Annotated in this window: 41 protein-coding genes (1 of these 41 running past the window's edge); 28 read left to right on the forward strand and 13 right to left on the reverse strand. The window is 54.0% G+C overall.

All coding sequences use genetic code 11. The features are described 5' to 3' along the window. The first annotated feature begins 152 nt into the window (after positions 1-152). The gene (locus tag FKG94_RS23775; protein WP_142929453.1) at positions 153-563 is read left to right on the forward strand and encodes an HAD-IA family hydrolase; all 411 of its coding nucleotides are present in this window, start codon (positions 153-155) and stop codon (positions 561-563) included. Between the two features lie 236 nt (positions 564-799). Further along, positions 800-940: a hypothetical protein gene (locus FKG94_RS28805; protein WP_179957786.1), complete on the forward strand. Its 141-nt coding sequence runs from the start codon at positions 800-802 to the stop codon at positions 938-940. 3 nt (positions 941-943) lie between these two features. Here the strand turns inward: FKG94_RS28805 and FKG94_RS23780 are convergent, their stop codons facing one another. The 3 genes from FKG94_RS23780 to FKG94_RS23790 all read right to left on the reverse strand — a co-directional run bounded on the left by FKG94_RS23780 (position 944) and on the right by FKG94_RS23790 (position 7562). Beyond that, complete coding sequence (locus FKG94_RS23780; RefSeq protein ID WP_142929454.1) at positions 944-3757, reverse strand: TonB-dependent receptor; 2814 nt, start codon at positions 3755-3757, stop codon at positions 944-946. After that, positions 3754-4401 carry an inorganic diphosphatase gene (locus FKG94_RS23785; RefSeq protein ID WP_142929455.1) on the reverse strand — a complete coding sequence of 216 codons (648 nt, stop codon included), beginning with the start codon at positions 4399-4401 and terminating at the stop codon, positions 3754-3756. Before FKG94_RS23785 ends, FKG94_RS23780 begins: the two co-directional genes overlap by 4 nt. A gap of 563 nt (positions 4402-4964) precedes the next feature. Further along, positions 4965-7562, reverse strand: coding sequence for a PKD domain-containing protein (locus FKG94_RS23790; protein ID WP_179957787.1), 2598 nt, complete (start codon positions 7560-7562; stop codon positions 4965-4967). A 932-nt stretch (positions 7563-8494) separates the two neighbouring features. On the opposite strand from FKG94_RS23790, the gene FKG94_RS23795 reads away from it, so the two are divergent. The 3 genes from FKG94_RS23795 (at position 8495) to FKG94_RS23805 (ending at position 16704) form a co-directional block, all read left to right on the forward strand. Then, positions 8495-15229, forward strand: a complete 6735-nt coding sequence (locus FKG94_RS23795; RefSeq protein WP_179957788.1) for an FG-GAP-like repeat-containing protein — start codon at positions 8495-8497, stop codon at positions 15227-15229. Positions 15230-15375: 146 nt separating this feature from the next. Then, positions 15376-15762: a hypothetical protein gene (locus FKG94_RS23800; protein ID WP_142929458.1), complete on the forward strand. Its 387-nt coding sequence runs from the start codon at positions 15376-15378 to the stop codon at positions 15760-15762. A gap of 507 nt (positions 15763-16269) precedes the next feature. Further along, positions 16270-16704: a GFA family protein gene (locus FKG94_RS23805; RefSeq protein ID WP_142929459.1), complete on the forward strand. Its 435-nt coding sequence runs from the start codon at positions 16270-16272 to the stop codon at positions 16702-16704. 462 nt (positions 16705-17166) lie between these two features. Here FKG94_RS23805 and FKG94_RS23810 read toward each other — a convergent pair whose 3' ends face one another. Continuing rightward, positions 17167-17907, reverse strand: coding sequence for a hypothetical protein (locus FKG94_RS23810; protein WP_142929460.1), 741 nt, complete (start codon positions 17905-17907; stop codon positions 17167-17169). Between the two features lie 13 nt (positions 17908-17920). Continuing rightward, the gene (locus tag FKG94_RS23815) at positions 17921-19156 is read right to left on the reverse strand and encodes a hypothetical protein (protein WP_142929461.1); all 1236 of its coding nucleotides are present in this window, start codon (positions 19154-19156) and stop codon (positions 17921-17923) included. Positions 19157-20115: 959 nt separating this feature from the next. On the opposite strand from FKG94_RS23815, the gene FKG94_RS23820 reads away from it, so the two are divergent. The 4 genes from FKG94_RS23820 to FKG94_RS23835 all read left to right on the forward strand — a co-directional run bounded on the left by FKG94_RS23820 (position 20116) and on the right by FKG94_RS23835 (position 25643). Beyond that, entirely contained in the window at positions 20116-20583 is a 468-nt protein-coding gene (locus FKG94_RS23820; RefSeq protein ID WP_142929462.1) for an acyl-CoA thioesterase, read from the forward strand. 24 nt (positions 20584-20607) lie between these two features. Next, the gene (locus FKG94_RS23825; protein ID WP_142929463.1) at positions 20608-21408 is read left to right on the forward strand and encodes a cyclase family protein; all 801 of its coding nucleotides are present in this window, start codon (positions 20608-20610) and stop codon (positions 21406-21408) included. A 272-nt stretch (positions 21409-21680) separates the two neighbouring features. Then, positions 21681-23867 (forward strand): ferredoxin family protein, encoded by a 2187-nt coding sequence (locus FKG94_RS23830; protein WP_142929464.1) that lies wholly within the window; start codon positions 21681-21683, stop codon positions 23865-23867. Positions 23868-23930: 63 nt separating this feature from the next. Continuing rightward, entirely contained in the window at positions 23931-25643 is a 1713-nt protein-coding gene (locus FKG94_RS23835) for an indolepyruvate oxidoreductase subunit beta family protein (RefSeq protein ID WP_142929465.1), read from the forward strand. 30 nt (positions 25644-25673) lie between these two features. On the opposite strand, the gene FKG94_RS23840 is transcribed toward FKG94_RS23835, so the two are convergent. After that, positions 25674-26426, reverse strand: coding sequence for a class I SAM-dependent methyltransferase (locus FKG94_RS23840; RefSeq protein ID WP_142929466.1), 753 nt, complete (start codon positions 26424-26426; stop codon positions 25674-25676). A gap of 78 nt (positions 26427-26504) precedes the next feature. Further along, positions 26505-26996 (reverse strand): 3'-5' exonuclease family protein, encoded by a 492-nt coding sequence (locus FKG94_RS23845; protein WP_142929467.1) that lies wholly within the window; start codon positions 26994-26996, stop codon positions 26505-26507. Between the two features lie 261 nt (positions 26997-27257). Here FKG94_RS23845 and FKG94_RS23850 point away from each other — a divergent pair, with 261 nt between their 5' ends. The 5 genes from FKG94_RS23850 to FKG94_RS23870 all read left to right on the forward strand — a co-directional run bounded on the left by FKG94_RS23850 (position 27258) and on the right by FKG94_RS23870 (position 33659). Beyond that, positions 27258-27959, forward strand: a complete 702-nt coding sequence (locus tag FKG94_RS23850) for a hypothetical protein (protein ID WP_142929468.1) — start codon at positions 27258-27260, stop codon at positions 27957-27959. A 241-nt stretch (positions 27960-28200) separates the two neighbouring features. After that, entirely contained in the window at positions 28201-29556 is a 1356-nt protein-coding gene (locus FKG94_RS23855) for a hypothetical protein (RefSeq protein ID WP_179957789.1), read from the forward strand. 72 nt (positions 29557-29628) lie between these two features. After that, positions 29629-30387: an ankyrin repeat domain-containing protein gene (locus FKG94_RS23860; RefSeq protein ID WP_142929469.1), complete on the forward strand. Its 759-nt coding sequence runs from the start codon at positions 29629-29631 to the stop codon at positions 30385-30387. Between the two features lie 13 nt (positions 30388-30400). Further along, positions 30401-31987 (forward strand): apolipoprotein N-acyltransferase, encoded by a 1587-nt coding sequence (gene lnt, locus FKG94_RS23865; protein ID WP_179957790.1) that lies wholly within the window; start codon positions 30401-30403, stop codon positions 31985-31987. A gap of 364 nt (positions 31988-32351) precedes the next feature. Continuing rightward, on the forward strand, positions 32352-33659 hold the full coding sequence (locus tag FKG94_RS23870; protein ID WP_142929471.1) for a pectin acetylesterase-family hydrolase: 1308 nt from the start codon (positions 32352-32354) through the stop codon (positions 33657-33659). A gap of 155 nt (positions 33660-33814) precedes the next feature. On the opposite strand, the gene FKG94_RS23875 is transcribed toward FKG94_RS23870, so the two are convergent. Continuing rightward, positions 33815-34696 (reverse strand): DUF2971 domain-containing protein, encoded by an 882-nt coding sequence (locus FKG94_RS23875; protein WP_142929472.1) that lies wholly within the window; start codon positions 34694-34696, stop codon positions 33815-33817. Between the two features lie 237 nt (positions 34697-34933). Between FKG94_RS23875 and FKG94_RS23880 the strand changes: the two genes are divergently transcribed. Next, positions 34934-35620 (forward strand): tellurite resistance TerB family protein, encoded by a 687-nt coding sequence (locus FKG94_RS23880; RefSeq protein ID WP_142929473.1) that lies wholly within the window; start codon positions 34934-34936, stop codon positions 35618-35620. 42 nt (positions 35621-35662) lie between these two features. On the opposite strand, the gene FKG94_RS23885 is transcribed toward FKG94_RS23880, so the two are convergent. Together FKG94_RS23885 and FKG94_RS23890 are read right to left on the reverse strand one after the other, a co-directional pair. Then, positions 35663-36928 (reverse strand): DEAD/DEAH box helicase, encoded by a 1266-nt coding sequence (locus tag FKG94_RS23885; protein ID WP_142929474.1) that lies wholly within the window; start codon positions 36926-36928, stop codon positions 35663-35665. Positions 36929-37078: 150 nt separating this feature from the next. Beyond that, positions 37079-37675: a response regulator transcription factor gene (locus FKG94_RS23890; RefSeq protein ID WP_142929475.1), complete on the reverse strand. Its 597-nt coding sequence runs from the start codon at positions 37673-37675 to the stop codon at positions 37079-37081. A gap of 90 nt (positions 37676-37765) precedes the next feature. Between FKG94_RS23890 and FKG94_RS23895 the strand changes: the two genes are divergently transcribed. From FKG94_RS23895 to FKG94_RS23910, 4 genes are all read left to right on the forward strand, one after another. Next, the gene (locus tag FKG94_RS23895) at positions 37766-40696 is read left to right on the forward strand and encodes an ATP-binding protein (protein WP_142929476.1); all 2931 of its coding nucleotides are present in this window, start codon (positions 37766-37768) and stop codon (positions 40694-40696) included. 170 nt (positions 40697-40866) lie between these two features. Then, positions 40867-41334 (forward strand): SRPBCC family protein, encoded by a 468-nt coding sequence (locus FKG94_RS23900; protein ID WP_246125377.1) that lies wholly within the window; start codon positions 40867-40869, stop codon positions 41332-41334. A 176-nt stretch (positions 41335-41510) separates the two neighbouring features. Further along, positions 41511-41945 (forward strand): DUF1330 domain-containing protein, encoded by a 435-nt coding sequence (locus FKG94_RS23905; protein WP_142929478.1) that lies wholly within the window; start codon positions 41511-41513, stop codon positions 41943-41945. 226 nt (positions 41946-42171) lie between these two features. Further along, positions 42172-42534: a winged helix-turn-helix transcriptional regulator gene (locus FKG94_RS23910; protein WP_142929479.1), complete on the forward strand. Its 363-nt coding sequence runs from the start codon at positions 42172-42174 to the stop codon at positions 42532-42534. Positions 42535-42557: 23 nt separating this feature from the next. On the opposite strand, the gene FKG94_RS23915 is transcribed toward FKG94_RS23910, so the two are convergent. The 3 genes from FKG94_RS23915 to FKG94_RS23925 are packed head-to-tail and all read right to left on the reverse strand — an operon-like array spanning position 42558 to position 48035. Next, positions 42558-43964 (reverse strand): DUF1302 domain-containing protein, encoded by a 1407-nt coding sequence (locus tag FKG94_RS23915; protein WP_142929480.1) that lies wholly within the window; start codon positions 43962-43964, stop codon positions 42558-42560. Between the two features lie 11 nt (positions 43965-43975). Next, on the reverse strand, positions 43976-44854 hold the full coding sequence (locus FKG94_RS23920) for an outer membrane lipoprotein-sorting protein (RefSeq protein WP_179957792.1): 879 nt from the start codon (positions 44852-44854) through the stop codon (positions 43976-43978). 13 nt (positions 44855-44867) lie between these two features. Continuing rightward, positions 44868-48035: an efflux RND transporter permease subunit gene (locus FKG94_RS23925; RefSeq protein WP_142929482.1), complete on the reverse strand. Its 3168-nt coding sequence runs from the start codon at positions 48033-48035 to the stop codon at positions 44868-44870. Between the two features lie 387 nt (positions 48036-48422). Between FKG94_RS23925 and tatA the strand changes: the two genes are divergently transcribed. The 9 genes from tatA to FKG94_RS23970 form a co-directional block, all read left to right on the forward strand. Further along, positions 48423-48647, forward strand: coding sequence for a twin-arginine translocase TatA/TatE family subunit (tatA, locus tag FKG94_RS23930; RefSeq protein ID WP_142929483.1), 225 nt, complete (start codon positions 48423-48425; stop codon positions 48645-48647). Positions 48648-48673: 26 nt separating this feature from the next. Continuing rightward, a complete protein-coding gene (locus tag FKG94_RS23935) occupies positions 48674-49051 on the forward strand; it encodes a Sec-independent protein translocase subunit TatA/TatB (protein ID WP_142929484.1) in 378 nt (125 codons plus the stop codon). A gap of 11 nt (positions 49052-49062) precedes the next feature. Continuing rightward, positions 49063-49863 carry a twin-arginine translocase subunit TatC gene (tatC, locus tag FKG94_RS23940; protein ID WP_142929485.1) on the forward strand — a complete coding sequence of 267 codons (801 nt, stop codon included), beginning with the start codon at positions 49063-49065 and terminating at the stop codon, positions 49861-49863. Between the two features lie 206 nt (positions 49864-50069). Further along, positions 50070-51527, forward strand: coding sequence for an alkaline phosphatase PhoX (locus tag FKG94_RS23945; RefSeq protein WP_142929486.1), 1458 nt, complete (start codon positions 50070-50072; stop codon positions 51525-51527). Positions 51528-51623: 96 nt separating this feature from the next. Next, positions 51624-52187 (forward strand): PEP-CTERM sorting domain-containing protein, encoded by a 564-nt coding sequence (locus tag FKG94_RS23950; protein ID WP_142929487.1) that lies wholly within the window; start codon positions 51624-51626, stop codon positions 52185-52187. 606 nt (positions 52188-52793) lie between these two features. Then, complete coding sequence (locus tag FKG94_RS23955; protein WP_142929488.1) at positions 52794-55100, forward strand: TonB-dependent receptor; 2307 nt, start codon at positions 52794-52796, stop codon at positions 55098-55100. A gap of 44 nt (positions 55101-55144) precedes the next feature. After that, the gene (locus FKG94_RS23960; RefSeq protein WP_142929489.1) at positions 55145-56494 is read left to right on the forward strand and encodes an acyclic terpene utilization AtuA family protein; all 1350 of its coding nucleotides are present in this window, start codon (positions 55145-55147) and stop codon (positions 56492-56494) included. Between the two features lie 10 nt (positions 56495-56504). Continuing rightward, a complete protein-coding gene (locus FKG94_RS23965) occupies positions 56505-56840 on the forward strand; it encodes a DUF4387 domain-containing protein (RefSeq protein ID WP_142929490.1) in 336 nt (111 codons plus the stop codon). Further along, a protein-coding gene (locus tag FKG94_RS23970) for an MFS transporter (RefSeq protein ID WP_179957793.1) crosses the window boundary here: on the forward strand, positions 56840-57671 show its 5' portion. 509 nt of this gene lie beyond the right edge of the window; 832 of the gene's 1341 nt are visible here — the first part of the coding sequence; its start codon is at positions 56840-56842; the stop codon falls past the right edge of the window. The genes FKG94_RS23965 and FKG94_RS23970 overlap by 1 nt, the downstream gene beginning before the upstream one ends.

The following is a 57671-nucleotide window of genomic DNA, read 5'->3' on the forward strand; positions in this document are numbered from 1 at the left end:
CTGTTTCGACGCCTGAAAGGATTCCGAAGAATCTTTAGCCGATTCGACAAGCTTGATGTGGTTTTCAGGTTTTTCATTAACTTTTCACTGATCGCCGACAGGCTGATTAGTGTGAACAGGCCCTAGCACAAGCGAAAAAAACCATTGGCAGCATGATTACCCAACTTCCTGCACACGAAGATGTTAAGCCAGGTCTAAAAGCGCTTAGCGAGCACGGATTTCACCTGGTAAGTCTAACCAATTCATCGACTGCTGGTGTCGCAGCTCAATTTAACTATGCAGGTCTTACAAATTTATTCGTCAAGCGATTTAGTGTAGAAGACGTAGAAGCCTTTAAGCCGCATCCCAAGCCCTACCTGATGGTGTTAAAAGAACTGGATATTCAACCGCAGGAGGCATTAATGGTGGCCGCTCATGCCTGGGATTTGGCCGGTGCTAAGGCAGTAGGTTTGCAGACAGCTTTTATTCGAAGACCTGGTACCACGCTCTATCCTAATGCAACCAAACCTGATTACATTGTCAACCACTTGCACGAGTTGGTCGATCAACTAACGAGTAAATGAATAACCTGGCAAATAAAACCGGACACTACAAAACCGGCAAGTCAGAGTTGTATGGCGCACTGTCGCTTCTCCAAAAGTATCAACCGAGCGAGGACTGACCCGACGGAGTGGGGAGCTGAATGAAATATGTCGCGGCCTCAGATCCATTTCTCGAGGGAGCGGCTGCAAATAAAGTTAAACCATTACTTATTTTCTAGAACACTAGTAAATGACTTAAAAAACGGCGCTTTTCCAGTTTGATTGAGCGCATAGTGTTCGAAAACACTATGCGCGGTGCCACCGTCACAGAAGCGATGGAAATCAACCATCACAACTTTGACAGCGATGGGATCTGCGGCCAGAACAACGTCGGTGAGCTGGAGCTGTTTTACCACTAAACTTCAAAAACGCCCTGTCAGCCCGACGGAATAGGTCAGCCCGTACTCCTCGAACTGAAATGTATTGCCCTTGCTGCCCTGGTAAAGCTCCAGGGGGTCATCGGTGAGATTGGACGCTTCCAGGCGCAGGTTGAATGCCTCGGTCAACCGGTAGCTCGCGACCACATCCAACTGGGTGCTGTCCGCCACCCAGATGTCGAAGTTGGGATCAGCGCCAATATCCTCAAGGTACTTGCCCCTTTCGGAGTAACTGATCCGCAAGCTGAGGGGGCCGCTCTCATAACCCAGGTACAGGTTGGCATTGCGGTGCACGGCGCCCGGGAGGCGGAAGGTCTCACCGGGACGTTCTGCAAAATCGAATTCGGTGTCGAGAAAGGTCGCATTGGCACCGATAAGAAAACCGGAAAGCGCCGGGTTCAACAGCTCCATACCCAGTTCTACGTTGGCTTCCAGGCCGAGTATCTCTGCATTGCCGAAATTCATCGGCCGCGTCACCTGGAAGTCCTGGAAGGGCCCTTCGCCGGGTGTGGTGAAGTCAGCCGAGAAATTATCGACGTCTTTGTAGAATATACCTAAGGAAACCAGCGCATTGTTGCCCGGATACCAGTCGAGAAGCAGATCAAAGTTATCGGACTCAAAGGGATCCAGATCCGGGTTGCCGGTTTCGATATCAAAGTCATCGCGGTCGATCTCGAACCGCGGCGAGATATCGCTAAAAGAGGGGCGCGACACGGTCTTCGTGTAGGCGGCGCGGGCCACTACGTCCTCCCGTGGCTCATAGCGTATGTGCAGTGCCGGCAGGACATTGTTGTAATCGTTGCCTACCGAGCGCCGGGCTACCGCTACGTTACCGTCGGCGTCGACTTCGATCTGGTTGCCGTCGGCGGAGTAATCGGTGTGCTCGATCCGCACGCCGGTGATGACGCGCCACAAGCCCAGATCCAGCGTGGCCATCACGTAGCCGGCATAAACGTTCTCGTCGGCGACGAAGTCCTGACCCAGCCGCAACTGGCGATTCTCATCCACATCCTGGGGGCGTTCGCGAAACTGATCGCGGTTACTGAAGAAGAAGTCCAGAAACCGCGAAGCGCTGATGCCCGGACCAAGATCGCCAAGACCATAGCCCGGTGAGTTACTGGTAAACTGCTCGAGTCCGAGATCAGGTACGTCGCGCAGCTCGAACTCATCAACGTCGGAGTCCTTCTTCTTCATGCGCGCATCGACACCTGCTTTCAGGGTCAGGTTTGCATTGCCGAAAGCGTTGGCGCGCTCGGCGTTGAACGAGAAGTTGGTATCGTCATCGTCCACCTCAATGGGTTCTACTACAACACGGTCGAGAACGTAGCCCGTATTCATTCGATGGGAGGTATCCGGCACCCCGGCATTGAAGAACGTCGTCGTCAACTTGCCGTTGCCCATCACGAAATCGGCGTCCAGTGGATCGCCGGTTTTCTCGAAGCGGCCCTCGTATTCGTCCGGCACCGATTCGCGCGTGATGGAGTGGCCAACCTGATAGTCGAAGGTCCAGTCATTACGCAGGTGCTCACCGCGGAAGGAGATTGCAAAAGTGTCCTGCTCCTTGGTGCGGTTGCGGATGCGGCGGCGGAAGCCATCTTCGGCGATGCCTTCGTAGCGACCGCGGCTGCCGTCGAAGGAAACCAGTTCCCCGTCCTCAAGCACAAAAATACTGCGCTGGCGCACTTCTTCGTCGGTAAAACGGCTGAACAGGGCATCGACAAAATAACGGTTGTCGTCATCCGGCCGGTATTCCAGATTGAGGTTGGCCCCCAGGCGCTCGCGGTCGACAAAGTACTTGCGCTGCTGGACCTCAATAGGCGCCAACCTCTCGACACCGCCGACTTCGACGTAGTCGTATTCGGTTTCCAGGTTATCTGATTCGAACTCCCGCCTCTGGTAGTTCGCGCCTACCGCAACGCCCAGGTTGTCCAAACCGCCGGCGATACTGAACACGTTACTGAAATTGAGACCGCCCGCGGGGTTGGTCTCTTCGCCGAGTTCGTTATAGGACAGCTCGGCGCGGTAATCGAAATTGAAGCTGTCATCGCCCCGGCGTGCAAAGGGCGAGCCGGAGCGCACATCAACGGTACCGCCAACGGCATCGCCGGGCATATCCGGTGTCGGCACCTTGTTGATTTCCAGCAGGTCTACCGAACCCGACGGAATGATATCGAGCGGAACAGCGCGTGAACCGTCTTCGGGCGTGCCGATACGCATGCCGTTGATGGTGACATTGCTGAGGCCGGCGCCGACGCCGCGAACACTGACAAACCGGCCCTCGCCCTGATCGCGGGTGATACTGATGCCCGGCAGGCGCTGCAGGTTCTCCGCCACGTTCTGGTCTACAAACTGCCCGATATCATCGGCGGAGACGAATTTGCTGATGCCGTCAGCGGCGCGGTAGCGGTTCAGTGCATCGTTCATCGCAATACGCTGTGAGACCACGAGAACCTCTTCCATTTGCTGCCCCTGCCTGCCGAGGATGATCAACAGGTTTTCTGCGTTATCAGATGTCGGGTCGATGCGTTTGCGTTTTTCCTCGTAACCCACATAAGTCACGCTCAGTTCCACATCCGTGCCATCGACGTTGCGGATCGTAAAGCGTCCCGTGTGGTCGGTGAAGCCAGACTGGGGCGTTCCGGCAACGGTAACGCGGGCCCCGGCAAGCGGTGCCCCCGAAGCGTCGGTGATATAGCCGCGCAGCGTGCTGTCTGCCATGGCAATACCGGCGACCGAGGCGGAGGAAAGCAAAAGAGCAGTGGTGATCAGCGAGCGTCGAAACGGGGGAGTCTGACTCATTGTGTGGCTTCCGATGGAGGGATGTGGCCGAGATAGCGTTTCAGCTCCTCGAGTGTGGTCTTTTCGCCGACAAAGCCGTGGGTCGTCACCCGCCGGTCGGCGGGATCGTTGGATTTGTAGTTGCGAAAGAATGCTTCGATGCCGGCGCGGGCTTCGGCCGGCAAGTCTTTGATGTCGCGCACAGCGCGGTAGAAGGGGTCTACATCGTCTGCCGGTACGGCGATGATCTTGTCGTCTGCCTCGCCGCGGTCACGCATGCGCAGCGAACCGATGGGACGCACCTCAATCAAGGCACCGGGCGCGACCGGCGTGCGTGTGAAAATCAGGATATCGACGGGATCGCCATCCTCGGCGAATATCGACGGCAGCGAGCCGTAGTTAGCCGGATAGGCTGTCGGTGTGGTGAGAAAGCGATCAACCACCACGTGCCCCGTCCGCTTGTCCAGCTCATACTTGGTGAAAGAGCCAGCGGGAATCTCCACCAGCGCGAGCAGGCGCGTCGGGGCGCTGTCAGGTTGCGCGAGGTAGTAGGGATGCGGGAGCGTTGGGATGGCAGCGTCGGGTGTCGCTGAGCCGGGTGCAGTCCAGAGGATTGCACCGAAAATCACTATCAGGGTCGAATATTTCATGACCGGGATGATCATGTGAAGTCATTACAGTCATATGGCGATTTTGTGTCACTTTTATTGTGTTTTAGTGACAACCCAGTGTTGCGGGAGGAATTCACGTGCGTGGTCACGTTAGGTGGGGCACTTGCGGTCCCTATCTGGGAGGGTATCTAGGACAGGCACTCCCGGGGTGGGGACAGATGGATTGTTGATGCCTGTCCTAGCGGATTGGTACTGTTTGATCCCGGTTAATTGGCACACTTTTGCTTAAGGCAGTGCCACTCTAGGCGTCCCCAAGGCATGTCTGGGACACGTGTCTGGTGTCTGGGACAGGCATTCCCAGGATGGAGTCTTTTCGGTTGTGCGCGGTATTTAACCGGTATTTGCTTGCCATTATTGGCGGCGAACAACGAGGAGACTGGGAATGAATCAGAGCATGCGAGAAAAAGTGGCGATTATTACCGGGGCGAGTTCCGGTATCGGGCAGGCCACCGCCGTGGCGTTCGCGATCTAGTCGTCTTTGCACAATGTAAATATAAACAACCCCCGGCAAGGGCCGGGGGCTATGTCACTCAAGTACTACCCGTGCGCTAGCGCATCTACTCTTGATGCCTAATGTAATAATCGTATACATAGGTTTGCGCATAGGCGTCATTACTTTCACCAGGCGCGGTGCCGTTATGTGACTGGGTATAATTACCCAGCTTAAAGTAAGCGCCGGAAAAATTCTCCGTATGCACATAGGGCACCCTCTGGCCGTTGTATTCATACTCGACTTTCCCGTTGGAAGCGATGAACTTCACCGTAAACACCGTGCCCAACTCATAGTTGTCATCGACCAGATAACCGTGCCGGTTATTGCCATCCGTAATCCAGAGCTTGGCATGGGTATCCAATACACCGGGCGTACCGTTGTTATCCCAGTCGCCACCTTCGCCCAGCAGGCCCTCAATGCGGAACACAGTGACATCATCGCCGCCATCGTGAATCTGGCCAACCACCACATGGGGTTTCACCGAGGTTAGGCGCGTCACCTTCTGCTTGATCCACATTTCATGCACGCCCTGGGTATTGCTCCACTTGGCGGCGCTTTTGGAATTTCGGAAATGATAATTTTGCATCATCTCACGTAACTCGCTGCGCGGATTGCTGGAACCACTGGTCGTCGCGCCGCCGTGATTCGCCCTGAACTGCACGGCATAACCATCGGCGTCCTGTACCAGTTTAAACCAGGGGTCTAGTTCATAGGTCAGCAGCTCCGGCGTGTAGATCTCCATCGCATTATTAATCGGCAGGGTGATCTTCCACCATGACAAATCAAGTACCTGTGAGGCGTAACGCATGATTTTAGGTGGCGGCGGTTTGGCCAAATCCTCCGGCGTTGAAATATCGTGGGCGGCAAACATATCAAACAGGGCGTCGCCGCTGCCGGGACCGTATTTTGCGTAGACCAACGCCGGTGAACCGGTGGACACATACGTCACTGATACCTGCTGCCAGCCGCTGCCGTGGTTGGTTGAGGTTTCATACACAGTGTCTGACCCGATATCGTTAATACCGATAGTGCCATGGCCATGGATAAACGCGGTGATTTCATAAACATGCCCCGCTATCGGCTTATAAATCGCCTGTTTGATCAGACCACCGTTGCCTTTAATCCTCAACAGGCGACCGCCATTAGGTGGCTGCGGGTTAGAGGTACCGTTCATAGATACCACACCGGCGCTGTCGTCCTCCAGCCAGCCCCCTTCCGAGGTGCTTAGCTCAAAGCTCGGGTTGATTAACGGCCACAAATCGCTGGCGGGGTTAACACTGGAGATGCGAAGAGTGCTGCTGGCAGTGGCGCTGGTACCCTCGTCATCGGTCACCGTTAACGACACGGTATAGACACCGGTGGCGGTATAGGTTTTTTGCGGAGACACGGCTGTCGATGTGGTGCCGTCACCAAAGTCCCAGGCATAGACTGTGATCACACCGCCGTCCGGATCAGTGGAACCGCTACCGTCGAAGTTAACCACTGTGTCAACCTGCGCACTGGCTGGCCCGGCGATGATCGCAATAGGGTCCTTGCGGTTATCGCTGGCCTCGACAAACTGGGTCGCCGTGGCAATATCACCTTCATCATCGCTTATCGTCAGTGCGACTGTGTAGTTACCTATCACATAGTAAGTGTGGGAGGGCGACTGCACTGTCGATGTGCCGCCATCGCCAAATGTCCACGAATAAGAAATCATACCGCCATCGGGATCAAAAGAACCCGATCCGTCAAAACTAATGGCGCTACCGATAACCGCCATATCCGGGCCGGTAAAACTCGCGACCGGAGGCAAATCGTTCACATCACCACCGACTGAGAGAGCGACTTCGGTTAAACTAATCCAGGAATTCTCACTGTTGCCACGGCCGATAATTCGCACAAAACGCGCCGGCATATCGGGAAAGTCAAAGGTTTGCGGATTTAAACTGGCGCCGGAACTGGTACCTGTAAACATCCGCCGCAACTGCGTAACCGTCGCGCCCATGTGAATTTCAAAATTGGTAGTGCGCTGATTGCCCCGGTAAAACGCGACGTCCAGGGAACGCACAACCTGCAGGGAACCTAGATCAAAAGTGATGTATTGACCGTCGCCGTTGGCGGACCAACGGGTGTTCAGGTTACCGTCCAACACATTAGCCGGCACATTGCCGTCATCGGAACTCGCGCTCGCGGTGACTCCAGCGGGTGGATCAGGTGGGGTAATGCTGGGATTAATCTCCACCTCAGTGATACTGTTCCAGTTATTACTGGTGTTACCATAACCAACGACGCGCACATAGCGGCCCGCGGTATCGGTGACATCAAAGTCTTGCAGGCTCAGGGTCGACCGGGGCTGCGCGCCACTCCACACAGTGGTCCAGGCAGTGGCGTTAGAGGAAACCTGAATATCAACGGTCGCTGTACGTTGATCGCCTCTATGAAAGGCAATGCCCAGATTCGTTACGGTAAATGTCCCACCTAAGTCGTATTCAATCCACTGACCGTTGCCCTCGGCAGACCAACGGGTCGACAGTGAATTATCGAGCGTGTTAGCGGGGACATTGCCATCATTCGCCGATGCCCTGACGGATACCGGCTCAACCGCATAGGCGTCGGAAACAACGGCTACTGCAAAAAAAATCGTAAATCGCTTAATAAGCGATAAAAAAACTCCTTTCATAATCTGATCCCTCATATCCAGAATGAATTTGAGCGACCAATGTGGGAAATCGGCTACAGAGGCTTAGGTCATACCAATAATGACGACCTCAATGTTTAAATTGGACATACCAATATGATCTGTCTTTTAGCAAATGCACCCTCCCATACAACATGGCTACCATTAGTGCCTCTCGACTACAACGTAATAGCGTTGATTAGCTCGGCTAATTATTGTGATTTTAGGATTGAAGGTCCAGATATATTTAGAAAATAGGTGGTTGTCAGCGAAGAAAACCGGCATTGGTAATAACATACTACTCATTGCGCCAGACCAAAAACTATTTATACGTTTTGTATTTTGGTAAAACCAATAATGCTATATTGACAGCTAATGTCCAATTCAGTGTGCTTGCCTTAAGCTCCCGGGCCCAACCATCTGATGACACCCAGCCACTGCCCTGGACATAGGGTTTTGATTGTAGTCTCAGGAGAGGCGCCGATCTGTGCCATTGTTGCTACCCGGCGTCATTGATCCGCTTGCCTTTATGTACAATGAGAATCCCCTAAATCCATCCGACTTGCCACTGCCGTGAATAAGCAGCTACCCGATCATAGAAGCCGGTATAACCAAGGGTAGCTAATGCTTGGTAAAGCGGCAGTTGAAATGGTTTAAGTCTCTCTCCTCACTTTTGTATAAGGTGTCAAATACACCTGAGAACTACGAAGTCGCGTAGTTGTTTAACCATTCTGGCTATGCCTAAATTTGCCTCACTGATTTGATGCCCATCCCAGTCTCGACGGAACTAATTCTCACTACAGGATATAACTATAATGTCTTGCTCGACGCCCCGTTTCTTGCTTTCTTTAACTGCTTTTGTCGTCGGTTTATTCACCACTCAATACGCATTATCCCAATCTGATCCGGTTGGTACTCTCGGAGGTGAGTTAACGGTGGCTAATGGTGTGGCCCACTACTCCATCCCCATTGATGTGGCCCCGGGTCGCGGGGGCATGCAGCCGCAGCTATCGCTGCATTTTTCCGGTGAGGCCGGTAATGGTGTGATGGGTATCGGCTGGAACCTGGGAGGCCTGTCGGTCATCAGCCGCTGTCAGGCTACTTTGGACCAGGATGGTTTCTGGGGTGGAGTAAATTTTGACGCGGATGACCGTTATTGTCTTGATGGTCAGCGCCTGGTGCCCATCAATGGTGATCATGGCGAAGTAGGTGCGGAGTACCGCACCGAAATCGATAGTTTTGCACAGATTATTTCTTACGGCGGCGAAGACTATAATCCCGAATACTGGGTAGTTAAAACCAAGTCTGGTCGAGTGATGACTTACGGAGGTAGTAACGCCTCCCAGCTTTTCCCTAAGGGTACTGTTACATGGTCATTGCGGGAGCAAAACGACACCACGGGTAATAATCCCATCACCTACGCTTATACCGATAATCGAGGTACTCAATATCTCAATCAAGTGGATTATCCCAGTGGCAGTATCTCTTTTGTCTACGAAGAGCGCCCGGATGTCACCACCGCCTACGCCTATGGGCAGCAAGTCTCAATGTCCCGTCGTGTCAGTCAAATTGATATTCAGGGGTTGATTGAGGGTTACTTTTCAGGCCCGGTTGCCGCGCGACCGCTACAGAGCTACCGCCTAACCTATCACGAGGCCGGTGAGGTAGACCGATACTCTCGTATTAAAGCTATCACCGCCTGTGATCCCCAGAACAATTGTCTGCGAGATACCAAATTTACCTGGTCCAGTGCCGGTAATGCCAATGCCTTTCAAAGGGAGTATCACAAAACCATTCGTATCGGTGATTACGACCCCTTTTATCTGCAGGGTGTCCACGATGTCAATGGCGATGGCATTGGCGATATCCTGATGGCGAAGAATAGCAGCAGGGGAATCTGGGTGAGAGCGGCATTAGGTACCCGCGATTCGGTGTCAAACAACTATGTAACCAGCAAACCGGCCAGCGGTAACTACGCCACATCCAGATGGTCAACCCCTCGAGTCGCGGATGTCAATAACGACGGCCTGGCTGATTTGGTTTGGCTGAGTACCCATACAGAAGGTTTACGTGTGGGAGTGAGCCTTTCCAATGGTGATAGATCCTTTGGTTCACTGAGGACTCAGGCGCGTGCCAGCGTCAGTGGCACCACCTGGAAAAGCGCTGGTCTGGAGGATATTAATGGCGACGGTAATCTCGATGCGGTTTGGCATAGCGGTGATGCTTCTGTAAAGAAAATTGCTGTAAGACTGGGATTGGGGAACGGTCAGTTTGACAGCTTAAGGCAAACTACCGTATCACCCGGTGGTAACTACAGTGACTGGAAATTTGCCGGTTTTCACGATACCAATCGCGATGGTTGGTCTGATATGGTCTGGAGACATGCTACTCGCAATACCATTGCGGTGAGCTTGGCCCAGGGAGACAACACCTATGGGGAGCTGATTGAAAGCCAGGTTAATCCACACAATTGGTCTCACAGCGGTTGGAACTTTGTGGGTGTTGGGGATAGCAATGGTGACGGCTTAGAGGACTTAATCTGGCGATACGATGGCAGTGCGGGGCTGCATACCCGCGTGAGTTTATCTCAGGGCAATGGCAGCTATGGCGCTTTCATTTCCACCACCTTAAGCACCAATTCCGCCTGGGGGGACAACAGGGTGGGGTTTAAGGGGCTTGAAGATATCAATGGTGATGGCCTGTCCGATTTAGTGTGGTCACGCCGCAGCTCCGGGCGCGCGCATACTCAGGTGAGTCTGGCAAAAGGTGATGGTACTTATCGACCCACTGTGTTCAGTCGCGATGCAGCGCTGAATAGCAGCAGAACAGTCGTGTTTGCCGGTTTCCACGATATCAATAGCGATGGTCTATTGGATATGGTCTGGGAACACCGCCCCTACGATGACGATGAAAATCACTACCTGGATAAGCGCGGTCGCTTATCTGCCAGTTTTGCCCGCGCCAACGGTACCTATGCAGCGGCTCGCTCGCTCGGCTTAAAAGGTGATCTTAATCGTTGGTCCCACTTCTACGGCGTACAGGATGCCAATAACGATGGTATTGGCGATATTATCTGGCAGCAAAATAACACCCGCAAAAGTCGCCGAGTTGCGATTAACTTCTCCCGCGGCGCCATTTCCCGTTTAACCGGCATTACCGATGCCCAGGACAAGGGTATTGGCATTAATTACAACCCATTGAGTAACCCTGCCGTGTATACCAAAGGCAGCGATGCGGCTTTTCCTTTGGTGGATCAGATAGGCCCCCAGCGAGTGGTCAGCAGTGTCAATGAATACAATGGTATCGATGCTAATGGTCATCGCTTTGTTAAGAAAACCATGTATCACTATGAAGGACTTAAAGCTCATCTACAGGGTCGAGGTAGCTACGGTTACGCCAAAGTGACGGAGTCTTATGTAGAAGGTTTTTATGGCAGTAGCAGCAGTAGTATGCGTGTTTATAAAAGCCGCTACCTCAACTTTGACCAGCGTGACTTCCCCTGGACTGGGAGAATTCTTGGTGAGGAGGAGCGCTATCGGCCGCAAAGCGAGTATGTGCGAACTTCCCGCAAAGCATTTACCCATGAAGTCAAAGAGACTCACCCGGGTGTTTATCAGATAAACCGCACTCGCGAAGACCATATGAGCTATGAGCCGGGACAATCCCAGTGGTTCCAGCGTCAGGTGGTTATGCGCCGGGATATTGATAACTTTGGCAATGTGGGTCGTATGGATGTTATCAATACGGCCAACAATGAAACCTTCTCAAAGATTACGCTGAATGAATACGCCAATAACGAAGTCCAATGGCATATTGGGCAATTGCAGCGTTCCCGGGTGATCTTCCGCAGCCCCTATGCGGATGATGAAGAGCGCATCACGGCGCATACGTACCACCCAAATACCGGGTTGCGACAAACCACCAGCATCGTCGGCGCAAACAGTGGCGAGAATCTTCGCATTACCGTATTGACGCACGATGATTATGGTCATGTTGTTCGTCAACAAGTGGGTGTGCCAAACGTTGGTGAGCGTACCACGACGCGTTCTTATAATGCTGTTGGCCGTATGACCAGTCAGTGTAATGCACTCGACGAATGTACGACCTACACCTACAACACGAGAGGTCAGGTATCCGAAAAAACTGATCCGGATGGGCTCTACACCATTTGGGATTACGACGGTTTTGGTCGCCAAACCCAGGAAGCGCGTTCCGATGGCGTCTCCACTCACACCCAACGCCGCCTGGCCGGCAGTGGTGAATGTGGCGCTCTCATGCCCGGAGCCTACCACTGTCAGATCACCCGGATTTCCGGCAGCCAACCCGTGACTACTCAGTACGACAGACTTAATCGACCCTTGCGCACCATTAAAGTGGGCTTCGATGGCCGCAAGATCTTTAACGATACCGAGTACAACGCCCGCAGTTTGGTCAGTCGAGTTAGCCACGATTACTACGAAGGTGATCACAAAACCTGGATCAGTACCGAATACGACACCATGGAGCGCACGATTCGCGTCAGCAGACCGGGTCCTCAAGGCACCCGTGTCGATACCACTACCGAGTACGATGGCTTAGTCACCACCGTAGGTCGCGGGCCCGATGCCCTGACCACCACAACCACACACAATGCTTTGGGCCAAAAAGTACGGGTGGAGGAAGAGGAAGGCAGCACCATCGACTATACCTACAACAGCGACGGCAACTTGCTGACTACCCGGGTCAATAGCGATCCGGATACCACCATCACCCTAAGCTATGACGAATATGGTCGTAAGGTGGCGATGGATGATCCCGATATGGGGCTATGGCAATACGCCTACAACGGCTTTGATGAATTAATCCGTCAAACCGATGCCAAGGGTCAAGTCAGTCGCATGGAGTATGACAGCCTGGGGCGACTGGTCCGGCGCGTCGAACCCGAGGGCAGTAGCACCTGGACCTATGGCGGTCTCGATGCCGCTGAGGGCAGCGTGGGTAAACTGCTGCAAGAAAAAACTCGGGGCATTACCAAGGATTATGGCTACGATAGCAAAGGTCGACAAGTATCGGTTACTACCCGAATTACAGATGCCGGCAGCTTTACCACCCGCACGACCTATGACGAGTTCAGTCGTCCCGTGCGTACCGTCTACCCTGGTCAACACCGCTTCAGTACCACCAATGTGTACAACGGCAATGGCTTTCTGTCAGCCGTTAAAGGCTTTCGTTATGCCGCTGAGACGCACAACTACGATCAACTGGCGCCTTTGGTCAGCGCCGCGGTTGCCTTGGCCGATGACTATGCCGCGAAGGCTCAAGCCTTACGGGAGCTGGGTGAAAAATACGAACACCTAAAAACCGCCTATCGACAATTGCAAGACCCAGGCACTTTGACCGCCGACTTGGTTGCGCACCAAAGTATGCTGCAGAGTGAGATTGCCAAAGGCCAGCCGCGGGGAATTCATACAGAGGAACGTACAGTAGCAGAAGGTGCTGTCAGCCTGCCTGGTGGCGCAGTGATTCCTTTTAACAGAACGGAGACCTTGCGCACGGTTGATCTCGACCCGGAATTTATGGGGCACCTGAACAACGCCATTGCAGAGTTGGAAACGGTTACTGCGCTGATCAATACCCAGGTGTCAGATTATGTCAGCATCATGGAACAACTGACGGTACTGGCTGAACAAACCCTGGCCGCCGCCGACAATAACTTTGCCATTGCCACTGCCTTGACGGCTTCCGCCGAGATCTATGGCGATTACCAGAGTGAACAGGATCGCTATACCATTACCTACTGGCGGGCAGCCGATGTAGATGCTGCCGGTCGCATCAGTGCCGAAGTCTACGGCAACGGCATCGTCAATGACTACGCCTACAATCAGGGTAGCGGCCAGTTGGAAAGCATCCACAGCAGCTTGATCAGTATCAATGCCGTTCGCCATCTGGAATATGAGTACGACGCCTACGATAATGTGACCTTGCGTCACGATATGATTAACGATATTCACGAAGAGTTTGACTACGACCGGCTGGAACGTCTGACCTCATCGACGGTGACCAGTGCCCTGTACAACACCACTACCGACCTCAATACCACCCAAAGCCTGACGTATGACGTTTACGGCAACATCACCAGCAAAAGTGATGTGGGTGTTTATATCTACGGTCAGAACGGCGCGGGCATTCATGCGGTGACACGTGCGGGCAATAACACCTATCTATATGACGCCAACGGCAATATGACCAGCGGCGCTGGCCGCAGCATCGAATGGTCCAGCTTCAACAAGCCTACCCGCATCACCCAAAACGGTCGCTCAGTGACCTTCTCCTACGGCGCCGATCGTGCGCGGTACAAAAAGGTCAACCATTTGGGCGACATCACACTGTATCTGGGCCTGGTGGAAAAGCTCGACAAGGCCAACGGCGATACGGAAGAAAAACACTATATCTATGCCGCGGGTCAATTAGTGGCGGAGCGGATTGTCTCCAGCACCGATGGTACGCAAACCCGCTACCTGCATAAAGACGCTATGGGCAGTGTCGATCTGATTACCGACACCTACGCCAATGTGGTTGACCGGCGCAGCTTTGATGCCTGGGGCAAACTCCGGGATTTCCCCTGGAAGTCCACGGCGACCCTTGAAGATCCGCTGTATCTGACTCAGTTGCCTTACACCAATAAGGGCTATACCGGTCACGAGAATGTACAGGAAGTGAATCTGATTCATATGAATGGCCGCATGTACGATGCCACTCTGGCGCGCTTTATCAGTGCCGATGTGATCATCCAGGAACCTCGTGCCAGCCAGAGCTACAACCGTTACAGCTACGTATGGAACAACCCGATGAAGTATACCGACCCCACGGGTCATATTACCGAGACACGGGTGGGCAGAGCGATTTCACGGGCCTGGAATAACTTTAAAAAGGCCGTTAAAAGAACCTGGGATAAAATCAAACGAGCGGTTAGAGGTGACCGTAGACGCAGTGGCGGATCAGGAGGAAGCGGCCATGCTAACCAAGCCGGTGCAACTGCTGTGGACATCACAATCTCGACTCGTGGCCGCGCGGTGACGCCGGTAGGAAGCAGAAATATTTTTACATATTTATTTGAGCCCTATACGTGGGAATATGCGATAGAACAAGAAGACTCCGTTTTTATGCACCAACTCCGCGGTAATAGTAAAGAAGCTTACAGACGGGCAATTATGTGGGGTAATTACAGACTCTACATGAGAGATCAGGGAGGCTATGTAGGCTTTACTGGGGGTGCGGCAGGGGCGGGGCTTGTTCAGTATGGCAAGGGTACAGGTGTTTTTATCGGTAGGGAGAGAGATGGCACTTACGCAGTCTATACGACTAATGAAACGAATCTTAGTATCTCAATTGAGCTTGGCGCTAACATGAGTTGGGGCACAGCTATCTCCAGATTACCGTTGGAGCGTGCGATTGGCGAGGTGACCACAGTATCTGTCGGCGTCGATATTAAGCCTGGTGTGGGGGTTGGCGCTGTTGGTACGGCCGCCTTTAACGAGACTAAAGACGGAGCTTTAGAGTTGGCGGAAGCTGGAGGAGGGTTGAGTGCAGGTATTGGTCTTGCACCTCCTGTTTCTGCAACCGTCGGACTCAATAGAACCGAATTAGATGAGCGTTATGTTATTAAAGAAGGTAATCCGTTTAGATGGTAAGGTATTTATTAGAATGCGCTCTAACAATCTAATCACTCCGCTAAGTGAAGCAGCGAAAAAGATCAAATAAAGCGTGTTTCTTTATGAGAGTGTGCCATAAAAATTAGATATTTTTCTAAAATCATCAATTAAAAAAGAGCAAAGTCATGAAAAAAAATTTACTAACTATCACATTGGTAGCAACCTTGTTTCAATTGCCGGCTTATGCCGGCGCACCAACATGTCACACATCAAGTGGAGTCCCCTATTGCAACTACACCGGCGCAGTAAAAAAGCTGTACATTAACAGTAGCGGCCTGATACTGGTGTATTTTGATACGCTAATGGATCAGGACCAGCCTATCAATGTTGGGATACAGGGTCTTTCTCGATATAACGCGGCCGCTTATCAAATATCTGAAAATACAGATTACGCCAATTACTTGTATTCAACACTACTAACCGCTCAGAGCATGGCAAAGCCGGTAACATTCCAGATGTGGGGCACTCAATCTGGTTATATGAAAGTGACTAAAATTTGGCTAAATCAATAATAGCCCTGTTATTTTCTCGATTCTTATTTTTATGTGTAGACGGTGCGAAATCTACAGGTTATTCATCAAGCCATAGATATGCCAGGGTCAGGGACGTGAGCAGCGATCAAACAGTTTCCTGACTTGCTCCGCTTTAATATTCCACGGCATGCGTTTCTCAATATCCACTACCGACTTGGTATTGTGTACCGACTCAGCGATTGATCGTGGTGCTGGAGTATCTTTTCCTACCGATATTTTTCTTTTCCGTTGCTGGACAGCTACCTTGAGGATTTCTGCCCCACCTTGTTGCGACTGTTTGGCCGCCGACAACACGCCCTCAATGAAACCTACCGAATCGATAAATGCACGCTATGAAAAAAACATCCAACTATTGAGGCATGGCACTCATCATGTTTATCGACAATTTTAGTTTGCTGGGGCATAACAAAAATGCCAATTTTGCCTTGTTACGCGTTGTTTCACCCGATAAATTACAGTGGCACCATATATTACTGGAGAATTGTCATGACTAATGAAGAATCTAAGGTTACCTCTGGTAGCTGCTTTTGTGGTGCCGTTAGGTATGAAGTAAGAGGCCCGCTGCGGGATGTCGTTAATTGCCATTGCGGCCAATGCACCAGGCTAAACGGCAACTTTGGATCGCATTCAAAAGCTTTAAAGTCAAAGATTACCATTATTAGCGACAAAGGTTTAAGCTGGTACACTATATCGGATACCGCACGACGGGGATTTTGCCGGGACTGTGGATCGGGGTTATTCTGGGATCACATTGAGCAGGATGCCATGGGTATCATAGCAGGCTCTCTTGATAGACCGACAAATTTAAAAACCATTGGCCATATTTTTGTTGAGGACAAATCAGATTTTTACGAAATCACAGATGACATTCAGCAATTTAAAGGCTCCTCCAATGGACAACTCGCCGGCGACTATCTGTAGTATGAGACGTAATCAACATAGACCAACCGGCACACCTATTCGGATAAATCCCATACTTGATGTGCAGTAATCGCCAAGAACGCATATAAACAATAGACTAAAGCACAGCCCTCACTGGACAGCCTAAACTATTTTCGGCATAGGCCTTTAACGGCACCAGCAGCTCTGGTAAAGAAGTAAAATAGTGCAAGAGGGAATTACCAATAGACCAACAGGGACGCCTGCAACTTAGCAACTTAGCAACTTAGCAACTTAGCAACTTAGCAACTTAGTGTGTGCATTTCAGTTCTGGCTTGTTAGAGAACCAGTCAATTTTTAATCGCTTAAGTTGCTAAGTTGCAGGCGTCCCTGTTGGTCTTAGGAAAATACCTTAAATGGCCTCCTGATTTTTTAAAGGCCTTTACATCAACACAAGCGCGACTCTATATTGTCTGTCCCGGGAGAAACTGAGTTATGTAGAAATCACTTCGAACTTATTGATTTAAGATTTAATATGCCTTTTTCCGGTGGCACTGCGTAAGAAAATTTGAACGTTTCGATGATTGCTTTCACATCATTTTCTGCACCGGCTGTTTCACATAACTCCCAGGCGCCTCGAAACTTAAACGGTTGGTAATGGAAGTCAACCCAAAGAAAATATCTATCAGTAATTGGCAGAGAATATACCGTATGAGTTTCCTTTCCCACTACATTGTGCAGTAACCACGGAAGACTGTTGATATCCCTGCGATAAAATCGATTGAGGCTGTTCGGGTAACCATAGAATTCATCTATCGGGATATGGCTGGATACGACTGCGGTAGCGTCAGCCTTTTGGTTTTCACAGGCATAGCGTTTGTCGTATTGAGAAGTGATTTCCTGGGCAAGCTGCTGGTAATTAAACATATTACTGGCGCCAGCTTCGCACTTCCTTACCTGGATTGACAGAAGTAAATCGCCGTAACCTTTATCCAGCAGGTTAAAACCCTGGTGATATTTCCAGCTTCTGGAAAATAACTCGATGCTGGCCGAACCACCCCAGTTTGCGGCGTTAAACAGGTCAATACTACGCTGAATCGCTGACTGGGAATCTCGATTTTCGCTATTTGATGCCGGTATTTTTAACGTAAACTGATTTCCCGACAGCTCCAACCGGATATCACTGGCAAGGGTTTTTACGACCGGCAAGCGTTTGTCAACATACTTTGCTAGAAAAAAGAGCATTTAGTAAACTTCTCTACCTTTTACGGCATCCCCGGAAATTAAAGAAACTTGGCTTATTAAAGAACCCTTCTCCAAGCTTTTTGACAGAGGCATCATGGGTTGATTGTATCTCTTTGCTTGGGCGTTGCAAGCCGTGCTGAAGTTTCAGCTCGCGGTCCCGGGAACCACCGTGGGGTAAAGTATGAGGACTCTCTGTGGTCGTGCCATCGGTAACACTTTTGCGCTTGTTGACTGAACGCTTGAATTTTTCTATACCGACTACCCTGCCGCGAGAGCCTTTGAGCAATAGCGTTACTGAGTTTAAGCCGATAATTTGCGCAACCATATCATCCGGAGCATTGTGAACAGTGTATCTGACTCCCATTCTGGTTAAACGGTTATGATTGTGGGCTATATTGATCGCACAGCCGTTGAAAGCCACCGAATGCTTATCGAGGGTGGGGAATTTCGAGCCTTTTCGCTGTTTCCGTTTTTCATATACCCGGACAGCCTCCGCAAATATCACACTGCCTTGGCTGTGAGCCACCCATTTAATCTCATCTCCTTTCTCCTGCGCTCGATCCAATATGTCAACGAACTTTCTGGTGACAGCCGTTGTAATTCCCAGCTTGTCTCTAAAAGACTCCCACGTATCTCCCTTACCTCCCAGCATGTAGTGGGTGGGGTTATGGTATAAGGTGTACTCCTGTATCTCCCCGTAACGTTTTTCCAGGTGGGCGGCCATTAACCAGGCTGCTTTTTGTAAATCGTTACTCTGTCCATTGACAGCTGCATGTTGTGTCTTTACTTCCTGAGTTTTAGGTGGATTATTCACATCAATGGCCCAGGCGCCCTTGGTCTTTTTAATGTGGTACAGCTGAGGCTTCTCTGATTTGTGCTGAGCTATCAAAGCCGCTCCGGCAAGCGCGAAAGAATAAAGGGTTACCGCACCTGAATGCACGCCATATTCAATTTGATACTTACCCTGTAAACCAAGCCTGGTGGCAAATATATCGATTCCATCTCGGCGTTGAAAACTATCCAGAGATCTCGGCAGAGATGAGAGCTTCATTATTGCCTCTTTAACAGTGTCTAATTCCCGTTCACTGCCGACCAGGTACTGCATGGTCAACTCTGCATGAGGGGTAATATAGACATCGTAGCCAGTAGTCTGGTCGGGATCGACCAGGTTGGCATTCTCTCTTTGCACTATCGATGAGTGCCGGCCTTCGAATCGGGGGTCAAGAGCTAGCTGTCGCGCTTCAGACATGTGATTTTATCGGTCGGGAAATAAGCTCTGAGAGTTGCATAGATTTCTATATAGAGCAATCCTTTGATGCTTACATGTTGAGTAAGGTGTCACCGATACGAAAGTTATGCCAACAGCATCTAATCTGGCGTGAAATTTTTTGCTTTTTCGCAACTTCAAATCGTGATCCCTGCGTGGCGTCTCGACCCGTTGCTCGATAAACATCGAGTTGCACCTGAATATCTGCGTAGATTTCTGCATCTTTTCGGTGCTGGTCGAGCTCTTTCTTTATTTTCTCCAACTCTTCTTTTCGCTTTTCTCGAACATCCGGAGGTGATTTTTCAGCCTCATTTAACTTTTGTCGTATTCGTTTGCCTTTTTCGAATATCTATCGGGAATCCTGTCTGGAGGTGACATTTCGTCATACCTCAATTCGGTATCGACCCCGTTTATGTATTTCATCGTACCAGCCTTTATGCTTTCCGAGCCGCACTCATCTCATATTCTATCTATTTGCCTAAGTTCCCTCCATCAGAGAGCCACTTTGATGCCCCCTAGTGTAATAAGTAACTCCGGAGTCATACCAAAACCAGGGCTAGTTTGGTGGTCACGACAGCATCCCTGCTGTCGAGAGTTTCTGAACCCTTTCCAGAGGCAAACTTACCCGCAGTATCCTTAATCAAAACCAATACGATTGGGACAGGGATCGGTAAATTCATGCAAATCCCCTGTAAGTACCACCAAGAGTAAACACCTGAAGCGAGCACCATTCGCGCCATTGACCTCAGTTATATATAACCACCATATCAACTTAATTCGATAGATCGGTTAGTAATAAATAGTGAATTATGGAAATCCGATCCCTATCCGCACAAAAAGGATAGTGTTGTGTCCTTTTGAACGACAGGTTTGAGTATTACCCTATGCAGCTACCGGCATCGATTGCCATATGCCATAGCCGCTAATAAGATCTCACGACTATGCCCGATCAAACACCAGATAAACCATCCGGCGAAATCTTCAAAACCGCGGTCAAAGTGCGGTTCGCCGACTGCGATCCGGCGGGCATTGTCTTCTACCCCCGCTATTTCGAGATGATCAATGGGGTGGTGGAGGACTGGCTGGCACAGGCACTGGACTGGTCGTTCCCCCATATGCTCGGCGAGCGCAATGAAGGCCTGCCGACGGTAAATATCGAATGCCAGTTTATACGCACCTGCCGGATGGGCGATGTGCTGGATTTTGAACTGTCGGTGGCCGCGCTGGGAAAAAGTTCCTGCACGGTCAATATCGCAGCCTTCCACAACACCGCCGCCGTCTTGCGCGGCACCCATGTGCTGGTCTATGTTGCCCACTCAGGACAACACCGCAGTCTGGAAATCCCCCCACCCCTGCGCCGGCGTATGGCGGCATTTATCGCCGCTACACCCGCAGAGGCACAACCATAACTCTGTCAAGAAGAGGGAAAACCTATGTCACCAAGCGATGTCATTGCAGAACTGGCCAGCCTGCTGGTTTCGGGCGGCATCAAAGTCGTCGACCTGACCCGCACGCTCGAACCCGAGACGCCGGTGTTACAGTTGCCGCCGGAGATGGGCTGGGGCGAATCCTGGCCGTTCAGTATGGAAGAGATTTCAAAGTACGATGACCGCGGCCCCGCCTGGTACTGGAACAATATCAAATGCGGCGAACACACAGGCACGCACTTCGACGCTCCCATTCACTGGGTAACCGGCAAAGACCACGAGAACCACGCCACGGATACGCTGCCAGCCGACAGGTTCGTCGCGCCCGCCTTTGTCATCGATGCCGTTGCCGAAGCGGCGGCGGACCCGGACTTTTTAATGAGCGTCGATTTTATTAAAGCCTGGGAAAAGACCCACGGTGAAATCACCCCCGGCGCCTGGGTGCTGTACCGCACCGACTGGTCGAAAAAAACGGATAATGCCGATTACCTCAATATACGCGAAGACGGCGGCCACACACCGGGCTGGGCGCCGGCCACGGTGGAATTCCTGGCCCGCGAACGCAATGTGATCGGCGTCGGTGTCGAAACCGTCGGCACCGATGCCGGTATCGCACCGACCCAGGACCCGATGTTCCCGTGTCACAACTTGATGCACGGCGCCAACAAGTGCGGCCTGGCAAGCCTGTGCAACCTGGACCAGTTGCCGCCGACCGGTGCGCTGCTGATAGCGCCGCCGCTGAAAATCAAGAACGGTTCCGGCAGTCCGGCGCGCGTACTGGCCCTGGTACCCGCACGGAAATACTGAAGTCCTGGCACTAGAGCAATACTACAGAAACCCCAATGCTCTACTTAAAACACTTAAAAGGACAGGCACAATTTATTGAAACACTTAAAAGGACAGGCACAATTTATCGACCCCACACTGCCTCTATCGATCGTGATTAAGACTATCGAGGGCAGACCTGACTCCGGAAGAGTTTTCAGAAACGCTCGACAACAAGGATGTTGTCGAGGATATCGAACCGACACAGTAGCCGCCGGTGCAGCAGCAATCGGCGCACAGGCCCGGAGACGGTAATGGCAGAGAGATCGTTTAAAAAAGAGGTCCAGATACTGCGCAAAGGCGCCGGCGAGCCCCTGCATGTGGAAGGCATTCTCGGGGTCACCAAAGCACTGCTGCAGGCGGGGGTCGCCTATGTCGGAGGCTACCAGGGCGCCCCTATTTCCCATCTGATGGATGTGCTGAACGACGCGCGCGATATTCTCGAAGACCTCGATGTCCACTTTGAATCCAACGGCAGCGAGGCCACGGCGGCGGCAATGCTGGCGGCGTCGGTCAATTATCCCCTGCGCGGCGCGGTGGCCTGGAAGTCCACCGCCGGCACCAACGTCGCCTCCGACGCCCTCGCCAACCTCGCCTCCGGCGGCGTCACCGGCGGCGCACTGGTGATTATCGGTGAGGATTACGGCGAGGGCTCCAGTATCATGCAGGAGCGCACCCACGCCTTTGCCATGAAATCGCAAATGTGGCTGCTGGACCCGCGCCCGGACCTGCCGACAATCACCGACTTTGTCGAAAAAGGTTTTGAACTCTCCGAAGCCAGCCACACGCCGGTGATGCTGGAGCTGCGCATTCGCGCCTGCCATGTGCACGGCAGCTTTGTGGCAAAAGACAACCGGCGCCCGCGCCTGAGCGTCGCCGAGGCGAAAGAGGCGCCGGTGCGCGACACCAGCCGTATAGTGCTGCCGCCGTCGAGCTTTCTGCACGAGAAAGAAAAAATCGAGGCGCGCCTGCCGGCGGCGATCGAGTATATCCGGGAGCAGCGGCTGAACGAATTTGTGGAGGGGGATATTGCCTCGGTCGGCCTGATTCTACAGGGCGGTCTCTACAACACCGTTATCCGCGCACTCAACCTGCTGGGACTGGCCGACAGCTTCGGCACCTGCCGCCTGCCCCTCTACATCATGAATGTCACCTATCCCTATATCGACACCGAAATTATCGATTTCTGCATCGGCAAAGAGGCGGTGCTGTTAATAGAGGAAGGTCAACCGAACTATATCGAACAGGCGATCGGCCATATGCTGCGCCGGGCCGATGTACAAACGCGCCTGTGCGGCAAGGACATGCTGCCGGTCTACGGCGAGTACCACGGCGATGTTTTGAGGCAGGGGATCGGTAAATTTCTCGCCGCCGTGGCGCCGGAATTAATCGCACCGGCATCCGCATCGTCACAGTCGACAGATGCGGTAGCCATCTTCGATCCCGAAGCCACAGCCGCGGCGGCCAATCGCATTCCCCTCAAACAACTGGAGGAGGAGGTACCGCCGCGCCCCGTCGGGTTTTGTGTGGGCTGTCCGGAACGGCCGATCTTCAGCGCCATCAAGCAACTGCAACGGAAAATCGGTGATATCCATATGAGTTGCGATATCGGCTGCCACGTGTTTTCGATTCTGCCGCCTTTTAATCTCGGCAACACCACCATGGGCTACGGCCTGGGTGCGGCCGGCGGCTCGGCGTTTAACCGCAAGGCCGCCAAACGCAATATCAGTGTGATGGGCGACGGCGGCTTCTGGCACAACGGCCTTACCAGCGGTATCGGCAATGCGGTGTTCAATCGCAGTGACGATGTGGTCTTGATCGTCGATAACAACTACTCGGCGGCAACCGGCGGTCAGGACATTTTGTCTTCCAGGGCCGATGTCGACCACCGTTCCACCCAGCATTCGATTGAAAACGCGGTGCGCGGGGTGGGCGTCAACTGGGTGAAAACCGTCGATACCTACGATGTCGCAACGGTGAAAGAGACGCTGCACGAGGCCATGACCACAGCCACGGAAGGCCCCAAGGTGGTGATCGCGCAAAACGAGTGTATGCTGAACAAGCAGCGGCGCGAAAAACCCATAGTGCGCAATCACATTAAAACCGGCAAGCGCGTTGTGCGCACCCGGTTTTTTGTCGACGGCGATACCTGCACCGGCGATCACGCCTGTATTCGCCTGTCGGGCTGCCCCTCGCTGACAGTGAGAGAAAACCCCAACCCGCTCAAGTCGGACCCGGTGGCCTATGTGGACAACGATTGCGTCGGCTGCGGCCTCTGCGGTGAAAACGCCCACACGGCAGTATTGTGCCCGTCCTTTGCCAAGACCGACATTATTTTTAACCCGACGCCCTGGGATCGGCTGCTCGGCAACCTGCGCGGCAAAGTCATCGGGTGGTTGCAAAACCGTATCGATCGGCGTCTGAAAAGATACGCATTTTAATCGCAGTTGCGCCCGGCCTGTACACGCGATTGGCAGCGAAGTTTATGCTGAAATTGGAAGACCATGCTTAAGTCACAGATTCAACCGACCAAAATCGCCATCTCCGCCATGGGCGGACAGGGCGGTGGCGTGCTGGCCGACTGGATTCGCGACCTGGCCACCAGCCAGGGTTATGTGGCCCAGTCGACGTCAGTCCCCGGTGTCGCCCAGCGCACCGGCGCCACCATTTATTACCTGGAAATCTTTCCCGAGACCGAAGTCGAACGGGTCGGCCGGCAGCCGGTGTTGGGGATGACGCCGATCCCCGGCGATGTGGATATTCTGATTGCGGCCGAACTGGTCGAAGCCGGCCGCGCCGTGCAGCGGGGCTTTGTCACGCCGGATAAAACCACGCTGATCGCCACCACCCACCGCGCCTATACCGTGGCCGAAAAGCAGCAACTGGGCAACGGCCTGGCCGACGGCGCCAAGATTCTCGAGGCGGTGCGGCAGGCAGCAAAGTCCTGCGTGGCGTTCGATATGGAGCAACTGGCCCGGGAAAACAGTTCGGTTATCAGCTCGGTGTTATTCGGCGCCCTGGCCGGCACCGGCGCGCTGCCGTTTGCGAGAGACGGATTCGAGGCGGCCATTCGCGCCGGCGGCATCGCCGTGGCCACCAATCTGGCCGCGTTTGACGCCGCCTACCGGCGCGCGCAACAGAACCTGCCCGACCCGACACCGGCGCCCGATGACGAATTGGTCGTTCCCGCTAAAGCGGCCACCGCCGCCGGCCAGCGCCTGCTGGAGCGGGTGCGAAAAAACTTTCCGGAAAATTGCCAGGGTCTGATTTGCGAAGGCATCCGGCAACTTGTCGATTACCAGGATTTTGACTACGCGCAGCTTTATCTCGACCGTCTGGAAAGGGTTTTCGCCAAGGAGAACCCAGCCGCACCCCCTGCCGCTACAGATGCTACAACCTCTGAAAATGCAGTGACCAAAAGTGCAATTGCAAACAGTAAAACTAAAGAAAGTGCGGCTGCGGAAAATACAGTCGCAAACGATTCAAGCCAAAACAGGGATCACCCCAACCGAGGCCCGAGCGGCAATCATCTGCTGACCCGGGCTGTGGCCCGCCACCTCGCCTTGTGGATGGCTTTTCAGGACACCATTCGCGTCGCCGACCAGAAGGTGCGCCGCGAGCGCTTCGAGCGTATACGCCGGGAAGTCAAGGCCGAGGCGGGTCAATTTGTTTATCCGGTGGAGTATCTGCATCCGCGCCTGGAAGAGGTGTGCGACAGCCTGCCGCGCCGGCTCGGTGCTTTTATTCTCGACTCGCCGCGCCTGCGCCGGCGCCTGTCCGGCCTGTTTGCCAAAGGGCGCAGGGTGCACACCGGCAAACTCGGCGGTTACCTGCTGTTGTACACGCTCTCGTGCCTGCGTCGACTGCGCCGGTTTACCTATCGCTATAGCGTAGAGAACGCCGCAATCGAGGCTTGGCTCGAGCGTATCGTCACTACCGCCGCCGACAATTACGCGCTGGCGCTGCGCCTCGCAGAGGCTCAGCGTTTACTCAAAGGTTACGGTGACACTCACGCCCGGGGCCTGACGCGTTTCAATGCCATTATGCAGTTGGTGGAACGCAGTGGTGGGCGGGTCGCCGCCAGCACTGTCGAAGCGCTTTGTCAGGCCGCCCTGGCATCTGAAGACGGCAGCGAATTCGATGCGGCGCTGGCCGCCGCCGCAGGCAGCGACAAAGCTGCCACCAGCGGCGGCGCAGTGCCGCTGGTGAGTCACTGAACGCGTGTTACGGTTAACTCCCCGCGCGCGTTACTTCTTTTTAAACATCAACGTAAAACGGTCGCTGTTGCCGGTTACAGAGCGACGGCCCACTTCGTAGCGCAATTCGTCGTCAGGGCGGTAGTGCAGGTCGGAAAAGTCCACCAGTTCAAAACCGGCCTCCTGGATTTCTTTTATCGTCAGCACCGGATCGATGCGGCGGCGGTTTTCCGGGTTGTCCGGTTCCATATGCCGCTGGGTGTGATCAACCACGCCGTAAATACCGCCTTTTTTCAGCGCGTCATAGGCCAGTTTATTCATCGCGCGGCGGCCGGCTTCGTTGAAGTTGTGGTAGTTGCGGAACGTCAATACCATATCCGCCCGCTTGACGTTAAACCCCGCCACTTTCAGCTCATAAAAGCGCGAGCCCTCCGGGCGATACAATTCGGAACCTTTGCCCGTCACCGTCACTTTCTCAAACCCCGGTTGGGTCAATACATTTTTTTCCACCCGGTCGGTGCCCAGTGCGACAATCAACTCCCCCCGGTCAGCCAATACCGGCGCCAGCAATTTGGTATACCAGCCGCCGCCGGGAATCAGTTCGACGACTTTCATATTGTCGCGCAGGCCGAAAAACGCCAGCGTCTCCACGGGTCTGCGGTTGCGGTCACGCGCCCGCTCCCGCTCTGAGCGCACCTCCGCACTCATGGCCGCCTGCAGTTTTTTCTCAGTCGCCTCATAGTCGGCCTGGACCACACCGGCCTGCATTGCTAAAAACGCTGTCAACAACAAAAGATATTTCATAGTTTTTCCTTAGTAATAAAATGATACTTACGGATGAATGACTCTGTGATAAAAAGGGGAAACAGTACTCGGTTGCAATCACATCGCACGACCCACCATCGAATAGGCTCTCGCGATCAGCTCGACATCGGTGCCGGCCCGGTGGCGGCGGCGACTATCGGCCTCGAACAGGCGCTCCAGACAGGTGAAGAAACGGCTCTCTTGCCCGCTGTCGAGCAAATCCTGTATCGGCAAAATCGCAAAGCACGCAGGTAGCTGCGCGCCGTCGAACAGGACCGAGACCCAGTGGGCGTCCCAGGGTGCCGCGTCGCTGTATACCAGACCATCGGTGGATGCCAGCAGGGCATTGATTTCAGCGGCGACAACACGGGCATCGAGACCCGTCTCAACCAGTTGTTGTCGCGGCAAACCATGCAGAGCCTCAGCATTTTTGCACCAGTGCCGCCACCCGGCCTCGGGCCTTATCAGCCAACTGTGGGTGGCGCCGTTGAGACGCAGGGCGATCTCAATCGGGTAGGAGTCAATATCCAGGCCGCTTGCCTCTACATCTATGAAAATCAGGTTGCTCATAGGAAAAACATATCGCAAAGCCGGGCCGGTTACAGGCGGTGGATACCGGAACATATACCCACAGAGAATATATGACTATCGGCGGGTTACCCGGCTGCAAATAGTAATAGTTTTTTTTAAAATCCGGTAGCGGCTGCCGTTATTTTCACACTAGGGTGCGCGGGCGGCTTTGATAACGACCCGGTTGGACCTTTGCCGGCAGAGCGGGTATGTTATCGAAGCGCGTCGGCCATTGCTGCGATTCAGCCCGGGACAACCGCCATGTTGATAAGAAAAAATACTATATTGTTGACAATCAGCCTGCTGGCGGCTGCAGCCGCGGTGGGCTTTTGGTTTATCGCCGAACGCCACGGCCCCTACTACGACGCCGGCGACTCAGCCACAGACGGCGCAGTGGCGACGGCGAGCGACCTCGAGGAGGTTTCCGGCGCCGCGCCGCCGGCGGCCTCCGGCGTAGCCCTGCAGACCGATACCCCGATGAGCCTGATCGAGGAAATGTTCGGCGCCGATGACCCGGCCTGGGCCTGGGCCAAGGTGGACCTCGAAGCGGTGCAGCGCCAGTTGCCGGACAACCTGTACTGGGAGCTGTCGGCACCCACCGAGGACCCGTTTATTCTCGACAAACGCGCTCAGACCCGCGCCCACTGGGAGCAGATGTACGGCAAGGTGCTCTCCAACACGGGTACCGAAGCCGAAGTGCGCGATTACTATCAATGGCGCAATCGCCTCTCCACGGACCATGTGGAATTCACCACCCATATGATCGAAAACTACGGGCAAGTGCTGCCGGAGCGGGACTTGCGGTTGCTGGAATTGGCCAGAACTCTGCACCTGGCCCGCCTCGAACAGTTGCCGCGGGATCTCGCCGTCGCGCTCGAACGCCGCGAAGCCCATCAGCAGGCCCGCGACGCCTGGCTGGCGGGCGAGGCGGAATTCAGCGACTCGAGACCTGATAAAAACTGAATCTCGGCGCTGAATATAGACTGAATAGAGGGGCCTATACTGACGGATTTCTGAAATCCACAGGACAGATTGCGGCAAATCTGGTGTTATCGCCAAGCTTTACACGACAACGCGTTGGTTTCGTTCTGGCACTACCGTTTTCGTATGCATCCCGCGCAGTTACAAAAAACAGTTAGATAAAAACAGTGCCAAGCACCAGGGACGGAATCGACCTCAACATAACGGACAAAAAAGGTGGGCGATGATGATGAAACGATTTTTCTGCAGTATAAAAAGTAATAAAAAAGACACCGCAAAAACCGGTACAGGCATACTCACGAAGAGTCTGTTAGCGGCTTTTGTGCCAATATGCTTTTCACCAGCGGCATTTTCAATCGGTATCGAAGATGTTGTCGATGGCGGCAATGACTATGCCTGGGAGAAGGTGGAAATTCCCGGCACCGTTTGCAGCGACGGTTCGCAATACAAATTCTGGGTGCACGATGCGCCGTCCAACAATCTGTTGATCCTGTTTGAAGGCGGCGGCGCCTGCTGGGACTACGAGAGCTGCAGCGGTGCACTGGGTATTCTCGGCGCGGCCAACCCCAACGGTCTGCCGGACGATTACATCACCCAGTTCAAAGCGCGGTTCGTTTCGCCGCTGGTCAATGGCGCCGACCCCGGCCTGCCGTTTCGGCCTAAAAGCCCCATCGCCACCAACGGTTGGGATGTCGTTTACATGCCCTACTGTACGGGCGATGTACATACCGGCAATATGGTCAGGACCTACGAGGACCCCACCGGCGCCAATCCGCCCATCACATTTCGCCATATGGGTTACCACAACACCATCGAGGCGCTGGACTGGCTGGCGGCGCGGTTTCCCTCCATCAATAAACTCCTGGTCACCGGTTTCAGTGCCGGCGGTGTTGCCTCGGCAGCGGGTTATTACTTTGCCAAACGCACGCTGAACCCGACTGCCGGCTATATGCTGAACGACTCCGGGCCGCTGTTCCCGGCGCCCAACGCCAGCTTCAAGTCGCGCCAGTTACACGACACCATTCGGGTGGCCTGGGGGTTGGACGATGTCCTGTCGACGCTGCCGGCCAGCTTTGACATCAATGATTTCGGCAGCGCCACCGCCATGGTGTCGATCGAGTTTCCCAACGACCAACTGGCTTATACCGCCTATTCCAGCGACTTTAACTTCTCGCGCTTTTCCTATGAGCGTTTCTTTCCGGGCAGCACCCAGGCGGACATTCTCGACATGTGGCGCGAAGACCAAGCCAACCTGGTCGGCGAGATGGACCAGCGCGCAAACTTCAGCTATCACATTCCCTGGCAGCGGCCCATCAACGACTCCCATTGCTCGACGATCATCACTTTTGTCGGCAGTCACGTCTGCCCCAGTATCCGCAAGAAACGCTGGTACGAGTACTTTGAGTTTCCGTTTACCCAGTCCTGGAAATGTCCCGAAGGCCTCGACAGCATGGAGGCGTTTCTGGATCGCTGGATTGACGGCAACGAGGTGATACGCGATATAGAACCGGAGAACAATTACAACAACGAAGACCCGGGTATGCAGATTATCAGCGGTCCGATCAACGACGCCCTGTAATCGCCTGTCCATAAACCTTTCCATAAAAAAGGGCCCACACAGTGGGCCTGCTATTTTTCGGAAGCAGTATCTATGAAGCTAAACCCTGCCTGTCGTTTATCACTTGTTATATCAACCCTGCTGCTTATTGCCGCCGGTGCGATCGCCGCCGATACTGCGCCACAACAACCACAGCCGGACTCATCCCCCGCGCATAAAAATCGCCTGATCGGTGTCGGCGAACCCCGCCTGCCGCAACCGTTTACCCGCGAACAGCGGCTGTTGAAAGCGGCCCGTGAGGGCGACCTGCGGACAATAGAGCGAGCCCTGGAACTCGGCGTCGATGTGAATACCAAAGATGAGCTGCAGCGTTCGCCGCTGTTGCTGGCAGCGCGTCACACCGGTTCTGTGGACCTGGTGCGGCACCTGCAGGCACGCGGCGGTGAAATTGACAGTGCCGACGCCGGCGGACGCACACCACTGTCCCACGCGGCGGCCAACGGCAGCCTGGCGCTGATCAAGTACCTGGCCGCTGCCGGTGTGCGTATCGATCACCCGGATAAACGCGGCCGCACGCCGCTCCACTACGCCGCCACCAACAATCATCCCGACACCGCCGCCGCGCTGATCGCAGCGGGCGCCGATGTCAACGCCCGGGATAAATTTCTCGACACCCCCCTGATGTCGGTCTGCGCCAGGGGCCAAACCGACATGATAAAACTGCTGCTCGATCGCGGCGCTGACCCGACCCTGACCGACCAGGAGGGCCGCACGGTCTACACCCGGGCTGTACACAAACCGGGGTGTCGCGAACTGTTGCCGGCACTGAATGCCGGTACCCGGTCGCCGTAAGCCCAGCGATACTGTGACCCCTTCGCAGCAGCCGTACAACCTGCACGACCGATACAGTTTGCACCGCCTCTGTCTGACGGCCGCCGCCGGCGGTGTGCTCTATGCGCTCGGGCACGTCGGCTTCGGCGTGTGGCCGTTGATCTTTATCTTTCTCGTACCCCTGTGGTGTGCCCTCGATAACTCTACAACAGCACACCCCGGCCGCGCCGGCCTGGCGGGGTTCATCTTCGGCCTGGCGGCATTTGGCAGCGGCTTTCCGTGGCTGCTGAAGCTTATCGAGGTCTTTTTCGAGGGCAACCGCCTGTTCGGTATCGCGCTGTGGATTGCCTATGGTGCCTGGTTCGCCTTCGGCTTCTGTGTTTATGCGCTGCTGGTCTGGCGCATGCGCATATTGGGTTGGCCAATGGTGGTGGCGGGCCCGGCGCCGCTGCTGTTGCTGGAATGGTTGCAACCGCAGCTGTTCCCGAGCTTTGCCGGCGCCGCCCTGATTCAAACGCTGCCACTGGCGCAGGTGGCCGATCTCGGCGGGCCGCTGTTGCTCACGGCGCTGGTGGCACTGATCAATGTCTATTGTTACCGGCTGTGGAAACGCCTGCGCGGCGCCGACATGGCGTTGCTGCGGCCCACCCTCGCCACCGGGCTGTTGATCGGCGCCGTTGTGTTTTACGGCCTGGTGCGCATGCACCCGTCGGATACGACAACGGCGGCGCTGCGGGTCGGCGTCATCCAGGCCAACCTGGGAGGGCTGGACAAACGCCGGCTGGCCATCGAGGGACATCGACGCCACCTGCAACAAACCCGGGAGCTGCTCGGCAAAACACCGCTGGATTTGGTGATCTGGCCGGAGACGGCCTATGGGCGCGCGATCAGACGCCCGCTGCCGGTGGACGCGCAGACGATTCGAGAAGATTTACCGGTGCCGCTGCTGTTCGGCGGCACTTCCGTCTGGGAGCAGGACGGTCAACGCCACAGCGCCAACTCGGCGTTCCTGATCACCGCCGCCGGTAAGATTGAGGAGACTTACGACAAGAATCTCCTTATACCCCTGGCGGAATTTGTACCTTTTAGCGACGTGTTGGGCGATGTCGAACGTATTTTCCCCCATACCCAGTCGTTCCGGGCCGGCACCACCACACCGGCTCTGCATCTGGGCAGCACGGCCATAGTCACCCCCATCTGCTACGAAGTCATCGAGCCGGAGTTCGTGCGCGCGATGGTGCGGCGGGCACGCCCGCAACTGCTGGTCACCCTGGCCAGCGACACCTGGTTCGGCGATACCCAGGAACCCTGGATTCACCTCGCCTTTGCCCGCCTGCGAGCGATTGAACACCGGCTGTGGCTGATCCGCTCCACCACCAGCGGCGTCAGTGCGGTAGTCGACCCGAGCGGGCGCGTAATCGCGCAAACCGGACTCTTTACCCGGGAGAATCTGTCCGCCGATGTCTACCCCGGGCACGTGAGCACCGTGTATGCCCAACTCGGACCCTGGCCCGCCTGGCTGGCGCTGATGGCGGTGCTTGTAGCGACAATGTGCCGGTATGCTTACCCCGTAACCCTCTCCCGTGACAGACAGCAAGGTGGGGCTGGTTTGAGGGAATAGCGCCACCATCGGCCCATCGAAAATATAGGTTACAGCAGGGATGCTGTCGAGACCAAAAGTAGGCGCTCTAGGCGAGTCCCCCAGGGACGGGTTCATCGAGGGGGCGCCTGGCCCGTGTTTCTGAAAGCCCCAGTCAGTGTCAGACCGATCAATTAGCACATATTTACTTAAGGCAGTGCCATTCGTTACGCCAGTCAATCAGCAAATACTGACGGATTTCTAAAATACACAGGACACATCGCGACTGCGGTGATGTTATCCATCTGCTTCACGCAAATGATGTCGATTCCGCATCCGGCCCGGTATCGACCCGGGCAGCCGGAATCGACCTATATAAAAACATTCAATAAGAAGGTGAGCGGTTATGAGTAAAAACTTCCCTTATCGGAGCAAAGCCCTTTTGCTTGGCTTGCTGGCGGCGTGGTTAGCGCCGGCGGCATGGTCAGTGGGTATCGAAGATGTTGTTGACGGCGGTAACAACTACGCCTGGGAGAGGGTCGAAATTCCCGGCACTGTCTGCAGCGACGGCTCGCAGTACAAGTTCTGGGTCCACGATTCGCCCGCCAGCAGCGATCTGCTGATTCTGTTCGAGGGCGGCGGTGCCTGTTGGGATTATGAGGGCTGCAGTGGTGCGCTGGGCCTGCTCGGTGCCGCCAACCCCAACGGCCTGGCGGACGACTACATTACCCAGTTTAAAGCCCAGTACGTCTCGCCACTGGTCAACGGCGCCGATCCCGGCCTGCCGACACGCCCGAAAAAAGACATAACCACCAAGGGTTGGGATGTCGTCTACATGCCCTACTGCACCGGCGATGTCCACACCGGGAATTCCGTCCAGGTCTACGAGGACCCGACCGGGGTCAATCCGCCCATCACGTTTCGGCATATGGGCTACCACAACACTATCGAGGCGCTGGACTGGCTGGCGGTACGGTTTCCCTCCATCAACAAACTCCTGGTCACCGGCTTCAGTGCCGGCGGTATCGCCGCGGGGGCCGGTTACTATTTCGCCGAGCGCACGCTGAAACCGAGCGCGGGCTATATGCTCAATGACACCGGACCGCTGTTCCCCGCACCCGACGCCAGCTTCAAATCGCGCCAGTTGCACGAGACCATTCGCGTCGCCTGGGGACTGGACGACGTCTTATCGACCCTGCCGGCCAGCTTTGATATCAACGACTTCGGCAGCGCCACCGACATGATCGCCACAGAGTTCCCCAACGACCAGTTGGCTTACACCGGCTACTCGAGCGACTTCAACTTTTCCCGCTTTTCCTACGAGCGCTTCTTTCCGGGCAGCACCACCGCAGACATTTTGGCTATGTGGCGGGAAGACCAGGCCAACCTGATCGCCGAGATGAACCAGCACGCAAATTTCAGCTACCATATACCCTGGCAGCGGCCCATCAACGATTCCCATTGCTCGACCATTATCACCTTTATCGGCAGTCACTCCTGTCCCAGTATCCGCAAGAAACGCTGGTACGAATACTTCGAGTTTCCCTTTACCCAAACCTGGAAGTGTCCCGACGGCTTCAATAACATGGACGCATTTCTGGCGCGCTGGATTGACGGCAACGAGGTGATACGCGATCTGGAACCGGAAAACAACTACAACAACGAAGACCCGGGTATGCAAATCGTCAGCGGTCCTATTAATGATGCGCTCTAGCAGTTAATGATGCGCTCCGGCCGTTAATGAGCGCTCTGGCAGTTAACGATGGGCCCCGGCAGTTAACAATGCGCTCCATCAGCTAACGACATGCGCCAGTCTTTCCACCGGGTTCAGACTGTGAGCCCGATGGGAAGGCTGGCCAATTTCAGTTGTTACCGCTGCCGGTAGGGTATCTGGCAATAGTCGATGCCGCGCCGGGGCCGCACGCCCCGTTTGGTAAGGTACAGCGCCAGCGAGTTCATGGATAGATCGATATTGCTGGTTGGCCCCAGGTAGACGTGATCGAGCAGCAAATTTCGAGTGCCGTTGCGGGTCAGGTCGAAAGCGTAGTAAGGCACCAGCATGGAGGCGCCCTCGCGAAAGTGAATGGGCTCGTTCTCGCAACTGGCAACCACCGGCGAGACCAGTCGCCACTCCTGCTCCTCTTCAAACGACGGGTGTTTTAAAATGGCGGCAATGCGCAACAGATCGCCTTCAATATCCTCAAACACATCGCGACAGGGTCGCGCGCCGCGACCGCCGCCGGCAGCATCATTGTGCGCCGGCTGCGGCCGGGCTTCCACCGCGTCGACGATCTGTTCGATCAACGCATTCTGGCGGCGCGGTTCGTAGAGACACTTAGCGACCTGGAAAGCCTGGGCTTCGACACACTCGCGAATATGAAACGGATCGAAACCCAAACTCACCCCTTTGCCGTGCACCGCATAGCCCCGCCACTGACTCAGCAAATTGCCGTTGGCACGAAAGGAGGCGCAAAACAACATGGGACCGCTGACAATCCGGTGCGACAGCCACTCGAGCAGGCGATTCAACAAACCGGGGTTGTCGGTACCCGCCGCCATGCGTTCGGTGATATGACTGCGCATTAAATCCAGGGTATGCCTCAGCTCCGCCGAGTCGTTCATATAACGGATATCACTGGCCCGCAGCTCACCGCCGCCGACAATACCCAACAGCCCCGCGAACGAGGTGTAGTGATAGAGGGTGTCTTGTGGGGTGTCGGCAAACAGGCGCTGAGTGATACTCTGAATCATCGCGGTTTCTCGTCACGGTGAGCGGCGCGACGCCCGCCGCTAAAATCACAACTGCGCACTATTGTGAGCGGTGGCACCGGTTATTGCAACCGACCGCCGGCGGCTGTCGCACGCCCGGCACAGGTGCGGGTGCCTGCGCCGCCACCATCGGCAAATTCGAAGTATTCCACAGGAATAATCAGTTTTTCTTTTCATTCACCAATCCCGACAATCGGTCTGAGACGAGGAAACGCAGCTATGAAAGATTTAAATCAAATCATCAAAGGCCTCAGCCAAAGCGGCTTGCTGTCCGGCCTCGCCGGCGGTCTGGCCGGCGGTGCCCTGGGCGGGGCCCTGACCAGCAAGAAAGGCCGGAAAGTCGGCAAATCGGTATTGAAAGTCGGCGCGCTGGCAGCCGTCGGGGGGGTGGCGTGGAAAGCTTACCAGGCCTATTCACAGCGCAATACCGCCGCCCAGTCGCCGGCACCCGCAGGCGCCGACACCCGCATTGACCCCGCCTTCGACACCACCCGCGCTGCCATCCCCCACGAGCGGTTCGTTGCCGCAGCGGCAGACGACCCGGGCAACACCAGCCAGATGCTGCTGTTGCGGGCGATGATCTCGGCGGCCTATGCCGACGGCCATATCGATGCAGCGGAGAAGGAACGTATTTTTGAACAGGTTGAGCAGATGAACCTGTCCACCGCCGACAAGGCGGCTCTGTTTGATGAACTGCGCCATCCGCTGTCGCTCCATGCACTGGTGAAATTGGTTCCCAACGCGGAAACCGGTATCGAGGTTTACGCCGCCGCCACCATGGCGATCGACCAGACCCAACCGGCATCGGCAGGCTATCTCAACCAACTGGCAGCCAACCTGCGATTGCCGGACGAACTGGTCAGGTCCATCCATCAAGAGGTGGAAACTGCCGACTCGGCGGCCTGAAAATCCGCTCGCCAAGCGCAGGGAAATGTAGTTAAGGCAGCGCTATCGCCTGTTACGGGATCGGCGACCGCCGGCATTGGCGCCGCTGCGCTGGCCGTCCCGATGTCCGGCTTTGGCCGGTTTCGACCTCTTGGTGTGCGCCGGGGTGTGCAGAGGACGCGAGGGCGGCAGTGCATGCAGCGGCTCAAAACCGTCAATCGGTTTACGCTGCAGCACCTGTTTGGTCAGACGCTCGATATCCGCGAGCTGTTTGAATTCATCGGCACTGACCAGCGATATCGCCTCCCCACTGGCCCCCGCCCTGCCGGTGCGGCCGATACGGTGGACATAGTCCTCCGGCACCGTGGGTAAATCGAAATTGACCACCTGGGGTAACTGATCGATATCCAGGCCCCGGGCCGCTATATCGGTCGCGACCAGAATACGGATGGCGCCGCTTTTAAACCCGGCCAGCGCCTTGGTTCGCGCGCCCTGACTCTTGTTACCGTGAATCGCCGCCGCTTTGAGCTGGCGGGCCTCGAGGTGGCGGGTCAGGCGATTGGCGCCGTGTTTGGTGCGGGTGAAAACCAGGACCTGATCCCAGCGATTGTCCTGGATCAGTTGGGTAAGCAAGGCCGATTTTTGTTTTTTGTCGACGGGGCAAATCCACTGTTTCACCGTTTTGGCCGCGGCATTGCGCGGGGTCACGGAAATCTCAACCGGGTTGTTCACCAGCCCCTTGGCAAGACCGCGAATGGCGTCGGAGAAGGTCGCCGAAAACATCAGGTTCTGGCGCCGTTCGGGCAACAGCGCGAGAATTCTGCGGATATCGTGGATAAAGCCCATATCCAACATGCGGTCGGCCTCGTCCAACACCAGCACTTCCAATTGCTTGAACTTCACGGCGTTTTGGCCGTGCAGGTCCAACAGCCGGCCCGGCGTCGCCACCAGCACATCGACGCCCTTGCGCAGTTTCAGCATTTGCGGATTGATCTTCACCCCGCCGAAGACCACCGCCGAGCGCAGCGGCAGGTGTTTACCATAGGTCGATACACTGTCTTCGACCTGGGCTGCCAGCTCCCGGGTGGGGGTCAGCACCAGGGCGCGCACCTGATTGGCCCGGGCGCGCTCGCCGCCGGTGAGACGCTCTAAAATGGGGAGCGTAAAACCCGCGGTTTTGCCGGTGCCGGTCTGGGCCGCCGCCATCACGTCTCTGCCCCCGATTACCGCCGGGATAGCCTGGGCCTGAATCGGCGAGGGAGCCTCGTAACCCTGCTCGGCTACGGCATCGAGAATAGGGGCGGATAAGCCCAGGGAGGCAAAACTCATGGAAAGTCTCTCGTTACTGCTGGTTTAGAATGATGCCGTTTAGGGTAGTGCTCTTGCGGCCTGTTTTGCAGGCGCGGCTGTTGAGGTTCGGGCCACTGTGACGGCGGGCGTGCAGCTTACAGGATTCCCGGGCCAAACACCATCAGACGCTTAACTCACCATGCCCGCCATAACGGCGATGCGGGTGATGTCGGCAATGGTGCGCACATTGAGTTTCTGTGATATGCGGCTGCGGTAGGTTTCGACGGTCTTGACGCTGATGCGCAGCCGCTCGGCGATCGCCGGCATGGTATCCCCCCTGGCGATAAACAGTAACACGCTCCTTTCGCGCTGCGACAGCTTGTCGATCATCTCGCGATAGACATGCGCCGTATGCGCCTCCTGCATCCGCCGGTTGAGCCCGTTGATCCGCGCCAACAGCTCATTAAAACTGAATGGTTTGGTCAGGTAATCGTCGGCACCGAGGGAGAGCGCGGCAATCATCGAGTCTTCGCTGGAGCGAGAGGAGACGACGATGATGCCGAGTTTTCCCTCCCGGCGCAGTCCGTCGATAATAGTGATGCCGTCGGCATCGGGGAGATTCAAATCCAACAGCACGATATCCAGCGGCTGCTGCACCCGGTCGAGCAACTCGCGAAACTCGCCCAGCGAACCCGCGGAGGAAACGAGCATATTGCTTTTTTCCAGAAACAGCGTCAGCAGACGACACGTATCTTCATCGTCTTCAACCAATCCAATGTGCAGCATACATCCGCAAAGCTCCCTGAGTTTGACGGTAAAGTTCAGTATAGGAAGCTGTTATTATATAGGGATTTGCACGACAGGGGAGAAGAATATATGGCTAACTGGCGATATATGGCCATTATATTTCTGCTGTCAGTTGCGGCCGCACCGGTATCAGGGACGGCCATCGAAGCGGCGAGCGGCAAGCTCGACTTAAGCCACTGGTCGTTCACACAACACCCGAAATTGGCACTGCGAGGCGAGTGGGCGTTTTACTGGCAGGACTTTATCGCGCCGGCACCAACACAACACAAAACACAGCACCAGGAACAACAGCACATCTATGTTCCAGGCACCTGGAACCATTACGTCTGGGAGGGAAAAGAACTGCCCGGCAATGGCTACGCCAGCTACCGCCTGGTGGTAGAGCTTCCCGCCGAGCGCGAACAACTGGCCCTGTACGTGAAGAGCCTCTATCGCGCAGCGGATATCTGGGTTAACGGCGAACGCTTATTGCGTGTCGGCCGCCCGGCGCGGGAACCGGCCGGTGAAATCCCCCGCGAGGCATTCTATGTCGTCGCGCTGCCCGACGCTGCCAACCGGCTCGATATCGTCGTGCATATATCCAGCTTCCACCATATCGACGGAGGCCTTAACCGCGCCTTTGAACTGGGCACCTATGACACTATCGTGCGCCATGAGCGCAATCGCCAACTGCTGGCCCATGCCGTATTCGGCGCAGCACTGGTACTGGCCTGTATCTTCCTGACGATTTCACTGACGTTCAACCGCAGCGCCGACCGGGTTTACGCCTACGGCGCCGGGCTGAGTTTCAGCTATAGCCTGAGAGTCATGGGGACTGAAAAAATCTGGTTTATATTCAATCCCGCCATTCACGCCGACTGGGCGCTGCGCTTTGAATACTACGGCATGATCCTCACCCAGGTGTTTTACGTGTATGTGATTCGCGGCCTCTACCCGACCTGCACATCCGCACCCGTGTGTCGCCTGCTGGCAGCGCTCGGCGCCGCCAGTGTGGCGTTTATCACGGTGACGCCGGCGGCAGTTTTTGCGTATGTACGCAACCCCTGGGCGATGTCTTTTTTCCTGGTAATCGGCTATGCCTGCTGGGTTACGCTCAAAGCCAACAAAAGACGCCTGCCCGGCGCGCTGCCCATGGCGATTATCGCCTTTGCCAGCCTGCCGATTATGGCCAATGATGTGCTGGCGTTTTTCAATGTCTATCAAGGGGTGCTGTACAACGAACTGGCTTACTTCCTGGTCATGTCGGGTATTGTCGCGGTGTTGATGGGGCGGTTGTCAGGCAGTGCCAACGAAGCCGACAGGCTCGCGGCGGCACTGAGAAAAGCCAACGTCCGCCTGCGGCAAAGAGTGGACGCGCGCACCCGGGAACTGGCGGACAAAGTCGACGAGTTGGACCAACTCAACCGGCAGGCGCAGCTCGACCGGGAAGTGGCGGTGGCCGCCAACCGAAAAAAAACCGAATTCCTGGGCATTATGAGCCACGAGGTACGTACACCGCTGAGCGCTATCCAGGGTGGCCTGCAGTTACTCGAACAGGAACCCCTCAGCGACAACGGCCGGCTCCTGCTCGACAACGCCATCGCCAGCGGTGCGTCGCTGTTGGAGATAGTCAACAACACACTGGATATCGCCCGCATTGAAACCAGCGACCACCACCTGCGGGGAAGGGACTTTTGCTTGTACGACTGGATCGACCAGTTGGCAGGGCTCGCGCGCATTCCCATAGAGGCAAAAGGTCTCGCGTTCATTACCGAGTTCAGCGGTCGGCTGTGTGTCGAAAAAGACACCCTGGTGCACGGGGACAGCCACAGCCTGCGCCAGATATTGATCAATCTGCTGAACAATGCCACCAAGTTCACCCAGCACGGCAGTATAACCCTGCGCATCACACAAACAGAGACCACGCAGGGGACTGCCACTCTCCTGTTTGAGGTTGTGGATTCCGGTATCGGTATCAGCAGCGTTCAGCAGGACAGGATTTTCGAGCGCTTTTTCCAGTCCGATACGTCGTTCACCCGGGAACACTCCGGCACCGGGCTGGGCCTGTCTATTTCCCAGCGCCTGGCAGAGGCCATGGGCGGGGAAATCAAAGTGGACAGCCAGCCGGGGCAAGGCAGCCGGTTTTACCTGACGATAGAGCTGCCTATTGTCGTCAAACCTCATGCGCTACCCGAGACAGAGTTGCCGGCGACGCCGGCAGCGGTTGCCGAACAGCTTCATATTCTGATCGCCGAGGACGACAAGGCCAACCGCGATATCCTCAGGATACTGCTGGAGCGGGCCGGCCACAGCGTTACCGAGACGGCCACCGGCTGTGAAGCCGTAGCCGTGTGCAGACACCAGCGCTTCGACCTCATACTGTTGGATATACGTTTACCGGGCATCGATGGCGTGGCCGCCTGCCGCGCCATACGCAGCCTCAACGACCACCATGTGAACACACCCATAGTGGCGGTGACTGCCAATATCAACAAGACAGATATCCAAGCTTATCTGAGCAGTGGCCTGGACGGCGTGCTGCCGAAACCGGTATCGGCCTCCGCATTGGGCGCTTTGCTGCGCAACAACAGGCCCGGCGGGGAGGGGCCTGCGCCCCGGCAACTCGAATTCGCCACCACCGGCGCCGAAATACTGGATGAGCAAAACCTCGCCACACTGTTGCAGGCCATCGGGCCGGAATCTCTCGCCGAACAGCTACTGAACCTGCAGCAAAGCCTCGAACAGCTTGTCGATGCCCTGACTGCCGCCTGCCGGGCACACGATCTCAGGCAAACCAGAGAAATCGCCCACAAGCTCAAGGGCAACGCCGCTTACCAGGGTAAAAACGCCCTGGCGCTGCTGTGCGATCAGGTCGAACACTATCCGGACACGGCGACCGCCGCCGAGTGGCATCAACTCATCGAACAGATCCGACAGGCCAGCACACTGGCCCAGGATCACCTGTCGCGTTGGATGACAACACATCTGAGTTCGACTTACGCCGAACCCCAACCTCCCTAAACGCCAGTGCGATCGCAGACCTAACCCCGATTTTTTAAGACCAGTTATTAGAGGCCATAAAACCCCAATAGTATTATTTTAATACCATGCAAGAAAAAACTGCCTTCTTGTCAATAAATACTATTGTCCTATCATACCGGTTCCCGTCAATCAGAGAGGATCGTTTGAAAATGGTTAAGGAAAGTTACCAGCGCAGCATATCCGTGGCAGCAACACCGGCCGATGCCTATCAGGCCTTAACTACAGGCTATGAACATTGGTGGACATCAACTCAGGGGAAGTCGTTTAACCAGGTGGGCGACAGGATCAGGTTCACCTTTCCCCCCAATGCCTCCTATTGGACATTCGAAGCAAAAAAATTAACACCTGGCAAACTGGTCGAATTGGAATGTGTGGAGGCCTACCACATTATTGTCGATAAGCCCGAAGCTTCAAAAATTGAATGGTTGGGCACCAGGACAACCTGGGCAATCGAACCAACCGGGAACAAAACCGATATTCATTTTACCCATGAAGGACTGATACCGGCACTGCACTGTTACGACGTATGCAAAGCAGGCTGGGATATGTTTTTTGTCGATAGTTTACAGTCCTACCTCAATACGGGCGCGGGGTCTCCTCACCAAGAGAACACCTAACCCGTGATTGCACCCGTGTGTTTTATGCGGGTTCGCGTACCCATTCACTCCCGGCTTTGCTTGCAAACCCGTTTTGGGCCTGCGCCGTGATTTAAAGCAGAAGAGAAACAGGCTTCATATGATGGCAACAGCAAGGCCGACGACTATACACAAATCGTATTCACCGGAGCGTATTTATGAATCACTCAATTGAAGAACTAATGAAGTATTACGGCGATGGAAATAACTATCCATCCAAAAGCCAATGGAAAACACTGCTTGCTGGTGATTTGAACCGCCCTTTAACCGTTGTGAATTTCTTCAGGCTTCGCCAGCAGGCCGATTTCACAATAATTCAAACACCGATGACCGGCGAACAAGCCTTCGACGAGTATGCGAAAACAAGTGTACCGAAAGTCGCCGCAGTAGGTGGTCACTTTGTTCTAAGGGGCGCGATTGCAGGTGATTTCATCGGTGAAGACGCAAAAAACTGGCATATTGTCGCGATTGGACAATACCCCAGACGGGAAAATTTTATCCGGTTGTTAGAGGACCAGGAGTACAGGGAAGCATTTAGATATCGCCAGGCGGCAGTCGAAAATCAAACGGTGTTTTTTGTCGACGCCATGTAAAAGCATGTCTACCGGGAGGCTTGCGCTCTCTCCAGCCTGCCTCACAATCGAGGAGTCAGTATCCACCATCACCCCGGGGTTGCCCCTCAGGAACTGACGGCATTGAAATGCCGTCAGACATCGCATAGTATTCACACACAAGAAAGTAGTAAAAAGGCGCATGGTATCAATACCCAACCGTGAACCAGCCAACCGTGAAGCAGCCAACCGTGAATGAGAGCAACTCATGCCCACCCGAAAAGAAATGGCCTCCTGTGATGGATTTGAGAGAATCGTGTCGATGATTGCAGGAAAGTGGAAACTCTGGATATTGAGAATCCTTATTTTTTCCGGCACCAAGCGCTTCAACGAATTGCGGCGGGAACTCAAAGGTATCACACAGACGATGCTGACCAGCCAGCTTCGCGCTCTCGAAGCCGATGGCCTGATCACTCGCGAGGTCTTTGCAGAGGTACCACCCCGGGTTGAATATAGCGCGACGCCAAAGGCTCTGGCGTTAGAGAAGTTTTTTGCGGAGATGCATAAGTGGGCGGTCAGCAATGTAACGGAAGACACTAAAGTCACAACCAAGAAGAAAGCAAAAGGCTAAGCAAATCACTCAATGCGTTTCAGTCAAAAATCAAACCGCAAAGTTACCGACACAGAAGTATTGTCCGGCAATTGGCTAAATGCGCCTTGCTGATCTGTGGCAGGGTTTATATATAACACACTCAACTCTACTTTCAGGTCCTCATGCCAGCGCAGCAACGACGTGGTAGCAGTGCCCTCAACGACATGCTCATCATTGTCGAGGTCATATATCCCTCTCAGTTCAAGTGATGAGCGCGAGAAATTCCCCGCTTGCCATAACACACGGGTGATTATGTCGCGGCTGAATGGTCGACTAAAGGCAAGGCTCTCTGCACGACTCACACCGGCCTCACCGGCAAACTCTACAGTGAGGGTTAACTCATCCCGATCACTCAAGATAGTGTAAAAAACCCTGTCAAAACCCACTACATATGAAAGATAGCTATCGAGGGCGGGAATGGGTGTGTCATCGAATTTATAAGGGCTGTGATAGGCCATCTCAAGCTTGAGCGCGACTCCCGTCAAAAAATCCGCAGTACCCGTAAAATCGGGAACCGCCCTGACACCCGCACCTATCATTCGGTTACCGTAGTAGACGGGCGCTAGCGCAGCAGTGTTTAGCTGAGTCACAAATGGGTTGCGATCGGGCCCCTTGGCGGCAACCAATTGAAAGTCGGCGTTGAGAACAGATAAATTAAATGTGCTTTGAAAACGTAGCGCGTAGAAATGCTCCTGTCGATCTGTCGGCTCGACACCGCGCTTCTCATCAAAAGCAAAATCACTACTGCCGAGCCCCAGTCGCTGTCTATCAGGTGCAAACCGCGTGATCTGGAACCTGGGTAAAAAATACACCGCGACTGTAGGTTCGCCCACTATACCGCCGGTCCAGAGCCATCGGCCACGCACGCCCGTTTCGCCGAGCCGCACCGAATCCAAGAGGCTCACCCCCAAATCCCGCCGGTTCAAAATATCCAGAGGATTAAACGTATCGGCAATACCCCAGTTTTCGACGAACTGACCCAACCTGATATCCCAGCTTTCTTGTTCGTAGGTCAAATAGGCTTCAAACAGCTCAAAGCGTTGAAAATTGTCATCAACAACATCGACGAGTAATTGCGGGCGAACATAGCCGGTGACTGTGCCAGCCAGCGAAAATTCAAGCTCAAGTTCAGCCGTCGCTAACATCTGCTCATCATTGAAAAAGCTGTTTCTATCTCTGAGGTACAGCCGCGGTTTAACTTCCAGATAGCCTGAGAACTCGCTCAGTGAAACACCGCCGGAGCCCGCGGGAAAGCTATCACTTGCCGTCCCAACAAGGGTATCCAACACATCATCGACAGCAATCTCTTCGAGATCAGCCCCCTGAGCCGGTAAGCCGTTTATTGTCACAATGGACAAAAAGACAAACAGACAGCGGATGTCGAAGACCTTGAAAGATGAGAAATTCAAAAAGAACCCCCCTATTTCACCAATGCTCGTTTTGTAAATAAGTCTTCTTTTAGGTTCTTTCTTTTTTCCCCGGTTTTTTTGCTGACATATTGAGACAAGTCCACATAATAGTGGTTAAATGACAATATCGTTTTCTTACCTGTTAAGTGGTTGGACATATCGACTTGCAACGGCCGCCAGAACCGGCCGTGAAACTGCTGCCAGCGGCTCGCTATTTTTGTTTTTAAGTGCGTGCCCGATTTGTCAAAATACTCAACTTTTGTTTGATACCAATAGTCTTTAGAGAGATAGAGCACCAGGCGCGAATAGGCGGTGTCCCGATAAGTCGGTTTTGCCTCAATCTTGAAAACGTCGGTCAATTCATTATTTATCTCTATAGCGGCTTCTTCAACAAACCGCCATTCATATTCATCGGGGTCCAGATCGTTGAGGTCCTCATAGGTAAACTCAGAGCCCTGAAAACTCGCTGTGTTGTTAGCGCCCGAGATCCTGCGCACCTTCTTTATAGCGGGTAAATACAGCCAGTTGTCGTCGATGCTTCCGGAGTTCTCATAGTTGAGGGCCGATACACCTTTGATATCCGCCGGTGCAGTAAACTTAATAATCGATTTATCACCTTTACCAAAGCGCTCTAAACTAATACGCCGAAATGCGCGCAGGGTCGACCGGCGGCTCGCATCATACAATCGCATTTCTCCCGAGACCACTTCATCTTTCCAGCCATGCAACACATTGTCCGAATGAACTACCAGTTGTTTTCCGTATACCCGCACGTCTTCCGGGCTAAATACCGGGGCAGTGGTCTGGGCACTGGCTACCGTTACACGTTGCGCCAGACAGATGACAAGCAGTAAAGTTATTCGTAGCAAAAAAAGTTTGAACTTTTCCATGATATTTCCCCGGTTAAGGCGCCGCGACATCACCGACATGCCGCCCGAATGGCGAATTGGCTGCCGCGACAAGGTTCGATGAGGACTCTGCATTCATCAGCGCCAGGGCAGCGGGGGTTACAATAAAATCCGCAAACCATGCGAGTGCGATCATTGAAACAGCCAGAATACCCATAAGATAGTTAGGTGAGAAACTGCTCATCAGCAGGGTGCTAAATCCGACGATCAATACCACAGTCGTGAGCGTTAGCGCATCACCACACTCTCGAAAAGTCTGAGCTAGTGCTTGCTCGGTGGAGCTGCCGGCGTTGATGGCACGGGTATACTTCGTAAAGAAGTGGATAGTGTCGTCAACGCAGACCCCCAGCGCGACCGCAGCGACGACAATAGCGGGGCCATCAATCATAATGTCCAGCCAGCCAAAAATACCGAGAGGAATGACAATGGGTAATACGTTAGGGAGGGCGCTCACCAACCCCAGCTTCCACGAACGAAAGAAAACACCGATCACAATAAGTATGACAACCAGGGCAACTGAAATAGATTTTAAGAAGCTTTCCGCAACGATAACGCCGGTGCGATCCATCAGTGTTTTCTTTCCTGAAATGCTCAGGCTTGCCAGCGGTTCAGGCGAACTCGATCCGGCAACCAACGCCGGGAACTCGTTGTGGGCAATCCTGTTAATTTTTTCAATAGCGGCCTGCTTTTCCTGGGTTGTACAAAGCAGACCTCTTCCCTGCATCCGAAAATGGCGGCGATCGGGGCTCAGTTGGGCGGTCAAGCTTTCGCCGGGACGGGCGCCATTCTCGTACTGAAGGTAGTATTGGGCGGCCAGCGTAGCGGCTGTTTGTGGCGGGGTATAACTATATTCTTCAGAGAATTCATCAAATTTTATCGACGCCTGCTTTGATAAACCAGGAATATCACTTTCATTGACTACCCTGTAGAATTCGGGATTGTCACCATTTTGAACTTGATGGATTTTTCTCAGAATATCCAACGGTGAGGTCAGGTCGGTAATAATCGATAGCTCCGAATCAGGTTTAGCCATTTCTTCTCGTAATCGATGTTCAAAGCGCTCGACTAATTGTAAGAACTCAGGCAAGACGCCGATACGTGTTTTGTCCCAGGCGTCATACCTGATCTGCAGCGCATCCAAGTGGCTCAGTTCCTCGCCCGTTAACGGCCTGATACCTTCGACGCCCCCCGATACGGCAATCCTTCTCGCTTTTAATACTTCGAGTGCCTTTGCTTCTTCCTCTGTAAGACCGACCCTGTCTTCCCGGTCACCAATACTGCTGAAAATTATTTCCAAATCTCCCGTTCCACCCAGGTGATCTTCGATCCAAATCAAATCGAGCAACACCGGATTTTCCTGTTTAAACATTCTGCGTTGGTCCGCATCGACCTTTACAAATAGCAATCCGATACAGGACAGCAAAACGATAAGGCAGGAGCAAAATACGACCGGAATACGCCTGCGAACAATCAGGGATGCCCAGGCCTCAGATAAACTTTTACTCCAGAGACCGCCTCTACCGCTTTTCCGCATGTTCTGGTGAGGAAAGAGCGACAATAAAAGTGGAACAAGTGTCATGGTAAGTAGATAGGCAATTATCGTCCCGGCGGCCATACTCCAACCGAGCTGTTTTACCGGTGTGAGATCGTTGAGGACCAGCGAGCAAAAACCGACAGCCGTAGTGATTGTTGTCAGCAGCACCGGCAGGGCATTTTTCCTGATCACCTCAATGATTAGCTCTGCCTTGTCGTCAATATATCCCCGCATCAGCAACCATGCCGACACCAGGTGAATAGAGTCCGCAACACCAATAGCGGTTATCATATTCGGCATCATGGCAGTCAAATTATTGAAAAGAGTCCCGGTAAAGAAGAGACTGCCGACCGTTCCGAAAATTGAGGCGAACACAACCACCATAGGAATAAAAACCCCCGCCAAACTCCTCGACAAGAGCGCCAGCGCAACGATAATCACAAGAAACATAAGCGGCAAAAATTTTGCATCTGCGGAACCGACTATCTCGAAGTTTCTTTCCAACACAGGCACACCACCCAGCCTGAAAGTGTACGGACTCAGCGGCGATGGTGAAAAGCCGGCGGGCGTACTGATGCCGGCAGATAAATCGGCCACATCAACATAGTCACCATCACCCGACTGACGGTAAACATGGTACTTTTTGATGGTTTCACCCTGCCTGTTTTTAATAAAGTTTTTGGTGGGGTCTAACAATGAATGCGACAAACGACTTTTTTCTGCGCCGGCAGGCAGAGAGGAAACCCAGTTTTCCATATCGCGGTAAGCCCGGGTCTTTACGGAGAGCCCACTCTCAATATTTAGAAAGTGCTCTATCCCTCGCAGCGCACTGCGCTGATACTGAACGGAGTAGAGCTTGTCGACAAGGGCAGAGTTATCGCTAAAGCCTTCGACATTTGGACGTATTATTTGAATTTGAATCGCCGTAGTAGTGGCGGCTTGATCAACAATCGAGTCTAACAGTAAAGCCTCACCCTGAAACTGGTCGAAATCGGCATCATCTCCCAGAAACCGGCGCACCCGAAGCTCGCCGATTTTGTCTGCAGCCCGCCTGGCGCCCAGTACGGCTACCATACGTTCTACCAGATCATCCTCCGTCAAGTCACCGGGCGGCTGTGCAACCAAATCACTAAAGAGCAGGCCTTTTTCCGCACCGTCCCCGGCGGCGACCTCTCCCCAGCGAATCCAGGGACTGTAAGTCAGACTCCTTACGTGCCTGACCCCCGGAACTGTTAGAAATTGCTCAGTTAGTCGTTGGATCGCTGTCAATGATTCAGGACTGAAAACGCCAAACTCGTCCTCTGTGTTTTCGAACGTTACGAGCACGTAATCTTCAGCGATAAACTGCTTCTCAATATCAAAATACGCTTTAACCGTGGCGTCGCCGGTGTCAAACCAGACATCCAGGCTGGGATCAAACATTTGCGGCGCAATGGTGCCGGAGCCGTCAGAGATATCGTCGGTATTCATAACCGATTCGGTGATACCTCCCACATTTTCCATACCGGAAATAAAGATATATATCACCGCTACGACAACAACGAGGGAGCTGAGCCAGCGCCATCGATAGACGGTTTTTGCAAATCTGTAGTCTGGTCCTTGCGATAAATCTCGTGCGGCTGCAATCATTTCAAATGGCTCTTGTTGATGGCGATCGGCCGGTGGCCGATGCCGTTCACATAGACAGATTTGGGAATTATCCACTGTCGAGATGATTTAACAAGAAGGCAGTAAAATCGTATATAGTATTGTTTTTAGTACTGTTGACAGCTCACAACCTTGGAGACTACCCGGCGTGCGCGGACGACAGAGGCCGACAAATCGGGCGCGTGACGACGATGCCGCCGGCAGACAACGCCGCTAACGAAAACGACATCAGGAGTGAGGGGTAAGGCAAAACACCTACTGGTCGGCGCCACCATTAACAGGCCATACCGTCATCATACGGAAACAATGATATGTAACTATCCCTTGGATATAAGACAACATCTAGCCTGTATAGGGGGCGAAAACACCATGGGATTAAGTCTGTGGCAACTCTTGTTGGTTGCCGTTCTGTTTTTGTTATTATTCGGCAGAGGCAAGATTCCCGCCCTGATGACCGATCTGGCTGCCGGCATCAAAAATTTTAAATCCGGCATCAAAGAAGATAGTGCCGCAGTGGAAGACAAAACCCCTGCACCCCCTGCCCCGGCAAAAGAAACTGCAGATACCGCTCAACTCGGCAAACATACTGAATAATTTCACAAACTACTGCGGGCGTAGCCGTGTTCGATATAGGTTGGATAGAGCTGTTGTTTATTGCGGCAATGATGCTGGTGGTTGTCGGGCCCAAGGATATGCCCAAACTGCTGAACATGCTGGGCCGGCTGTTCGGCAGAGCGCGCAGGGTTTACTCGGACTTGTTTCAGGGCATCAGGCAGCTGGAGCAGGAAGTCGATGTTGCCACCCGGGATGCGAGCAACGACCTCAACTGGCACAACCACTTGCCTGAATCCATTCGCGACCTTCCCGACGACTTTGTTCCGGGTACCATGACTGCCGAGCAACACCGCGCGCGCCAGGCTGAATTCGAACGCGCCAGGCAGCAGGCATCAACCCCACCACCGGCCACGCAGCAGCCGGGTGATCAGCGCCGCGACTGAGCGCAACCACCATGACCGACGACAGCGATCTGGACCTATCCAAAGCCCCCCTGCTCAGCCACTTGCTGGAGTTGCGCCGCCGGCTGCTGTTTTGTCTGGTCTTTTTTGTGGTTGCTTTTGGCACCAGCTATCAATTCGCCGAGCAAATTTACGCTTTCCTGCTGCAGCCATTAACCAACGCTTTCAGCGATGCCACCGACAGGCGGATGATTTATACGGGTCTGCACGAGGCTTTCTTCACCTATCTCAAGCTTTCTTTTTTTGCTGCAGTGTTTTTCAGCCTGCCCCTTATTCTGTTACAGTTCTGGCGTTTTATCGCACCAGGGTTGTACCGGTTCGAAAGAACCGCCTTCCTTCCATTAGTATTCGCCACCCCGCTGCTGTTTCTGTGCGGCGCGGCACTGGCTTACTACGGTGTCATGCCGCTCGCCTGGAAGTTCTTCCTGAGCTTTGAAAGCCTGGGGGCAGAGACGGGCCTGGCTGTACAACTGGAAGCACGGGTCAGCGAGTATCTGGGGCTGGTCATCAAACTTATTATCGCGTTCGCGCTCAGCTTCGAGCTGCCGGTGGTCTTGGTGTTGTTGGCCAAGGTGGGAATGGTCACCGCGGACTCCCTCGTCGAGTATCGCAAGCATGCCGCGGTGCTGGCGTTCGTGGTCGCCGCGCTGTTGACACCGCCGGACCTGATTTCGCAAATCACCCTCGGTTTGCCGATTATTGTGCTCTACGAGCTTTCTATTCTTTTTATCCGCCGCAGCAATGCCGACCGGGTTGGACGTGAGCGCTTGCAAACCGCACACCACGGTAAGTAAAAACTCCCTTGAATCTACAACCGGCCACTTAAACAAAACCTTCACGACAAGTTCATATTCCTTATAACTGATTGTCATTCTTTTCTTCTAGTCTCTTCCAACGTCGCATATAGGTGCCCTGACAAACGCGGGCGCACCCTGACACGGCATTCCGTTTTTAGCTGTCATCCATTCTTAATAAACGCTTCTAAATAGGGGTAACAATAATGTTTGATTCGTCAAATGATCCGCAAGAGGCAGGTGTAGAGGTCAAGCCTGTTATCAACCGCCGTGATTTTGTAAAAGGGAGCACGACTGTCGCAGCCAGCAGCGCATTTTTAGCGCTGGCCAGCAAACATGCGGCGGCCGCCAGCCTGCCGTACACCGACGGCTACGGTCCGCTGTCGGTCACGCCCTGCCAGACCACCGGCCTGAACCTGCTGGCATTGCCCGAGGGTTTTGAATACCAGTCCTATGGCTGGACCGGTCAACGCAAAACTGACGGCAATTACAGCCCCACTGATCACGATGGCATGGCGGTAGTGGCCGCCCGCGGCAATACCATTGCCCTGGTACGCAACTATGAACAATCCCAAGGCGAATCCAACAAATCGCATCCCCGCGGCGGCAAGGGCGTTTACAACGATGCGCAACACGGCGGCACCGGCAATCTGTTGTTCGATGTGGTTGAGGGTAAATTCCTCTCTTCCTGGAACAGCCTGGGCGGCACTATTCGAAACTGTGCCGGCGGACCGACGCCCTGGGGCACCTGGCTGTCCTGCGAGGAAACCTTTCACGCCTGGAACCAGGGCCCGCAGGGTTTTAATCACGGCTATGTCTTCGAAGTACCCGGCTTTGGCATCTCGGACGGCAAACCCATCCGCGAAATGGGGCGTTATGCCCACGAGGCCGCGGCCGTCGACCCCGCCACCGGTTATGTCTACCTGACCGAGGACGCCGGCGCGTCGGCTTTTTACAAGTTCGAACCGGCCGGAAAATGGGGCGATATGAAATCCGGCGGCAAGCTCTACGCCATGGTACTGGACGGCACTCCCCGTTACGACACGCGTCGCGGACAGACCGTCAACACGGCCCTGGATGTCACCTGGCAGGAAGTCACAGACCCCGATGCCCAGGCCGAGCGCTGTTACGATCAGGCCTTCGACGCCGCCACTATCGAGCGCGGTGAAGGCTGCTGGTACGACGACGGCAAGGTCTACTTCGTATCGACCTCCGGCGGCGACGCAAACTTAGGGCAGATTTTCTGCTACGACCCGCGCAAAGAAACCTGTACGTTAATTTTCGAATCCAACGACCCCGGTGTCGTCAGTGGTCCCGATAATATCGCTGTCAGCCCGCGCGGTTCGATTTTGATGTGTGAAGACGGCGGCTCGAACCCCAAGCGTCTGGTAGCTCTTACTCAAGAGGGCAACACTTTTACCTTCGCCGAGAACCGCATTGCCCTTGACCAGGGTGACCTCACCACTATCGATGCCGTCTTTCCCGGCACCAAGGACTTTTTCCACGACAGTGTCGGCGACTCGCAGGACGGTTCCAACCGCCGCAGCTTCAGCAGCCGTGAGTGGGCCGGGGCTTGCTTCTACGATCGCTGGCTGTTCGTCAATATACAGTCACCCGGCGTGACCTTCGCCATTACCGGTCCCTGGGAAAATGGTGCGCTTTAAGCGCACCATGATCACCAGCACCACTGTTGCAGCAAAAACAACTCGCGCACTTACCGGCGAGCATTCACTGAAGCGAATTAACGAAAGGTTAACAAAATGACTATGATCACCCGTGTTCTGGCGGCGCTGGCATTCGCCGCCGCCACATCCGTTGCCAATGCCATTCCCACTTTTAGCGGCGATGTCGGCAGCGGCGGTAATTTTTCTGACACTGTCGACAGCGCCGACGGCTGGGTAACCGACAACGCCGTCGACAATGGTGTGGATTTCTGGACCCTCAATATCACCGCACCGGCGTTACTGACTATCGATATTTCATCGATCATTGATTTCGGTATCAGTATTTACCAGGGCATCGTTCAGGACGACCTCGGCTTCGCTTTCGACAACGATGCCGATTTCACCGACCCGTCCACGTTCAACCAGGGCACCTTTGTGGCGGGCACACCGTCTTTCGGCGCCGCGGGCAGCAGCCTGCGCATTTTCCTGGCCAATGCAGGCGACTACACCATTGCCGTGGGCGGCGATGACTTCGGTTTCGGTGGCCCCTACGACTACAAGATGCAGGTAGAGGTGCCCGAACCAGGCGCCCTTTTCCTGCTCCTCTCAGGCGTGCTGGCGCTTGTGCTAAAGCGGCGTATGGGCAGCGCCCGCCACTAGGTTGACCCGATCGACCCAACCCACTCTGTGGGCGCAACGCCCACAGAGCAGCATCGCCTGAAAATCAAGTATTCACTGTCAAACCTGCGCACCGGTTTGGCACAAAGCTCGCAGCGAATTTCAATTCTCCGTAAGCCCTTATAGAACCAATGCGGTGTATGGCCAAAACCACCCCGCTCCACCTTCACCATCGCAACTCAGCCAGTGCGCAATCAATTATGTCGACACCACCTTTGTGCCGACCAGAATCACCTTCCGCACCCCTCCCAGCATATAAGCCGGATCAGGCAAACAGCACTTGCCTAAATTATAAATTGCATCCAATGATAAATTATGGACTTCCAGGGGTTCACTTTTTACACCCAACCTTTAACTAATTGATATATATATAAATTTCTCAGATCCCACAAAGCAAAGACAAATACCCCCCTCCTATATTGAATGCAAAAAATGAAATAAATGGCGTAAAATGGCTGATAAAGTGTTTTTTTGGTATAAATTGGATGCTATTATTTACCGCCACATCCTGCTTTCTGCAAAATTGGATGCAATTTATACCTGTATCAGTTCCAAATAACTATAAAGTCATCTCTGAGGAGACGCAGAATGAGTGGTAAAAGTAAATTAGGAGCATCGATTCTATCGGCTTCCACAGCTCTGGCAGTGCAGCCTCTACTGGCACAAGATGAATTCACTATTGAGGAAATCATCGTTACAGCTCAAAAACGTGAGCAGAACCTGCAATCAACGCCTTTGACGCTGAATGTATTTTCCGGTGAGAAGGTGGAGAAAGCCCAAATAACCAGCGTCCAGGATGTAGCGGCCTCTACACCCGGTCTGTCCATAGATGCCTTTCCCAGAACTCAGCCTCGACCATTTATTCGAGGGGTTGGTTCATCTGACACGGGTGCAGGCGGTGATCAGTCGACGGCGGTGTTTGTCGACGGCGTCTATATGTCTCGTCCGGCTTTTTTGGCCTTCGACAGCTTCGATGTAGAGCGCTTGGAAGTTTTGAAAGGCCCTCAAGGCACTTTGTGGGGCAAGAATGTGGTGGGTGGATTGCTGCACATTATTACGAAAAAACCAACCGATGAATTTGATATCAGGATCCAGGGTACGGGAGGCAACGAAGGTATTCGAAACGGCAATGCCATGATCAACGCACCACTGATCGAAGACAAACTGCTATCGCGTTTGGTGATTAGCTCCAGGCACAACGACGGTTTTGCAAAAAACCTGAATACGGGTAACAAATTGTTTGATGAGCAGAGGCTGTCGGCGCGCACGCACTTCCTGTTGCAGGCGTCCGACGATCTGGAGTTAGGTTTGTCATTCAACTATGCAGACGAGAACAATGGCGGTTCGGCTCGCAATATCCATGACGGCAACGTGGCGGGACTGTCGGCTGATCCGGATGGTGACAACCGTAAAACCCGGGGAGAGATCGATGGTTTTGAGGAGCGCGAGACCTGGGGGGTAACAGTGACCGCGGACTTGTCTACCGAGATAGGTGAGGTGAATATTATCTCCAACCACAAACAGTTGGATTATGCTTTCAATGAAGACTTTGACGGCGATAATATTCTGACGGTGCTGGCGTCATCACTCGCGGAGGGCGATCCTCTACAGATACAGCGCGGGGGCAGTGAGAGCACTGAGTCAAGTTCTTTAGAAGTTCGTTTTGCCTCGAATAGTGACTCCGACCTGTTCTGGCAGCTGGGCGCATACTACGAAGCCGCTGATATCGATCAAGTAGCACTGACCGGGGCTCTCTCGGGCTTGTGCGCTGCTGCCGGTGCGGGTGGTGCTCAAGCCTATGCAACAGGAATTGCGGCGGCGTTTGGTTTCGGTGCAGCAGCGGCCGGATACGGCGCGGGCGTGGCTTCAGGCTGTTCGGCTGGCGATGATTTAACGACACCAGCAACGGTTCAGCGGTTCCACCAAGTAGTGAGCACAGAAAGTCTGGCAATCTTTGGGGAACTGAGTTATGACCTGACTGATATCTATACCCTCACCGGCGGTGTGCGTTACAGCCAGGATGAAAAAGACTATGAAGTTGACTCCCTGGGCTCATTTATGGACGTGCAGCTGACAGCAGCGGGCTCGCCCACTGGTTATGACCGGGTGAGTGCCAGTGACGACTGGGACGCTGTTACCTGGCGAGCAACACTCGACGCCCAATTTACCGAGGATTTATTTGGTTATGCAACCGTCTCCACCGGTTATAAGGCCGGTGGGTTCCAGTCCGGCCCGCTGACTCAGGAGGAGGCGAGGGACAGTTTCGATCCTGAGTTTGTGACTAACTATGAGATAGGTCTGAAAAGCGAGCTGCTGGACGGTCGACTGCGATTAAACGCAACCACTTTCTTTATGCAGCAGGAGGATCTTCAGGTCAGGCAGGTCGAGGGCACGCGCAATGTCACCCAAAATGCCGGTGAGGCTGAAATACGGGGCGTGGAGCTTGAGGCTCTGGCGCTGCTGCTGGGCAACTTCTCAGCGGACTTGAAGTACACCTACCTCGATGCTGAGTTCACCGAGTTCGTTGATGACGGTGATGATTTTAGCGGCAATAGCTTGAGTCGCGCTCCTGAGCACTCGGTGACTGTGAACCTTGCATACACTATCGAAAATCCATTTGGCGCAGGCGGTGAGATGAGCCTGGAAAGTGATTATGCCTGGAATGACGATAGATTCGAGGATAACTCTAACGAGCCGCCCGAGATTATAGATGACTATGGTCTGCTCGATGCCCGTATCGTTTATGAGCTGGCTAATTGGCAGTTGTCGATCTGGGGTAAAAACCTTGAGGACAAGGAATACGAAACCCACTATGTCAATTTTGGTTCTAATTCCTTCGTTGTCTTTGGTGAGCCTCGCACCTTCGGTGTCACAATGACCTGGAACTTCAAGTAGCGGACTAAAGCAACTGTCTATACTCTGCGAGAGACGTACCTCCTATGAGTGAACTTAAAGTATTAACGCCTACGGGAATGATGGGTTACGGCTTTCCCGAGGAAGATCTGCTGAAGGCGCTCGATCATAACCCGGATGTCATGGTTGTGGATTCAGGGTCAATTGACAGTGGGCCTCAGAAGTTGGGAAGCGGTTCCATGACGACACCCGAAGATGCTTACAGGGCTGAGTTTAAAATACTATTAAAGGTCGTTAATGATAAAAAAATTCCTCTCTATATCAGCTCAGCGGGTGGTGCGGGTTCGAACCAGCAAGTTGACAGCTTTCGCAAGATGGTTGAGGAAATCTGTCAGCAAGAGGGATATCAGCTAAGCATTGCCTGTATCTACGCAGATATTTCCAAAGAGCATGTAAGGGAAATGCTCGCGGCAGGTAAAGTTAAGCCCTGTGGAAAATCTGTTCCTGAGTTGACAGAAGATGAGCTGGATTGCACAAAAAATATTGTCGGCCAAATGGGCATTGAGCCCTTTATGAGGGCAATAGAGAGAGACACCCATGTGATTATTGCAGGACGTGCCTATGATCCAGCGCCAATTGCGGCTATTGGCATTTATAAAGGTTTTGATCCTGCGCTCTGTTGGCATATGGGAAAAATTTTAGAGTGTGGTGGGCTTTGTGCCGAGCCGGCATGCCAGGTTATGCTCGGGACCTTACGTGAGGATCACTTTGAGCTTGAGCCCCTTAGCGAGGACTCTTGTTGTACCGAGATATCGGTGGCAGCACATACCCTGTATGAAAAATCACACCCGTATTTATTACCCGGGCCAGGCGGTACGTTGGATCTGTCCGGGTGCCGTTTTGAACAGATTGACAATCGCCGAGTAAAAGTTTCAGGTAGCCAATTTGTAAGGACGCCTTATACTGTCAAGCTTGAAGGAGTGAAGATGACCGGCTATCGGACAACAACGATAGCGGGCGTAAGAGACCCTAATGTGATCGCTGCACTTGACGAAATTGAGACGATGGCACGTTATTTTGTCTTGCAGAATTATCCCCAGTATGAAAACCGTTTCAAAATGCGCTTCCAGGTGTACGGGCGTGATGGCGTCTTGGGTGCGTTGGAACCAGACCTGACCCCCGCGAAAGAAGTGTGTGTAGTTATTGAGGTTTTGGGTGAAACTCAGGATATTGCCACGCACATTTGCGCAAAGGCGAGGGTCGCTCTGTTGCATGCACCCTATGCCGGTCGCATAGCCACGTCAGGTAATTGTGGATTTATGTTGACTCCGCTGGAGATACCCCTTGGGGAAACCTACGAATTCAGTATCTATCATTTAATGGACGTGAGCGACCCCTGTGTTCATTTTCCCGTTAAGTACTTCAATGTTGGCTGAGAGTGGTTAAATGAATACGGTAGAACATGCAAATCTGATGGAGCTGGCCTCTGTCATTCGAAGCAAAAATGCCTCTCCTTTTGAGGTGACTTTTGACATTATATTCAAGAACAAGTCTATCTATGAGGTGGTGAAGAAGAACCAGATATTAAACAAAGAGATACTCGCAGAGCTATATAATGTCTCCCCCGATCATATTCTGGATGTTATCTACTTCGATGCAGCCAATGCGGTGAAGTTTAATATGCCGCGTTCAGCACCTCATGCCAGCTTTGGCGAAACCGATATGCACTCTGCACAGCAGCATGTTCCTTTGCAGGGTCTTGTACTGGAGCTGGAGTCATAGTGACCAGCCGGGAAGCTGCACTGGATAAGCGCCCAGTTAACACAGGCACTATTCTGGCCTACTCCAGCTTGACCATACCTATCACCGCGGTGGGCGTGCCGTTGGGGATCTACTTGCCTCCACTGTACGCGACGGAGCTGGGGCTGGGCCTTGCGACCGTCGGCCTAGTCTTCATGCTCGCCCGGGTATTCGATGTGATTACTGATCCCTTGATGGGGCTTATGGTTGATCGTTTTCCAAGCCGTCTGGGCAGAAGAAAACACTGGATTCTTGTTGGGACTCCAATATTGCTTACCGCGGCTTGGTTCGTATATTTACCGTCACCGGAATCCGGCTCAGTTGTCTATCTAATTTTGTGGTTGTTTGTTCTCTACTTGGGGTTCACGCTGATTGATGTAGCTCATAAATCATGGGGTCCCGATCTGGCAACCACTTATAACGACCGCTCCCGCCTGTTCGGCTGGCGCGAAGCTATGAACATCTGTGGAACTATCGCGGTATTAACGCTACCAGCACTTCTGAGCCATTTTAAAGAGGCCGATGCATATGATAAAGCTGAGATTATGGGGTTGTTCCTGATTGTTTCGCTGCCCATTGCTGTCGCTATTATAGTCCGGTTTGTGCCCGACCGGTTTGGCAAGGCATCAACTGCGCCATCTTTTGATTTAGCGGAAGTCTTTCAGTCGCTTCGAAACAAGGCAATAGTGAGAGTCTTAATCGCCGAATGCTTCATTGCCGTCGGAGTAGGTGCCGCCGGCGCCATGTTTTTGTTTGTTGCCAAGTGGGTATTCAATCTCGAGGACTACGCAAGCCTGGGACTTATCGTATTTT

The sequence above is a fragment of the Exilibacterium tricleocarpae genome (assembly GCF_007004655.1).
Lineage (GTDB): Bacteria > Pseudomonadota > Gammaproteobacteria > Pseudomonadales > Cellvibrionaceae > Exilibacterium > Exilibacterium tricleocarpae.

Excerpts from the sequence above, each read along its gene's own strand:
- FKG94_RS23905 (WP_142929478.1), top strand. The coding sequence starts at position 41,511 with ATGAATCACTCAATTGAAGAACTAATGAAGTATTACGGCGATGGAAAT.
- FKG94_RS23955 (WP_142929488.1), top strand. The coding sequence starts at position 52,794 with ATGAGTGGTAAAAGTAAATTAGGAGCATCGATTCTATCGGCTTCCACA.
- FKG94_RS23835 (WP_142929465.1), top strand. The coding sequence starts at position 23,931 with ATGCTTAAGTCACAGATTCAACCGACCAAAATCGCCATCTCCGCCATG.
- FKG94_RS23870 (WP_142929471.1), top strand. The coding sequence starts at position 32,352 with ATGAGTAAAAACTTCCCTTATCGGAGCAAAGCCCTTTTGCTTGGCTTG.
- FKG94_RS23820 (WP_142929462.1), top strand. The coding sequence starts at position 20,116 with ATGCCCGATCAAACACCAGATAAACCATCCGGCGAAATCTTCAAAACC.
- FKG94_RS23855 (WP_179957789.1), top strand. The coding sequence starts at position 28,201 with ATGATGATGAAACGATTTTTCTGCAGTATAAAAAGTAATAAAAAAGAC.
- FKG94_RS23830 (WP_142929464.1), top strand. The coding sequence starts at position 21,681 with ATGGCAGAGAGATCGTTTAAAAAAGAGGTCCAGATACTGCGCAAAGGC.
- FKG94_RS23925 (WP_142929482.1), bottom strand. The coding sequence starts at position 48,035 with ATGATTGCAGCCGCACGAGATTTATCGCAAGGACCAGACTACAGATTT.
- FKG94_RS23895 (WP_142929476.1), top strand. The coding sequence starts at position 37,766 with ATGGCTAACTGGCGATATATGGCCATTATATTTCTGCTGTCAGTTGCG.
- FKG94_RS23900 (WP_246125377.1), top strand. The coding sequence starts at position 40,867 with ATGGTTAAGGAAAGTTACCAGCGCAGCATATCCGTGGCAGCAACACCG.
- FKG94_RS23945 (WP_142929486.1), top strand. The coding sequence starts at position 50,070 with ATGTTTGATTCGTCAAATGATCCGCAAGAGGCAGGTGTAGAGGTCAAG.
- FKG94_RS23840 (WP_142929466.1), bottom strand. The coding sequence starts at position 26,426 with ATGAAATATCTTTTGTTGTTGACAGCGTTTTTAGCAATGCAGGCCGGT.
- FKG94_RS23785 (WP_142929455.1), bottom strand. The coding sequence starts at position 4,401 with ATGATCATCCCGGTCATGAAATATTCGACCCTGATAGTGATTTTCGGT.
- FKG94_RS23780 (WP_142929454.1), bottom strand. The coding sequence starts at position 3,757 with ATGAGTCAGACTCCCCCGTTTCGACGCTCGCTGATCACCACTGCTCTT.
- FKG94_RS23845 (WP_142929467.1), bottom strand. The coding sequence starts at position 26,996 with ATGAGCAACCTGATTTTCATAGATGTAGAGGCAAGCGGCCTGGATATT.
- FKG94_RS23950 (WP_142929487.1), top strand. The coding sequence starts at position 51,624 with ATGACTATGATCACCCGTGTTCTGGCGGCGCTGGCATTCGCCGCCGCC.
- FKG94_RS23800 (WP_142929458.1), top strand. The coding sequence starts at position 15,376 with ATGAAAAAAAATTTACTAACTATCACATTGGTAGCAACCTTGTTTCAA.
- FKG94_RS23810 (WP_142929460.1), bottom strand. The coding sequence starts at position 17,907 with ATGCTCTTTTTTCTAGCAAAGTATGTTGACAAACGCTTGCCGGTCGTA.
- tatA (WP_142929483.1), top strand. The coding sequence starts at position 48,423 with ATGGGATTAAGTCTGTGGCAACTCTTGTTGGTTGCCGTTCTGTTTTTG.
- FKG94_RS23775 (WP_142929453.1), top strand. The coding sequence starts at position 153 with ATGATTACCCAACTTCCTGCACACGAAGATGTTAAGCCAGGTCTAAAA.
- FKG94_RS23805 (WP_142929459.1), top strand. The coding sequence starts at position 16,270 with ATGACTAATGAAGAATCTAAGGTTACCTCTGGTAGCTGCTTTTGTGGT.
- FKG94_RS23815 (WP_142929461.1), bottom strand. The coding sequence starts at position 19,156 with ATGTCTGAAGCGCGACAGCTAGCTCTTGACCCCCGATTCGAAGGCCGG.
- FKG94_RS23965 (WP_142929490.1), top strand. The coding sequence starts at position 56,505 with ATGAATACGGTAGAACATGCAAATCTGATGGAGCTGGCCTCTGTCATT.
- FKG94_RS23890 (WP_142929475.1), bottom strand. The coding sequence starts at position 37,675 with ATGCTGCACATTGGATTGGTTGAAGACGATGAAGATACGTGTCGTCTG.
- FKG94_RS23790 (WP_179957787.1), bottom strand. The coding sequence starts at position 7,562 with ATGAAAGGAGTTTTTTTATCGCTTATTAAGCGATTTACGATTTTTTTT.
- FKG94_RS23860 (WP_142929469.1), top strand. The coding sequence starts at position 29,629 with ATGAAGCTAAACCCTGCCTGTCGTTTATCACTTGTTATATCAACCCTG.
- FKG94_RS23825 (WP_142929463.1), top strand. The coding sequence starts at position 20,608 with ATGTCACCAAGCGATGTCATTGCAGAACTGGCCAGCCTGCTGGTTTCG.
- tatC (WP_142929485.1), top strand. The coding sequence starts at position 49,063 with ATGACCGACGACAGCGATCTGGACCTATCCAAAGCCCCCCTGCTCAGC.
- FKG94_RS23850 (WP_142929468.1), top strand. The coding sequence starts at position 27,258 with ATGTTGATAAGAAAAAATACTATATTGTTGACAATCAGCCTGCTGGCG.
- FKG94_RS23910 (WP_142929479.1), top strand. The coding sequence starts at position 42,172 with ATGCCCACCCGAAAAGAAATGGCCTCCTGTGATGGATTTGAGAGAATC.
- FKG94_RS23880 (WP_142929473.1), top strand. The coding sequence starts at position 34,934 with ATGAAAGATTTAAATCAAATCATCAAAGGCCTCAGCCAAAGCGGCTTG.
- FKG94_RS23875 (WP_142929472.1), bottom strand. The coding sequence starts at position 34,696 with ATGATTCAGAGTATCACTCAGCGCCTGTTTGCCGACACCCCACAAGAC.
- FKG94_RS23885 (WP_142929474.1), bottom strand. The coding sequence starts at position 36,928 with ATGAGTTTTGCCTCCCTGGGCTTATCCGCCCCTATTCTCGATGCCGTA.
- FKG94_RS23960 (WP_142929489.1), top strand. The coding sequence starts at position 55,145 with ATGAGTGAACTTAAAGTATTAACGCCTACGGGAATGATGGGTTACGGC.
- FKG94_RS23920 (WP_179957792.1), bottom strand. The coding sequence starts at position 44,854 with ATGGAAAAGTTCAAACTTTTTTTGCTACGAATAACTTTACTGCTTGTC.